The organism is Amycolatopsis sp. FBCC-B4732 (assembly GCF_023008405.1).
GTDB classification, from domain to species: Bacteria; Actinomycetota; Actinomycetes; order Mycobacteriales; family Pseudonocardiaceae; genus Amycolatopsis; species Amycolatopsis pretoriensis_A.
On sequence record NZ_CP095376.1, the window covers coordinates 9879368 to 9936111 of the forward strand.

Genomic DNA, 56744 nt, shown 5'->3' on the forward strand with positions numbered 1-56744 from the left:
GGTCATCTTCCAGCACTTCGGCGACAAGGAAGGGCTGGGACAGCGGCTCGTCGAGTTCGCCGTCGAGGAGTTCACCAACTCCTACAGCGAGGCCGTCGCGGCCCGGACCGGGGCGGCCACCGCGACGCCGATGGACCTGCTGCGCGCCCTGCTCGACATCATCTTCGAGCTGATCCGCACGATGCCGACGCTCAACCAGGCGTTCCTGGCGCTCTGGGGCGACGGCGCGGCGGAGTACTCGGCGCTGCGCGGCACGCTGACCGAGGCCGACCGCCGGTTCCGGTTCGCCATCGCCCAGACCGTGGCCAGCGGTGTCGCGGACGGCTCGATCACCGGCGTCCGCGACGCCGACGCGTACGCCTCGGCGCTGCTCGCCCAGCTCCGCGGCATCTCGATGCAGGCGCTGATCGACCCCGACGGCATCGACCTGCGCGGCCTGCGCGCCGAGCTGGAGAGCAGCGTCGACCGGCTGTCCGCGGGGTTCCGCGGCCGGCTCTAAAGCGCGTAGATGATCGACCGCAGCACGATGACACCGATGAAGACCAGCGTGAAGGCGAGGTCGAGCGAGATCCCGCCGATCCGCACCGGCCGCACGACGCGCCGGACCGGCCCGATGACCGGCTCGGTGGCGGCGTAGGCGAGCCCGCGCGCCCGCCGCGCCCACGGCGGGGTGTTCGCGACCACCGCGACCCAGTCCAGCACCATCCGCGCGACCAGTACCAGCAGGTACAGGCTCAGCGCGAAGCCGAGCAGCGTCCACAGGGCACCCATGGTTCCTCCCGTTCTCCTACCCCGAGAACGCACGGACGGACCCGGAAAGTGCCGGATCCGTCCGTTTCACAGCTTTTCAACAGGAACTAGCCGAAGGTCACGACCAGGCGCCCGTCCGAGGCGAAGGACCACCGCAGGGTGCCGCTGTACGACGAGCACCGCGACCCGTTCGTCCCGCTCCAGAACTGGTTCGAGCTGTCGGCGTTCCCGGCGGTCTTGTCGTTCGACCCGTCGACGGCGAACCGGCACGAGGTGTTCGTGCGGAAGACGGAGGTGCCGGTGTCGAAGGAGAAGTTGCGCTCGGCGTTGTCGATCCCGACGTTGTCCGAGACGGTCATCGTGCCGGGGTTGCTGTTGTAGGTGAACCCGTGGTGCCCGTTCCGGTAGGCGATGTCCCGCCGCACGACGTGGTTGACGGCGATCTTGTCCCCGCCGAGCTTGAAGCCGTTGCGGTCGCCGTTCTTGTTGACGGTGCCGTCGCTGAGGGTGCCGTTCGAGTAGGCGAGCGAGTCCTCGATGGTGACCGGCCCGATCGGCCCGGTGTCGGTCTTGGTGTAGAGGTCCCACCCGTCGTCGATGTTGTGGTGCGAGACGTCGTAGCGGAAGACGTTGCCGGTACCGGAGGTGAGCTTCGAGGCGAACCCGTCGGCGTCCTCCCCGTCGGAGTCGGCGTTGTCGTGCGATTCGGAGCTGACGACGAGGTTGTTCGACGGCCATTGTGCCTGGGGGGTGTCCGACGCGATCCGCGAGATCTGCAGACCGGAGTCGCGGTTGAAGCGGGTCACCACGCGCTCGACGACGTTGTTGCTGCCCCCGACGAAGATCCCGTTGTCCCCGGCCCGTTCGACGACGATGCCCGCGACGCGCCAGTAGGAGCCGTTCAGCGCGAGTCCGCGGTTGGCGGGGTCTTCGGCCATGGCGGAGAAGTTGAGCACGGGGGTCTCGCCGGCGTAGGCGGAGAGGGTCTTGCGGGAGCTGGATGTTCCGCTGTTGGCCGGCGGGATGGTGACGGTCTGCGAGTAGTTGTAGGTCCCGCCCCTGAGGGAGATCGTCCCGCCGGCCCCGATCTTGCCGATGGCGGCCGGGAGGGTCAGGGGATCGGCGAGCGTCCCGGCAGCGGAGTCCTTGCCGTTGGGGGCGACGTAGAGGGTGGTGCCCGCTTGGGTGCCGCCGGTGGTGAATTCGGCGTAGTCGATGTTGGGAAGGCCCCCGGCGGTGGTCGGACTGAGGCGGACCGTGCTGCTGCCTGCCGGGAGCGAGATGGTCTGCGACGCCCAGGTCGACCAAGACCCGGTGGCGGGGAAGGAGAGTGATTGCGTCTTGACGCCGTCGACGAGGAGGTCCGCGGCCCGGGCGGTCGTGGTGCCGTTGGCGTACCGGATGATCGCGCTCTCGGCGCCGGCGGTGGAGAACTGGACGTAGGCGCCGATGGCGTTGTCCCCGTTGCAGAAGCCGGAGCCGGAGTAGCCGGCCCAGTTGCTGTCGACGGTGCCGCTGCAGGTGGCGGCTTCGGCTTCGACGCGCTGGGTGGCGGCGACTGCGGGTGTGGCAGTCGCGGCGATGAGGGCCGCGGTGGCCGCGAGTGTTGCGTATGAACTCATGCACGCCTCCTGGTGAGTGGACTTCAGAGGGTGAGAGCGCTCCCGGGAAACCTCGGTTTCCGTTGGGGCGTACGGTATCACCGGGGGTGCGGGGTTGGGGTCGGCCAAGTGGGTCACGTGCGCTGAAAACGCTTTCATCACGACTCTGGAAGCGCTTTCACACTTACCCGAGAACCCCGGCAACCGGTACTGCGAGTCCTCACTTGCGGGAGAATTGTGCGGGATCGATGCTCGGGAACGAAACCTCGCCGCCGGTGAGCGCGGTCCATATCGCCAGCAGGGCCGCGACCAGTGTGATCACTTCGACGATGTGGCTGCGTACGTCGGACAGACCGAAGGTGGCGAGCACCCGCCCGACACGGCCCCGAGTGGCTGATCGAAGTGGGAGGTCTGCCTGAGCGGCGAAGTCAAGACGCAGTGCCACGAACAGCATGACGAGCGTGAAGAGCGCAGCGTCCGCGAGTGGTACCCAATCTCGTAGGCCGCCGGAGGCGCGGTCGAGGAGGAGTTGCCCGATCGGGGCGGTGGCGTAGGTCAGCACGATCGGCAGGACTTTGGCCGGACCCCGGTTTCCGGGTAGGTGCTGCCAGGAAAGACCCAGCGCGGCCGCGGCGAGCAACCACTTGACGGCCTCCCACGCGACCGCGTCGACCATGGTCAGCACCAGCGAGTCCTGTTGGTTGATCGACAGGTGCGGGTATATCACCCACTCGGTGGTCAGCAGGCCCGCTCCGGCGATGAGCGACGGCAACACGGCGAACCTGGTCGCCGAGCGCATGGTGTCCAGCGGGGATCCACCGGGGCCACTCGCGATGAGGACGTGCACCGGAGTGGGCTCGGGTCCGCGTGGTTTCCCGTCGGTGAGCCACTGCGCGGCTCTTTGCCGGAGAGGAGCTGGTTCGAGCAGCGCGCGGGTGACGGAATGGTGCTCGAGCACCGGCTTCCACAGCTTCGGCACCAGCAGCCAGAGCAGGGCGAGCGGGATCGTTCCGACGAGCCAAGCCCACCACCAGACGCCCCAGATGTGGACGTCCCACCACATCGGGCCGAGGACGAACAACGCGATCGCGACCGGCATCGGCGACTGCCGGTCCCGCTCGAACCAGTAATCGGCGTAGCGCCGCCACACCGCGACGGCTCCGACCAGGAGCGCCGGCCACGCCACTTCGTCCAGCAGGTCCAACGGGTAGTACCGGAAGAGCCTGGCGACGTCTCTGCTCAGCGGTGGAGCACCGAGCCACTGCTGGCGAAGGTTGTTGACGTACTGCAGAACCAGCTCTTCGAGCACGAGGGCAGCGGAAAGCGTCGAACTCACCCACCACAGCCATCGTGGCGTGGCCATCTGCCCTTTCACCAGGACGAGGAGCGCTTTTCCCATGCCGGCAACGAGAAGCAAGGTGATGAGGAACGCCAGCGCGACGGTGCCGGGCACCTGCCAGAACGTCTTCGAACCCGATGGAACCGGACGAGCGGCGAACGAAGCAGCGGAGCCGACCGCGAGCAGCAGCAAGATGGGGATGCGAGGCATCCACCACCGCATCGCCGACCAGCCGGCGAAACCGAGCAGCACCGTTGCCGCGATCCAGGCGATTTTCGGCCAGTAAGGCGAATTGCCGGGCAGTACCGCATCGGTGACGGCTTGGGTTCCGGCGAAAACGACGACGTAGGGCAGGATGCGTGCCGCTCGGCGGGAGCGGCGACCGGCTGAGGGCTCGAACCTGACTCGCCCTCGCGGTGCTCGCAGAACCCAGCGGACGAAGAGCGCGAAGATGAGCGCCGAGAGCCAGTAAGCGCCCCACACGAACGGTTTGTGGTCGCGGTCGGTCGCCGCCGCGGAGAACGCGCTCCGGGTGTCCGGACGGAGCTCGGTGGACACGACCGTGTAGTCCGGGAACGCGCTCAGGTTCCCGTCGCGTGAGGCCGCGGGGGTGAACGGGGGCCAGTGCAGCTGTTCGCCGCCCAGTTCGGCCGATTGCACCGGTTGCGGGGTCGAAAGCCACCTGGCGGGTGCGGTCAGGGTGACGTCCCACTTGGCGTACCGCAGACCCTCCGGCGAATACATGGTCAATGCCCACGGGAGGTCGCCGGTGGTGTTGATCTTGATTTGCGTGAAGTCGGCCCATGCTTCACTCGTGCTGACCAGGTCGACGTAGGTGTGTTGGGTGACGACGAGGGCTCCGTTGTTCGTCACGACTGTCGGCGGTGCTTCGCGCACCTCCGACTCATCGCGACTGTAGCCAAGAAGACAGGAGAAGGCGGCCTGACCGGAAGCACCATCCGGGCGGGACAGCAAGAATTCGGCGGCCGGCGCGTTGCGGGGGACGCTGATCTCCAGGTCGCTGGTCATGCGGGGATAAGCCAGCCCGTCGACCTCGAGCTTGACTCGCGCTGTGACGGTCGCCTGCCGAAAGGTGCCATCATCACATCGCGGCGGTTGTGCCGCTGTCGGACCGTGCGGCAGCGAAAACCAGAGCGCACCGCCCACCGCAGCGGAGCCCGCGGCCAGTACGAACAGAGTGGTGAGGAGCCAACGACGCCACCACGCGCAGAGGTGCCGCCACGCGACACCCAGCGCTCGTAGCAGGCGAGCGGGTTGCCGTACGCGGATGAGCAGCTCGGTGGCGAGCATGCGCGTCGTGCGGAGAAGACCCCGCTTCGTCTTGCGACGCGGCCGACGAACTCGAAAACGGGGCGTGTGCAACGCCACCAGGGACCTCTCTTCTCAGGCGCAAGTGCCTGAGAAGGTCGCCCGAGTCGGCGCTGGTGTTACGCGGTAGGTCGAGCCGGGATCACGCGGTGCGCCGGCAGACTTTGCTGATTGCGGGGGAAGACTCGATGAGGAGATGGTGAACACCCGCGCCTGGCCGGAGACCTGCAGAGATCAAAGCGGCCTCTTGTTCTTACGAAAGGGTGCCCTCGGCAGGATTCGAACCTGCGACACCTGCCTCCGGAGGGCAGTGCTCTATCCCCTGAGCTACGAGGGCCCATCGCTGGGCGACTCCGAAAGCTTAGCGCATCCCCCGAGGCACCCGCACACAGGTTCCCCGACCCGTGTTTCCCCAGGTCAAGGCTATGAAGTTGATCGGCTCCGCACACCGTCGCTAGCGTGGAGAACCCCACTCGAAGGAGCCGTCATGGCTGAGCCGTTCCAGGTAGCCCTCGATGAAGGCGATGTCGCCGACTTGCGGGAGCGGTTGCGGCGGACCCGGTGGCCGGAGGCCGAAACCGTGGAGGACTGGTCGCAGGGGGTGCCGCTCGCCTACGTCAAGGAGCTCTGCCGGGACTGGGGCGAGGAGTACGACTTCGGGTTCGCCCGGCGGCTGAACGCCTTCCCGCAGTTCCGGGCCAGCGTCGACGGGGTCGGGGTGCACTTCCTGCACGTCGAGTCCGAACAACCGGGGGCGCTGCCGCTCGTGCTCACCCACGGGTGGCCCGGATCCGTTCTCGAGTTCCTCGACGTCATCGGGCCGCTCACCGACCCGGCGCAGTACGGGGGCGACCCGGCCGACGCCTTCCACGTCGTCGTGCCCTCGCTGCCCGGCTTCGGGTGGAGTGACAAGCCGGCGCTGAAGATCCCGCGGGTCGCCGAATTGTTGGACGAGCTGATGGTGTCGCTCGGCTACGACCGCTACGGCGCTCAGGGCGGCGACTGGGGCGCGTCCATCACCAACGCCCTCGCCCAGGTCGCGCCGGAGCGGGTCGCCGGGGTGCACGTCAACTTCGCGCCCGTGCCGCTTGACCAGGGGGACCTCACCGCGTCCGAGAAGCGGGCGCTCGCCGACCTCCAGGAGTTCCGGCGGAGCGGGAGCGGCTACTCCGCCGAGCAGGGGACGCGGCCGCAGACGCTCGGGTACGGGCTCACCGACTCGCCCGCCGGGCAGGCCGCCTGGATCGTCGAGAAGTTCTGGGCCTGGACCGACAACAAGGGGCACCCCGAGGACGCCGTCGACCGGCAGAAGATCCTCGACGACATCTCCGCCTACTGGTTCACCGCGACGGCGACGTCGTCGGCGCGGATGTACTGGGAGAACAAGGACCGCGATCCGTCCACGGTGGACGTGCCGGCCGGGGTTTCGGTGTTCCCCAAGGAGATCGTGCGGCCGTCGCGGCGGCAGGCGGAGCAGCGCTACACCGACCTGCGCTGGTTCGAGGAGCTGCCCGTCGGCGGCCACTTCGCCGCGCTCGAACAGCCGCAGCTGTTCGTCGAGCAGGTCCGCGGGTTCTTCCGGCTGGTGCGCGAAGCGTGACGGATCCACCAGGCGGGAAACCCCGCCTGGTGGATTGGTCGCCACCGCCGTCCGGGGTAGCTTTCCGAGTGGGTGAACTTAGGCTGCCCTCTGTTGCACATATGCGCATCTCACTATATGTTTGCGGCGACGGTGAACCGGGAACGGAGGCGGTATGGGTCAGGGACACGGCCACGGGCACGCGATCGCGCCGGCGAGCGCGTCGGGCCGCTACGTGCGGAGCCTGACCATCGCCCTGGCCATCGGCGCCGGCTTCATGGTGCTCGAGTTCGTGGTCGGCTTCGCGACCGGCTCGCTGGCCCTGATCTCGGACGCCGCGCACATGTTCACCGACGTCCTGGGCGTCGGCATGGCCCTGGCCGCGATCATCCTGGCGCGCCGCAGCGGCCCCACGGTCAGCCGCACGTTCGGGCTCTACCGCGCGGAGGTGCTGGCGGCCCTCGGCAACGCGATCCTGCTGTTCGGCGTCGCGGGCTACGTCCTGGTCGAGGCGTTCGGCCGGATCAGCGACCCCCCGGCGGTCCCCGGCCTGCCTGTGTTGCTCGCCGCGGCGGCCGGCCTGGTGGCCAACATCGTGTCGTTCTCGGTGCTGCGCTCGGGGGCGAAGGAGAGCCTCAACGTCCGCGGCGCGTACCTCGAAGTCGTCGCCGACCTGATCGGCTCGGTCGGCGTCCTGATCAGCGGCGCGTTGACCCTGCTGACGGGCTGGCGGTACGCCGACCCGATCATCGGTGTGGCGATCGGGCTGTTCGTGCTGCCTCGGACGTGGGTGCTGGCCCGCCGGGCGCTGCGCATTCTTTTCCAGCACGCGCCGCAGGGTGTGGACGTCGGGGCGATCAATGCGGAGCTGTCCGCGTTGCCTGGGGTGGCGGACGTGCACGACCTGCACATTTGGACGTTGACCTCGGGGATGGAGGTGGCTTCGGCGCACCTGACGCTGGCGCCGCCTGCGCGGCAATCGGACGTGCTCACTGAGGCGCAGAACCTGCTGGCTTCGCGGTACGCGATCGAGCACGCGACTTTGCAGGTGGAGGCGCCGCAGTGTGCGCGGCGCTGCCAGGAGCTTTCCTGGTAGTTGCGTAACGCCCTCGTCGACCGCGGAGACTGTTCCAGGGTATTGGCTGCGCGAGAGGGGTGCGGGCGTTGGTGGTGGGGGAGTCTGCCGAGCAGCACGCGCGACCACCTGCGCGGCGGGTGTTTCTCAGCCACACCAGCGAACTGGGTGAACTGCCGAAGCCGCGATCGTTCGTCGCAGCCGCGAAGGAGGCTGTGACCGCGGCCGGTGACGCGGTGATTGACATGTCCACCTTCACTGCCCGGGACGCGACACCCGAACAGCTTGACAAGACAAAGCTCGCCGACGCCGACATCTACGTGTTGATCGCCGGCTTCCGCTACGGCACGCCGGTCTGGGACCGTCCGGAAGTCTCTTACTGCGAGCAGGAATTCCAGATCGCCACTGACACCGGCTTATCCCGGCTGGTGTTCGTGCTGGCCGACGATACAGAGGGACCTCAAGAGTTGTTCCGGGATCTGCAGTACGGGGCCCGGCAGGAGGCGTTCCGGAAACGGCTTCACGACAGTGGCCTCACCGTCACCAAGGTGTCCTCACCGGGGCAGCTGGAAACAAAACTGCTGCAAGCACTCAATGAGCTCGACCGCCCGCAGCAGCCATCGATGCCTGCGGGCCGGATCTCGAACATCCCGGCCCGAACTGTCATCTTCACCGGCCGCGACGAGCTGCTCATTGGGCTGCGCACGGCGTTGTGCGCGGGGCAGCCTGCGGTGGTGCAGGCGATGAACGGGATGGGCGGGGTCGGCAAGACGACCACCGCGATCGAATACGCCCACCGCCACGCCGAGGACTATGACGTGGCCTGGTGGGTGCCGTCGGAAGACTCGGATCTCGTCATTGGGCACCTCGCTGACCTGGCCCAGGCCCTGGACCTGTCGACCGGGCAGGACTCACCCGCGGTTGCAGTGGCCCGGCTGCGCGGGGCATTACAGTCCCGCAGTCGGTGGCTGGTGGTGTTCGATAACGCTGAAGACCCCGCCGCCCTGCGACCGTTGCTGCCTGCCGGGGGCGGGCACGTGATCATCACTTCCCGCAACCCCGACTGGGACGACATCGGTGCTTCGCTGTCGGTGCGGGAATTTGCCCGTCCCGAGTCGGTCGAGCTGTTGCGAGCTCGCTGTGACCGGCTCTCCGAGGCCGACGCCGACCGCATCGCCGACGCCCTGGGTGACCTTCCTCTGGCCGTGAACCAGGCGGCACGCCTGCTGGCGACAACTGGTCTGACCGCCGAGGGCTACTGCGAGCTGCTCGACGAGCGCATCCACGAACTGATGGCCCGCCATGAGAAAGGCAGCAGCTACCCCGTCTCGTTGACCGCGGCGTGGACGGTGTCGTTCGACCAGCTCGCCCGCGACAACCCCGCCGCGCTGAACACCCTGACCATGGTGGCGTGGCTAGCCCCCGAACCGGTACCCCTCACCCTGCTCACCCACCAGCGCGGCGACGCCGGGGCCACCGCGCGGGATCCGCTGGCCTTCGCCGACGTCACTACCGTCCTGCGCAGCCGCGGCATGGCCGAGGTCACCACCACGACCATCCAGCTCCACCGGCTCCCCGCCGCACTCCTGCGGGCAAGCACCCGCGACGATGTCGTCACCGAGGACGATCGAGACTCGACCTGGCCGGTCACCGCAGTCCGCCTGTTACTTGCGGGTCTGCCCGACAATCCCTGGGCAAACCCGCCGAGCTGGCCGCGCTGGCGAGAGCTTCTACCGCATTTGCTGTTCGTGTGTGCCCCCCAGCGCGCATGGCGACGGGTGACAAGCGATGTCGCCTACCTGCTCGACCGCACCGCGTCCTATCTCCAGACCCGTGGGGACCCCCGTGCGGCAGTGCCACTGTTTCAGCGGGGTTACGTACTTAGCAGGGATCTCCTCGGCGAGGACCACCCCAACACCTTCACCTCCGCGGGCAACCTCGCCCTCGACCTCAGGGAGCTGGGTGAGTATCAGCGGGCTCGTGAGTTGGACGAGGACACGCTCGCCCGAAGCCAACGTGTTCTGGGCGTGGATCATCCCAGCACCCTGACCTCTGCGGGCAACCTCGCCCTCGACCTCAGCCAGCTGGGTGAGTATCAGCGGGCTCGTGAGTTGAATGAGGACACGCTCGCCCGAAGCCAACGTGTTCTGGGCGTGGATCATCCCAGCACTCTTATCTCCGCCTGCAACCTTGCCGCCGACCTCAGGGAGCTGGGTGAGTATCAGCGGGCTTGTGAGTTGGACGAGGACACGCTCGCGCGAAGCCAACGTGTTCTGGGCGTGGATCATCCCAGCACCCTCATCTCCGCGGGCAACCTCGCCATCAGCCTCAGGGAGCTGGGTGAGTATCAGCGGGCTTGTGAGTTGGACGAGGACACGCTCGCCCGCTTCAAACGTGTTCTGGGTGAGGATCACCCGCACACTCTCACCGCCGCCGGCAACCTTGCCGCCGACCTCAGGAAACTGGGTGAGTATCAGCGGGCTTGTGAGTTGGACGAGGACACTCGCCCGCCGCCAACGTGTTCTGGGCGTGGATCATCCCAGCACCCTCATCTCCGCGGGCAACCTCGCCATCAGCCTCAGGCAGTTGGGTGAGTATCAGCGGGCTCGTGAGTTGGACGAGGACACACTCGCCCGCTTTAAACGGGTCTTGGGTGAGGACCACCCTGACACCGTCATCGCCGCCAGCAACCTCGCCGCTGGCCTCAGGTATAGGCCGGACCCGGAGCTGGACGAAGACACCCACACCCGCCGCCAACGTGCCTCAGATAGCGATGATCCCGAGCCCTCCTAGGCGGTCGCATAACTCCGGGCGTTCCTAATGCGTTCCCACATGTCTCCGGCAGGCGGTCGTGAAGCCTGCATCTGCCCAGCTCAGAACCGTCATACGCCGCTGAAAGTGGTCAAATTTTGGGAGGCGGGCGTCACAGCCGCCAGACGAAGCTCGCCAGCTGGCGACGGGTGTGCGCACCTTCCCGGCGTCGACCGCAGGAGCGCGAGAACACCCCGCGCAGTGCGCACCTCGTGGCCGAGAACCGCCCTCGTGACGGAATCCGCAGTCTGCTTGATCACGTGATCGCCGGAAAGCAAGACCCAGGCGTAATTGCGCAACAATGAGGAATAGCTCGGCCTAATGGCGGTACTACCGTCGGTCCATGACGGAAATCGTGACGAAGACCACGACGACACGCACGCGGGCCATGGGGGTGCTGTTCACCGGCGCCGCGGCGTTGAACACCGCCGTCACCGGGGCCACAACGGTCAGTACCCTCATCGCCTCCGACTCCCACGGGGACGGGTGGAGCGGGATTCCCAACGCGGCAGTGGTCGCCGGGACTGCGTTCGGGGCGCTTTACCTCGGGGTGCTCATCGGGAAAAAGGGCGCTCGGACCTCCTTGAAACTCGTTTACGGCGTCGCCGCTTTCGGGGGGCTCGTCGCTTTCCTCGGTGGGGTGTTCGGCAATCTGCTGCTCCTGCTGCCCGGGCTCGCGCTGCTCGGGATCGGGAACGGGGCCGCCGGGCTGGTGCGGTACACCGCCGCCGAGCTCTACCCCGACAACCGGAAGGGGTTTGCTCTTTCGCTCATCGTCTGGGCCGGGACCATCGGGGCCATTGCCGGGCCCGCCCTGCTCGAACCGGCTGCCACCACCGCCGGGTTCTTCGGGTTGCCCAGCACCTCCGGGGCGATCGGGTTCGCCGCGCTGCTGTGCACCATCGCGCTCCTGGCCAGCGCCACCATGCCGAAAGCCGCGTTCCCCGCTCAGGGGCCGCAGCGGCCGCCGTTGACGTTCGCTCGGGTGGCCGCCGCGCTGAAACGGCGGGTCGTGCTGGTTCCGCTCGTCTCGATGACCGCCGCGCACGTGACCATGGTGACCGTCATGACGATGACGCCGTTGCAGCTGCACCGGCAGGGGCACGGGCTCGAGGTCGTCGGTTACGTGCTCAGCGCGCACATGATCGGCATGTTCGCCCTCGCCCCGCTGTCCGGGAAGATCGCCGACCGGATCGGCGGGCGGGCCACGATCACCGCGGGGGTCGGGGTGCTGGTGCTCGCCGCGGTGACCGTGATCGCCGCGCCGACGTCGCACACCGCCGGGTTGCCGCTGGCGTTGTTCCTGCTCGGCTACGGGTGGAACCTGGTGTTCGTCGGGTCGAGCGCCCTGCTGAGCCGGAGCCTCGAGGACGCCGAACGCACTCAGCTGCAGGGCGTCATCGACGCGCTGGTGTGGAGCGCTTCCGGGCTCGGCGGCATCATCGCCGGCGGTCTGTTCGGGCTCGGCGGGTACGCGCTCGTGGCCGGTGTCGCCGCGGTGCTCGCGCTCACTCCGCTCACCCTGGTCGCCCGGCGGGGCTGACTCAGGGGAGCGGCTGGGCGCCCCGGTTCGACAGCATCAGCTTCATCTGGTCCATCTCCGCGCCCTGCGACGTCAGGATGCTCCGGATGAGCGCCTGCAACGCCGTCAGGTTCGAATGGGCCGCCGCGTACTGGGCCATCGACGTGCCGCCCTGGTGGTGGCGGAGCATCAGCTGGAGGAAGTACACGTCCAGCTGCTTGCCCGACAGCGAACGCAGCTTCGCCAGCTCGGCCTCGGTCGCCATGCCCGGCATCAGCGGGCCGGCGCCGGGGTTGAGCGACGACGTCCCCATCGTCATCCCGTCGTGGCCCTGCATCGGCTCCGTCATCCACTTCATCGGGGCGCCGATGGGCTGCTCGGGCTGGTCCCACAGCATGAGCCAGCCCTTCATGCGGCCGACCTGCTCCAGCTGCGTGCGCTCGATGTCGAACGCCAGCTGGCGGATCTCCGGGTCGGTCGAGTGGTCACGCGCCCAGCCGGCCATCGTGACGGCCTGCAGGTGGTGCGTCGACATGTCCTGCGCGAAGCCGACCTCGACGGACCCGGCTGCCGGGGTGGCAGCCGGGGCGTCGTCGATGGCGCGGGTCAGGAACATCCCCGCGGTCGCGCCGATCAGCAGGACCGCGAGGAGCGTTCCGCCGATGATCACCCAGCGCGACCACGTGGGCTGCTCCGTGGCCTCGGCTTCTTCGGAACTCACTTGGTCGGCGTGCCCGGCGCGGGTGCGGACGGCTGCTGGCTCATGCCGCCGTTCTGGTCGGCCTGGGCGTTCGGCGTGCCCTTGTAGTCCATCGGCTTCGCGTCCGGGCCCGGCTTCGACGGGTCGAACGGCGGCGGGTTGTCCGGGTCGAACTGACCCGCTCCGAGCGCGTCGCAGGACGCGCCGACCTCGGGGTAGACGCCGTTCGGGTTGCTCCGCAGCGCCGCGATGAACTCGTCGATGCGCGCGTCGTCGGCCTTGTCCACCTTCAGCTGGTGGCCCCAGGACTGCAGCGAGATCGGCTTGTCCAGGCCCGGGTACGGCGACATCATCGTGTACGGCTTGCCCTCGACGCGGACCCTGAGCAGGTTCAGCGCGTCACCGGTGATCTGCTGCGGGTTGTAGGCGATCCAGACGGCGCCGTGCTCGAGGCCGTGCACCATGTTCTCGGTGCGGACGGCGTTCGGGTACACGGTGCCGGTGCAGGTGGCCCAGTACCCGTCGTGCGGGCCGCCGAACGGCGGGGTCTTGTCGTAGGCGACGCGCTCGGTGGGGAGCACGTGCACGCTGCCGGTGTAGGTCGCGGTCACCACGCCGGGGATGCGCTTGGAGGGGTCCGGGTCGGACGCCGTCGGCGCGAACGAAGCGGCAGCGGCCTCGCGGTCGGACTGCTCGCGTTTCGGCGCGGACGCCACCATGTAGTAGGTGATCACGGCGGCGGCCAGTGCGACGATGGCCACGACGGCGATGATCGTGCCCCAGGGCGTGCCCTTCTTGCTCACCACGGAACCGCGGGCCGCCTTCACCGCCGACCCCTTTTTCCGAGTTGTCCCGTTCGCCATGGCTCCCGCGTTCTCCCTCTGGTGGCTGCGGACGGATTCCCGCCCGGGCCAGTGTAGAGACCACGCGTCTGATCACCGTTAACGCCTCACGTGGATGCCCATCGTGACATCCCCGAGACCGATGAAAGCGCCCGACCAGGGCACACCTAGAATTCGGCAGGTGACTCCCGCCGCTCTCGCCGACCTGGTCCGCAGCTCCGCCGTGCAGGTACTGACCGCACGCGGCATCGACGACGCCGTTCTGCCGGAGCAGGTGACCATCGAACGCCCGCGCAACCCCGATCACGGCGACTACGCGACGAACATCGCCCTCCAGGTGGCCAAGAAGGCCGGGCTGAAGCCGCGCGAGTTCGCCGAGGCGCTCGCCGAAGCGGTCTCGGCGGACGACGGCGTCGCCTCGGCCGAGGTCGCGGGACCCGGCTTCCTCAACTTCCGGCTCGCCGCGGCCGCGCAGGGCGACATCGTGCGCCAGGTGCTCGACGCCGGCGCCGCGTTCGGCCGCGGCGACGCGCTGGCCGGCACGAAGATCAACCTCGAGTTCGTCTCGGCGAACCCGACCGGCCCGATCCACCTCGGCGGCACCCGCTGGGCCGCAGTCGGCGACGCGCTGGGCCGCGTGCTCGGCGCGCAGGGCGGTGAGGTCACCCGCGAGTACTACTTCAACGACGCCGGCGCGCAGATCGACCGGTTCGTCCGGTCCCTGATCGCCGCCGCGAAGGGCGAGCCCGCGCCGGAGGACGGCTACGCGGGCGGCTACATCAACGACATCGCCGCCGAGGTTATCAAGGCCGAGCCGAGCGCGCTGTCGCTGCCCGAAGAGCAGCGCCACGAGACGTTCCGCCGGATCGGCATCGAGCTGATGTTCACCGAGATCAAGCAGAGCCTGCACGAGTTCGGCACCGACTTCGACGTCTACTTCCACGAGAACTCGCTGCACGAGTCCGGCGCGGTCGACGCCGCCGTCCAGCAGCTGAAGGACTCCGGGAACCTGTACTTCGACGAAGGCGCCTGGTGGCTCAAGTCGTCGGAGTACGGCGACGACAAGGACCGCGTCGTCATCAAGCAGGACGGCAACCCGGCCTACATCGCCGGTGACCTGGCCTACTTCAAGGACAAGCGCAACCGCGGCTTCGACCTGTGCATCTACATGCTCGGCGCCGACCACCACGGCTACATCGCCCGGCTCAAGGCCGCGGCGGCCGCGTTCGGCGACGACCCGGCCACGGTCGAGGTGCTGATCGGCCAGATGGTCAACCTGGTCAGCGACGGCAAGCCGGTCCGGATGTCCAAGCGCGCGGGCACCGTGATCACCATGGAGGACCTCGTCGAGGCCGTCGGCGTCGACCCGGCCCGCTACGAGCTGATCCGCTACTCGGTGGACTCCACCTTGGACGTCGACTTGGACCTGCTTCGCAAGCACTCCAACGACAACCCCGTCTACTACGTCCAGTACGCGCACGCGCGGCTGGCGTCCCTGCAGCGCAACGCCGCCGATTTGGGCATCAAGTCCGCTGGGTCCTCATCGGACGTCGACTTCGGAGTGTTGACGCTGCCCGCCGAGGGCGACCTGATCCGCACCATCGGCGAATTCCCGGAAACCGTGCGCCGCGCCGCCGACATGCGGGAGCCGCACCGGATCGCGCGCTACCTCGAAGAACTCGCGGGCGCCTACCACAAGTTCTACACCGTGGGCCGCGTGCTGCCCATGGGCGACGAAGAGGCGACCCCTCTCACGTACGCCCGGCTCGCGCTGTGCGAGGCCGCCCGCCAGGTGCTGGCGAACGGCCTCGCCCTCCTCGGTGTCTCCGCTCCGGAACGGATGTAAGAAATGGCGCACCCCGCGGGCCCCAGGCACGCCGACGTCTACCCCCACGCCGACACCTCCGGGCTGCAGCCGTCCGGGGTCGAGGAACTCGACAAGCTGCCCGCGAAAGTGTGGCCGCGCAACACCTTCCGCGCCCACGACGGCGTCGTCCGGATCGCCGGCGTCGACGTCCGCGAGCTGGCCGAACAGCACGGCACGCCGCTGTTCGTGGTCGACGAAGCCGACTTCAAGTCCCGGTGCGCGGACTACGCCGAGGCGTTCGACGACCCCTCGCTCGTGCACTACGCGTCCAAGGCGTTCCTCTCCATCGAGATCGCCCGCTGGGTGGCCGAGCAGGGGCTGAGCCTCGACGTCTGCAGCGGCGGCGAGCTCGCCGTGGCGCAGCGCGCGAACTTCCCGGCCGAGCGGATCACCTTCCACGGCAACAACAAGTCGCCCGCGGAGCTGGAAGCCGCGGTCGTCGCGGGCGTCGGCACGGTGGTGCTCGACTCCTACTACGAGATCGCGCGGCTGGCCGACATCGCCGCCGGCCACGACGTCGTGCAGCCGGTGCTGATCCGGGTGACCGTCGGCGTCGAGGCGCACACCCACGAGTTCATCGCGACCGCGCACGAGGACCAGAAGTTCGGCTTCTCGCTGGCGGGTGGCGACGCCGCCGAAGCGGTCCGCCGGGTGCTCAACGCGCCTTCGCTCAAGCTCGTCGGCCTGCACAGCCACATCGGTTCGCAGATCTTCGACGCCGACGGCTTCGAGGTGGCCGCCCGCCGCGTCGTCGGGCTGCTCGCCGACCTGGCCAAGGAGCACGGCCCGGAGCTGCTCGACCAGCTGAGCCTGGTCGACCTCGGCGGTGGCTTCGGCATCGCCTACACCGAGAAGGACAACCCGCCGCCGCCCGCGCAGATGATCACGCAGATCCGCGAGATCGTCCGCAAGGAGTGCGCGTACGCGGGCCTGCCGGTACCGCGCATCGCCGGCGAGCCGGGCCGCGCGATCGCCGGTCCGGGCACGATCACGCTGTACGAGGTCGGCACCATCAAGGACGTCTCGCTGGGTGACGACGCGGTCCGCCGGTACGTCAGCGTCGACGGCGGGATGAGCGACAACATCCGGACCGCGCTCTACGACGCGGTGTACGACGTCCGGCTGGTTTCCCGGTCCGCGGGCGACAACGAGCAGCCGGTACCCGCCGTGCTGTCCCGGGTCGTGGGAAAACACTGTGAATCCGGCGACATCGTCGTACGAGACTGCTGGCTGCCCGACACCCTGGCTCCCGGCGACCTGCTGGCCGTCGCGGCGACCGGCGCCTACTGCTACTCGATGGCGAGCAGCTACAACCGGCAGCCGCGCCCGGCCGTGGTCGCCGTGCGCAACGGCAGCGCCCGGCTGCTGCTGCGGCGGGAGACGACCGACGACATGCTCCGCCTGGAGGTCTGAACACAGTGGCTGCCCCTGAGGAACGCCCGGCCATCCGCGTCGCCCTGCTCGGCTGCGGGACGGTCGGCGGCGAGGTCGCCCGGCTGCTCACCGAGCAGGCCGGCGAGCTGGCCGCGCGGGCGGGCGCGCCGGTCGAACTGGCCGGCATCGCCGTGCGCCGCCCGGACAAGCACCCCGAACTGCCGCCGGAGCTGCTGACCGCGGACGCCGAGAAGCTCGTCACGTCCGACGACGTCGACGTCGTGGTCGAGCTGGTCGGCGGGATCGAGCCGGTGCGCGGCTGGCTGCTGGCCGCGCTCAAGGCCGGGAAGTCCGTGGTCACCGCCAACAAGGCGCTGCTCGCCGAGCACTCGGCCGACCTGTTCGAGGCCGCCGACGCGGCGGGCGCCGACCTCTACTTCGAGGCCGCGGTGGCCGGCGCCATCCCGCTGCTGCGCCCGCTGCGCGAATCGCTGGCCGGCGACCGCATAACGCGCGTGATGGGCATCGTCAACGGCACCACGAACTTCATCCTCTCCGCGATGGACTCCACCGGCGCCGGCTACGCCGAGACGCTCGACGAAGCCAGCCGGCTGGGGTACGCCGAGGCCGACCCGACCGCGGACGTCGACGGCTACGACGCCGCGTCGAAGGCCGCGATCCTGGCGTCGCTGGCGTTCCACACCCGCGTGACGGCTTCGGACGTGCACCGCGAAGGCATCGCCGACGTCACCGCGTCCGACCTCGCGGCGGCCCGGGGGCTCGGCCGCACGGTGAAGCTGCTCGCCATCTGCGAGCGCGTGACCGACGACGACGGCGTCGAGTCCGTCTCGGCCCGCGTGCACCCGGTGATGATCCCGCGCAGCCACCAGCTGGCGGGCGTCGGCGGCGCGTTCAACGCCGTCTACGTCGAGGCGGACGCGGCCGGCGAGCTGATGTTCTACGGCCAGGGCGCGGGCGGCGCGCCGACCGCGAGCGCGGTGCTCGGCGACCTCGTCGCGGTGGCCCGCAACCGGGTGGCCGGCGGCCGCGGCCCGCGGGAATCCGCGCACGCGGCGCTGCCGGTGCGGCCGATGGGCCAGACGCCGACCCGGTACCACGTAAGCCTTTCCGTCGCCGACCGCGCCGGGGTGCTCGCGCAGGTGGCGCAGGCGTTCGCCGACCACGGCGTCAGCATCGCGGCGGTGCGGCAGAGCGACGTCGGCGACCGCGCGAGCCTGGTCGTGGTGACGCACCAGGCGCCCGACGCCGCCCTCCAGTCCACTGTGGACGAGATCGCGGGGCTCGACGTCGTGCACGAAGTTGTCAGCGTGATGCGGGTGGAAGGCGAAGACCAGTGATCAGGCAGCCCTGGCCGGGACTCATCGAGGCATACCGGGACCGCGTCCCGGTCCCGGACGGGGCGCGGGTCGTCACGCTCGGGGAGGGCAACACGCCGCTGCTGCCCGCGCACCACCTGTCCGAGCTGACCGGCTGCGAGGTGCACCTCAAGGTCGAGGGCGCGAACCCGACCGGCTCGTTCAAGGACCGCGGGATGACCGTGGCCATCACGCACGCGCTCGCCAGCGGCCTCAAGGCGGTGATCTGCGCGTCGACCGGCAACACGTCCGCCTCGGCCGCCGCCTACGCCGCCCGTGCCGGCCTCACCTGCGCGGTGCTGGTGCCCCAGGGCAAGATCGCGATGGGCAAGCTCGCCCAGGCCGTGCTGCACGGCGCCCGGATCCTGCAGGTCGACGGCAACTTCGACGACTGCCTCGAGCTGGCCCGCAAGACCGCGGCCGACTACCCGGTCACGCTGGTCAACTCGGTCAACCCGGTGCGCATCGCCGGCCAGAAGACCGCCGCGTTCGAGATCTGCGACGTGCTCGGCACGGCGCCGGACATCCACTGCCTGCCGGTCGGCAACGCGGGCAACATCACCGCCTACTGGGCGGGGTATTCGGAGTACGCGGCCGACGGTGTGGTGAAGAACACCCCGCGGATGTTCGGCTTCCAGGCGGCCGGCGCGGCGCCGCTGGTGCACGGCGAACCGGTGGCGGACCCGGAGACGGTCGCGACCGCGATCCGGATCGGCAGCCCGGCGTCGTGGACCGCCGCGGTGAAGGCGAAGGAAGCGTCCGACGGGCTCTTCGAAGCCGTCACCGACGAGAAGATCCTCGACGCGTACCGGCTGCTGGCCGGGCGCGAGGGCGTGTTCGTCGAGCCGGCGTCGGCGACCAGCGTGGCGGGCCTGCTCGCCACCGCCGCGGACGGCAGGCTCCCGAAGGGCTCCCGCGTCGTGTGCACCGTCACCGGGCACGGCCTGAAGGACCCGCAGACGGCGCTGGCGGGCAACGTCGAGGTCGAGCCGCTGGCGGTGGACCCCTCGGCCGTCGCGGCGGCGCTGGACCTGCGGTGAGCACCGGGTTCAAGGTCACCGTCCCGGCGTCCACGGCGAACCTCGGGCCGGGCTTCGACGCCTTCGGCATGGCGCTGGGCCTGCACGACGTCGTCGAGGTGCAGGTCTCCGGCTCCGGGCTGAAGGTCGAGGTCGTCGACGCCGGCGCGGGCGGCGTCGCGGACGTCCCGACCGACGAAACCCACCTCGTGTTCCGCGCGATCGAGCGGACCTGCGCGCACCTCGGCATCGAGGTTCCCGGCCTGCACCTGCGCTGCTTCAACGCGATCCCGCACGCGCGCGGCCTCGGCTCGTCCGCGGCCGCGGTGGTGTCCGGCGTGGCCGCCGGATACGCGCTGGCGGGCCGCGAGCTCGACGCGTTCGAGGCGCTGCAGCTGGCCGCGGGCTTCGAAGGCCACGCCGACAACGCGGCGGCGAGCCTGTTCGGCGGGCTGGTGCTGGCCTGGTGCGAAGGCGGTGTGTTCCACGCCGAAACGCTCACGCCGCACCCGTCGATCCGGCCGGTCGTGGCGGTGCCGTCGGTGCGTTCGGCCACCGCCACCACCCGCGGCCTGCTGCCCGCCGTCGTGCCGCACGCGGACGCCGCGCACAACGCCGGCCGCGCCGCGCTCGCCGTGCACGCGCTGACGGCCAAACCGGAGCTCCTGCTGGCGGCCACGGACGACCGGCTGCACCAGAGCTACCGGGCGCCCGCGTACCCGGCGAGCACGGAGCTGGTGGCGACGCTGCGTGCACGGGGAGTGGCCGCCGCGGTCTCCGGCGCCGGTCCGACGGTGCTCGCGCTGACCACCGCGGGAATATTCCCGGCTGAGGTCGGCGTTGGGGGTTTCGACGTCTTCGAGCTGCACGTGGATCTCACGGGCGTGCAGGTTGCGGCGCAGTGAAGGCTGGGTCACGTGCCTGCGGTGGGGGCCGCCACGCGGGGGGTGGTTGTTGCACCCGGCACCCGCGCGGTCTACCCTCGGGGGCGTTCGATCACCGTGCGTTTCCGCACCCGATGCCGGTCCTCAGGGATCGCATCCTTCGTTGATCCGCCGAATCCGCACCGCCTGGCAAGCGGGGTAACGCGGAAGAACGCAGGCGGGTTTCCGGTTTCGGCGGTGCCGAATTCCGTGTCCTCCGAATGGAGGACGCAAACCCCTGTGGTGGAGGCGCTCCAGCTGTGTTCCGCACGGCCGAAGAGCTCATCTCCCGTATCGGGGGGCAGTTACGCCGGTTCGCGATCAGAAGCGAGCGGCAGTCCGCTGATCCACCTGGAGGCGTGGATCGGTCAGGAAGGACATGTGTGAGCAACACCGATCTTTTGAGCGACGTGAGCGGCACGGCCGAGACGAACGGCACCGCCCCCGCTCCCAAGCGGACGGTCGGCGGGCTGACCGGTAAGACCGTGGCCGAACTGCGTTCGCTGGCTGGGGAGCTCGGCGTCGGCGAGACGACGGGCATGCGCAAGGGCGACTTGATCGCCGCGATCCGCGAGCGCCAGGGCAAGTCGCGCAAGCCGCGCGGCACGGCCGAGACGCTGCCGCTGGAGGGCGTCGGCGACGCCCCGAAGGCCGCGGCGCCGAAGGCCGAGGCGCCCGCCGCCCCGGTCGAAGCCAAGCCGGAGCCGAAGGCCGAAGCGCCGTCCGCGCCCACCGTGCCGTCCTCGGACGCGCAGCCGCAGGCCGAGCGTCCGCAGCAGGACAAGCAGGACGGTCCGCAGGGCCAGGACGGCCAGCCCGAGGAGGGCGGCCGCAGCCGGCGTCGCCGCGGCTCCAACCGCGCCGCCGGAGCCCCGGACGGTCAGCAGCAGGGCCAGGGCGGCGACCGTCAGCAGGGCGACCGCCAGCAGGGCGGTGACCGTCAGCAGGGCGACCGCCAGCAGGGCGGGGAGCGCCAGCAAGGCGGTGGCAACCGCGACCAGCAGCGCCAGGGCGGTGGCAACCGCGGCGACAACCGCCAGGACGGCAACCGCCAGCGCAACCAGCAGGACGGCGGCAACCGCGGCGGTGGCCAGGACAGCCGCGACAACCGTGACAACCGCGCCCAGCAGCAGGACGACGACGAGGAAGGCGGCCGTCGCGGCCGTCGCTTCCGCGACCGTCGTCGCCGGGGCAGCGGCGGTGGCCAGCGGGAGGCCGGTTCGCCGGACACCGAGATCCGCGAGGACGACGTCCTGCTGCCCGTCGCGGGCATCCTGGACGTGCTCGACAACTACGCGTTCGTGCGGACCTCCGGCTACCTCGCCGGCCCGAACGACGTGTACGTGTCGCTCTCGCTGGTGCGCAAGTACGGCCTGCGCCGCGGTGACGCCATCACCGGCAGCGTGCGGCAGCCGCGCGAGGGCGAGCAGCAGCGGCAGAAGTTCAACCCGCTGGTGCGCGTCGACTCGATCAACGGCCTGGAGCCGGACGAGGCCAAGCGGCGTCCCGACTTCACCAAGCTGACCCCGCTGTACCCGAACGAGCGGCTGCGCCTCGAGACCGAGTCGCACAAGCTCACGACCCGCGTGATCGACCTGATCATGCCGGTCGGCAAGGGGCAGCGCGCCCTGATCGTGTCGCCGCCGAAGGCCGGTAAGACCACGATCATGCAGGACATCGCCAACGCGATCTCCACGAACAACCCCGAGTGCCACCTGATGGTCGTCCTGGTCGACGAGCGTCCGGAAGAGGTCACCGACATGCAGCGCTCGGTGAAGGGCGAGGTCATCGCCTCGACCTTCGACCGGCCGCCGGCGGACCACACCTCGGTCGCGGAGCTGTCGATCGAGCGGGCCAAGCGCCTGGTCGAGATGGGCCACGACGTCGTCGTGCTGCTCGACTCGATCACGCGGCTGGGCCGCGCGTACAACCTGGCGGCTCCGGCGTCCGGCCGGATCCTGTCCGGTGGTGTCGACTCGACCGCGCTGTACCCGCCGAAGCGGTTCCTGGGTGCGGCGCGCAACATCGAGAACGGCGGCTCGCTGACCATCTTCGCCACGGCGATGGTGGAGACCGGGTCGACGATGGACACGGTCATCTTCGAAGAGTTCAAGGGCACCGGCAACGCGGAGCTCAAGCTCGACCGCAAGATCGCCGAGCGCCGCGTGTTCCCGGCCGTCGACGTCAACCCGTCGGGTACCCGCAAGGACGAGCTGCTGCTCTCGCCGGACGAGCTCGCGGTCACGGTGAAGCTGAGCCGGGTGCTGCACGCGCTCGACTCGCAGCAGGCCATCGACCTGCTGATCTCGCGCCTGCGCAAGACGAAGACGAACGTCGAGTTCCTCATGCAGGTCTCGAAGACCGCCCTCGGCGGCAGCGAGGACGACTGAGTCTCGTGCTCACCGGAGGCCTCCCCGTCACCGCGCGGGGAGGCCTCCGGTGCGTTCGGAATACCAGGTCAGCGGGGTGCGTTCCACTGAGCGTCAGCCCGTCTGGCAGAATTACCCGCTGAAGTCCGGCACCGGTTCACCCCGCGAGAACGACTGGGGACCCGGAGCCAACGAGAGAGGACACCATGAAGAGCGGCATTCACCCCGAGTACGTGGTCACGAACGTGAACTGCGACTGCGGAAACAGCTTCACCACGCGCAGCACCAAGACCAGTGGCGACATCCACGTCGAGATCTGCTCGAACTGCCACCCGTTCTACACGGGCAAGCAGAAGATCATGGACACCGGTGGCCGGGTCGCGCGCTTCGAGGCTCGCTACGGCAAGCGGCAGAAGAAGGGCGCCGACGCCAAGTAGCTTTTTTCACGGCGCCCACCCGGTTCTCCGGGTGGGCGCCGTGTTTTTGTCCGAACCGGGCCGAGAGGTGGCAGAGGTGGATTCGAGCTCGCTCAAGGGGCTGCTCGCCGAACACGCTGAGCTGGAGACCCAGCTGGCGGACCCGGCGGTGCACGCCGACCAGGCGCGCGCCCGCAAGCTCGGCCGCCGCTACGCCGAGCTGACGCCCGTCGTCCGCGCGGTCCACGAGCTGGACACCACCCGTGACGACCTCGCGGCCGCCCGGGAGATGGCCTCGGAGGACGCGGAGTTCGCCGCGGAGGCCGAGGAGCTGGCCGGGAAGATCCCCGAGCTGGAGTCGAAGCTCACCGAGCTGCTGCTCCCGCGCGACCCGTACGACGGCTCCGACGTCGTGATGGAGATCAAGTCCGGCGAGGGCGGCGAGGAGTCGGCCCTGTTCGCCGGCGACCTCCTGCGCATGTACCTGCGCTACGCCGAGCGCCACGGCTGGAAGGCGGAGGTCCTCGACTCGGTCGACTCCGACCTGGGCGGCTTCAAGGACGTCACGCTGTCGATCAAGACGAAGGCGGCCGCCGTCGACGGCGTCTGGTCCCGTCTCAAGTTCGAGGGCGGCGTCCACCGCGTCCAGCGCGTGCCGGCGACCGAGTCCCAGGGCCGCATCCACACGTCCGCGTCCGGGGTGCTCATCTACCCGGAACCGGAGGAGGTCGAGGTCGAGATCGACCCGAACGACCTGCGCATCGACGTCTTCCGCTCCTCGGGCCCCGGCGGCCAGAGCGTCAACACGACCGACTCGGCGGTGCGGATCACCCACCTGCCGACCGGCATCGTCGTCTCCTGCCAGAACGAGAAGTCCCAGATCCAGAACCGCGCCCGGGCGCTGCAGGTGCTCCAGGCGCGGCTGCAGGCGATCGCGGAGGAGGAGGCCGCCGCGAAGGCGTCCGACGCCCGCAAGTCCCAGGTCCGCACGGTCGACCGCTCGGAGCGGATCCGGACGTACAACTTCCCGGAGAACCGCATTTCGGACCACCGGGTGAACTACAAGGCGTACAACCTGGACCAGGTCCTGGACGGCGACCTGGACGGGGTGCTGGACGCGCTGGCGACCGCGGACCGCGAAGAGCGGCTGGCCGTTTCGGCGGGCTGAGGTCCGGCTGGCGAGGTCGGTTCGGGCTCCTGGCGGCTCAGGCGGGCGGGGCGCCTCGCACCAGCCAGCACAGGCAGAACGGGTGCCCGGCCGGGTCGGCGTACACCTGGAAGTCGTCCCCGCTCGTGGCCCCGCTCGCCGGTTTCAGCACCCGCGCACCCAACGCCATCACGTGCTCGTGCGCCTCGGCGAAGTCCTCGACCCACAGGTCCAGGTGCACCTGCTGCTTCGTCCCGCCGTCGGGCCACTCGGGTGCGACGTGGTCGGGCGCGAGCTGCACGCCGATCCGCGGGGCGCCGTCCACCAGCACCATGTGCCAGTCGCCGTCCTCGTCGACCTCGCCGCCGAGCACGCCTGCCCAGCGGCGCGCATCATCGGACGGCGGGCTCCTCCGGCTCGCGGAACGCCTCGAACACCTCGGTGGCCGGCTCCGGCTCCTCCGCCGGCTCAGGCTCCGGGCCCGCCGGGCGGGGGAAGAAGCTCAGCACCCCGAACACGAACGCCAGCACCGTCGGGAACAGCGTCAGCAGCTGGTGCTTCACGCCCTCGACGCCCTCGCCGAGCGCCGACAGGCCGAACTGGCCCACCGCGAACAGCAGCAGGAAGAACACCACGATCCCGTACTCGCGGCGGGACCGGCGGAACGCCCGGACGCCGGCCCAGCCGATCAGCAGCCAGAACGGGACCAGCACGAACAGCCCCAGCGGCGCCGCCAGCGCGGACAGGCCGGAGAACACCGGGACGCGGAACTCCTGCGCCATCGGCGGCTGCCCGGACGTGTCGGCGAAGCTGCCCAGCCGCTCCGGGCGCGCGGTGAGCGTGTCGACCGCGCCCTGCTGGAGGATCTGCAGCGTGCGCTGCGGGTGCGAGGCGTAGTAACTCACCACGTTGCGGCGGCTGATCTTGTCGCGGAAGCCGTTGTAGTCCGCGTCCTTCCACGGGCTCGCTTCCCACCAGCCGGTGCCGATGAACTTCTTCGCGCTCGGCGGCAGGCCCAGCGCGGCCAGGTCGGCGTCCGTGTCGTGCTTGCCGTCCACGATGCTGTCGAACACCACGTGGTACATGTTCGCTTCGCGGTACTCGGCGTTGGCCGGGTCGCCGTGGGACTGCACCGCCGCCGTCCCCGCGCCCACGACGACCAGCACGCCCAGCGGCAGCAGCCAGCGCGCCCACCCCCGCTTGCCCAGCGGCTTGACCAGCACCAGCGCCAGCACGAACAGCGGGATCAGCAGCAGCGTCTGCGACTTCGCGTTGATGCCGATCAGCGCACCGGACACGGTCAGCGCCGCGCCCCAGTACCGCCACGCGCCGGTGCGGTGCATCAGCAGCAGGCCGCCGGCCATCAGGAGCATCCCCAGGAACCCGGCGCCCTCGCTGAGCACTGAGGCGAAGTAGCCGAAGAACGCCGAGTCGGCCATCACGAGCAGCAGCAGGAGCGTCGCGATGACGCGGTTGCGGGTGCTCAGGTCGAGCGCCAGGACGGTCGCCGCGATGCCCACCGCGACCAGCACGGCCGTGATCGCGCCGAGCACCAGCAGGTTGAGCTCCGCGGACGAGCCGAGCACCTTCCCCAGCTTGCTCGCAAACCAGTCGAGCCACGCCTGGCTCGAGATGTAGTCGCTCTTGCAGCCCTGGCCCGGCCCGTAGCTGAAGTGCACGTAGAACTCGGGCTTGATCTCGGTGTGCCGGCCGCCGAGGTCGCACAGCAGGCGCCAGCCGTCGCCGTTGTCGGCCATCCCGACCGGTCGCGGCACGAGGAACCGGATCAGCAGGACGCCCAGGGAAAGGACGAAGACGCCCAGGCCGAAGCGCAGTTCACGGGATCGCACCCGGACCAGCGTACGAGATCACGCAGAGTCGGCGGGCGCTGCACCGGGAACGGGCGAAACCGGCCGGTGCCGGAACACCACGTAGTGGTAGAGGAGGTAGTTCCAGAACAGGCCGACGACGATCGCCGCGCCCTTCGGCACCAGCACGTTGACGCCCGGGAACAGCCTGCCGACCAGCCAGATGACGCCGAACTGGACCACCCAGAGCCCGAACGCGGTGACGCCGAAGAACAGCAGCGCCTGGCGGCGGACGTCGCCGTCCTTCGCCCGGAAGGTGAAGTTCCGGTTGAGCGTGAACGACAGCAGCATGCCGGCCGTCGTCGAGAGGAAGTTCGCGACGAACACCGGCACACCGAGGGTGACCAGCAGCGCGTAGCCCAGGACGTCGACCAGCGTGTTGCCGATCCCGACGATGCCGAAGCGCAGCTGCGTGTACGTGACGATCCTCATCGGGCGGCGCTCCGGCTCTTCTCATCCGCTTCCGCGGGCTCGGGGAGCCCGGTGCGCACCGACGCGACCGTGTACAGCGGCCGGTTCTGGACCTGCGAATACGTGCGGCCGATGTAGCTGCCGAGCACGCCGAGCATGATGATCTGGATGCCGCCGAGGAAGAACATCGCGATGGTGATGAACGCCCAGCCCGGCACCGCGGTCTCCGGCGCGAACAGCTTCACGCCGACGACGTAGAGCACGCCGAGGAAGCTCAGCAGCGAGATCAGGTACCCCATCCGCGTGATCATCCGCAGCGGCGTCGTGGAGAACCCGAGGATGCCGTCGGCGGCGAAGCGCAGCATCTTCGTCAGTGGGTAGCCGGTGACGCCGGCGTGGCGCTTGTCGCGGTCGAACAGCACCGCGGTCTGCCGGAACCCGACGTAGCTGACGAGGCCGCGCAGGAACCGGTCGCGTTCGCGGTACTTGCGCAGCTCGTCGACCACCTTGCGGTCGATCAGCCGGAAGTCCCCGGTGTTCTTCGGGATGTCGACCGCGGCCATCTTGCCGAGGAACCAGTAGAACGCGCTCGCGGTGTACCGCTTGAACGGCGGGTCCCGCCGCGACCGGCGCTGCGCGTAGACGACGTGGTAGCCCTCTTCCCACTTCTCCAGCAGCTCGAGCGCCACCCGCGGTGGGTCCTGCAGGTCGCTGTCCATGATCACCACGGCGTCCGCGTCGACCAGGTCGAGCCCGGCGGTCACGGCCATCTGGTGCCCGAAGTTGCGGGAGAGCTCGACGACGGTGACGCGGGCGTCGCGGGCGGACAGCTCGGCCAGCCGCTCCAGCGAGCCGTCGCGGCTGCCGTCGTCGACGTAGAGGAAGCTGAAGTCGTACCGCCCGGCCAGCGGCGCGGTGACCTCGTCGACCGTGCTGTGCAGCAGGTCGATGTTCGCTTCCTCGTTGTAGATCGGGAAGATGAACGCGACCCGGCGGCGCGTGGTCGGCTCGGTCGGCACTGGCGCTCCCGTGGGTCGGCGTCTCGGGCATCCTAGGGTCCGGCGACGGCCTCGGTGAACGTGGTCATCCGCTGCTCGAAGGTCTCCGCCGGGCCGAAGTGGACGGCCACCGCGTCCGCCCCCGCCAGGATATACGCGCGGAACCGCGCGGTCGCGGAGTCGAGATCGGTCCCGTCCCAATCCATTCTGGCGGTGACCCGTGGTGCGCGGCCGTTTGTCATGGCCGTGAGCTTTGCGGCGCGCTCGCCGACCTCGGCGGGGGAGAGCCCGGCGCTGAACCAGCCCGCCCCGACCCGCACGGCCCGGCGCAGCGCGGCCGCGGAGTTGCCGCCGACGGTGAGGGGCACCGGCCGCGCCGGCCGCGGCTCGAAGTACCCGCCGCCGGGGCCGCGGCCGGTGCGGAACAGCTCGGCGAGCAGGTCCAGCGACGCGTCGGTCTGCTTCCCTCGGCTCCCGAAGTCCACGCCGACCTCGGTGAACTCCGGTTCGTTCCAGCCGGCGCCGACCCCGAGGTCGAACCGGTGCCCGGACAGCCTCGCCAGCGTCGCGGCCTGCTTGGCCAGCGCGAACGGCTCCCGCAGCGGCAGGATCAGCACCGCCGTCCCGAGCCGGATCCGGCTGGTCACGGCGGCGAGGTGGGCGAGGGTGACGAGCGGCTCGTGGACCCCGCCGAACACCTCGCCGAAGGGGCCGGGCGGGATCAGGTGGTCGGGCAGCCACGCGGCGCGGTACCCGAGCTCCTCGGCGCGGCGGGCGAGCTCGGCGATCCGGGCGGGCTCGACGTCCGGCTGCTCGTTCGGCAGGACGACTTCGAGGTCCGGGAAGTGTTCGGTCATGACCGCGACGTTAGGCATTCACGCCGGTGTGGAGGTCGGCCGTTCAGGGGGTGGGAGCCGCGGATCGGCGAGCTCGCGGAACGCACCGGCGTCTCCGACGAAGGCCGAGGGCGCCTCGATACGCTGGACGGCGTAGGACCGGCGCGTGTCCTCACGGGGGAGTTCCGCCTGGTGTGCCAGGCTTGACGAGGTGAAGGACGACGAGTGAATCGGCAGCCGCTGCGCCTGGCCATCATCGAGGCCACCCGGATCCTCGAGCGCGCGGGCGTCGCCTCGCCGCGGTTCGACGCCGAGGTGATCGCCGCGCACGTGCTCGGGGTCGAACGCGGGCGCCTGCCGATGGTGCCGCTGGTCGACCCGCCGGTCATCGAGGCCATCGGCCAGCTCGTCCAGCAGCGCGCGAAGCGGATCCCGCTGCAGTACCTGACCGGCTGGGCCGCGCTCGGCGAGATCACCGTCGCGGTCGGCGCCGGCGTGTTCGTGCCGCGGCCGGAGACCGAGCTGCTGCTCGAATGGGGCGTCAAGTTCCTGCAGGGCCGCGAATTCCCGGTGGTGGTCGACCTGTGCACCGGGTCCGCGGCGCTGGCCTTGGCGGTCGCGCACGCGCGGCCGGACGCGGTGGTCTACGCGGTGGACGTCGACCCGCAGGCGCTGGCCTGGGCCCGGCACAACGCGGACGTCCACGCCGACGCGGGCAACACCCCGATCCGGCTGTACTCCGGCGACATCAGCGACCCGACGATGTTCGCCGAGCTCGACGGGCTGGTCGACCTGGTGCTGTGCAACCCGCCGTACGTCCCGGAGGGCACCCCGGTGCCCCCGGAGGTGGCCGAGCACGACCCGCCGCGCGCGGTGTTCGCCGAGGAGAGCGGCCTGGCGGTGATCCGCCACGCGATCGCGGCGGGCGCCCGCCTGCTCCGGCCGGGTGGCGGCCTGGCCATCGAGCACGACGACACGCACGGCTCGGCGGTGCCGGCGCTGGTGCGCGCGCGGCGGGTGCTGACGGGCGTCGAAGGCCACGCGGACCTGACCGGCCGGGCCCGGTTCGTCACCGCGCGCCGCCTGGGCTGAGCCGTGTCGGGGGACTTCGTCGTGAACCCGCCGGGGAAGGTCCCGCTCGACCTGGCGTGGATGCCGAGCGGCGCGCACGTGCAGTGGGTGGTCGAAGTGGCCGCCGACCGGGTCGAGGATCCGGGGCTGGCCGCGCGGCTGCGGGAATTCGTGGCGGGGGACTACGCGTTCATCGCGCTCGACATGTTCTCCGCGGCGCAGGCGGCCGAGATCATGCGGGTGATCCGCGAGTCGCTGATGACCGCCGCCGAAGCGCGGTTCCCCGGCAACGAGCTGGTGCTGAGCCGCACCGCCGAGCTGGTCGCGATGGTGGAACGGGCGGAAGCCGCGCCGGACGTGAGCTGAGCCGCTCGCGGGGGCGCCCCCGTTTTCCACGCTACCGGCAGGCACCGACAGTTCCGGGCCGAAGCCAGTCCGGGGATGCCGCGAATGGCTCATTCGGGACCGCAGTGGTCCCGAATGAGCCATTCGCGGCGGTCGGGCGGGGTCAGAAGCCGAAGGCCGTGCAGCTGGCCGTCGCCGTCTTCGACGGGTCACTCACCGAGGTCGCCGTCAGCTTCACCCGGGCCGCGAGGTCGCCGCCCTGGCCGCGCTTCGCGTACGCCGGCACCTTCACGTGGCCGCCGAACTTCGCCGTCGTCAGCTCGTTCGGGAGGCGGACCGCCCAGCCGCGGGCGTCCGTCGACACGCTCAGCCGGTAGGTGTCGGTGTCGTACGGTGCCTGCGCGCCGCGGGCCGCACCCGTGTTGAGCAGGCCGAAGTCGCAGGTCGCGAGGCCGCCGCGGGCGAACGCCGGCGGGGCCGGGGTCACCGCCGCACCGCGCGCCTGGCTGCCCGAGCCGTCCAGCGAAGCCACCGTCACCGTGTACGACAGGATGCCGCGGCGGTCACGGGCCAGGTCGGTGATCAGGAACCGCAGCCGGTTCGCCTGGTCGGTGTACTCGTACGGGCTCGACGCCTCGGTGCCCGCCTTGAACAGGGCGTCATTGAGCTGCCGGTAGTCGCCGATGGTGATCTTCACCGGCGTGCCGTCCGGCTTCGTGTAGTCGGTGATGCCGATGTCCTGCGGGTTCGCGTCGATCACCCAGTCGAAGGGCGCGTTGTCCTTGTTCTTCGTCTTGGTGATCATGACGCCGGAGTCCGGCGCGAAGGAGTCCGCGCCCATCCGGTCCACGACCTCGACGGTGTAGTTGTCGTAGCCGCCGCCGTCGCAGAACGGGTCCTTCGCCCGGTCGCACTTCGGCGCCTTGTCCCCGCCGGTGAGCTTGATGTTCAGCCCGGTGAACGCGCCCGGCTGCGCCTCGGTCTCGCGCGCGGTGAGGCGCGCGGACACCGGACCGGTCTTCGCGAGGTCGTTCCGGTCCAGCTGCAGGACGTCCGCCGGGTCGACGATGCCGAGCTTCAGCTTGTTGCGCAGCTGGTGCTGGGCACCCATCGAGCTGCCCTGCGTCGCCGGGATCTGCCAGCGCGTGTGCGGGCCGCCGGGCCCGTTGAACGTGCCGCGCGACAGCATGTCCCACGGTCCGCTGTAGCTGCGGGACGGCGGCACGCCGAACGGGTTGTTGTAGTTGTCGCCGATGCCCAGGATGTGGCTGAACTCGTGCGCGTAGGTCGACTGGCCGGAGCTCTCGGCCTGCACCGAGCTGCCGTCCTGGGCGTTGGGCCAGATGCTGGCGGCCGACGCCCACGACGTCCACGGCACGTACCGCGTCGCCGCGTAGTTGGGCAGGTCGTGGTTCGGCGGGCCGAACGCGTCGGGCACGTTCTCCTTGGTGCCGAACTTCATCTCGCCGAACTCCTGCCAGGTCGAGCTCTCGTCCTGGCCGGCGGAGAGGTAGAAGACGAAGTCGAACTGGTTCGCGGTGTCGCCGACGTCGGCGCGCCAGGCGTCCCCGGCGTCCTTGCGGATGTCCCGCGCGCAGTTCGCGCCGGGCGGGCAGGCGCTCGGCTGGAACTCCATGCCGTACTCGTAGGACTTCCCGGGCATCCGGTACGGCCCGAACGCGGTCAGCTGCACGCCGAACCGGCCGCCGGAGTCCTCCATCCAGTACTCGTTGATCGTGTGGCCGTTGTTGAGGGCTTCGGGCTTGTTGAGGAAGTCCTGGTAGTACTTCGCGACGTTCGCCCGCGGGATGTTCGCGGCGGCCGGCGCGGGGTTGCCGAACACGGTCGAGTTCGCCGGCTTGGTGACGACGAAGTCCTGGTCCGGGTAGTCGGCGAGGACGACGGCGCCCTTGAAGGTGCGCTGGGTCGGCTTCAGGGCCGGGTCGGCCCAGTTCGTGCCGGGGACCTTCTTGTAGTCGGACCAGGTCATGTGGTCCTGGTTCTCCCACTGCGCGGCGTCGATGGGGGCGGGCCAGCCACGGGTGAGCGGCTCGGCCGCGGCGGTGCCCGCGCCGAGACCGGTCAGCACGGCGGCCGCGGCAAGCAGGGCGAGCGCCTTCGGGGTTCTGGAACGCATCTGCGGCTCCTTCACTGGGAACCCACGGGTTTTGCCGGTTCCCGGTGATCGACCGTATTGAGCCCCGCTGCCGGAGTTCTGCCTCGCGGCGAGGTTTACCCGCTTGCCCCACGACGAAAGTCTGGCCGGTTGCCACGCACTCGGCGGTGCCCCGGGTCCGGACGTCATGAACGACCCTTTCACCGCGTCCGGCGAGGTGAACGACTCGTTCATGACGTCGCGGGCCGCCGGATCGGCCACGCCGATCGGACGTCGCCGGGCTCAGGTCTCCGGCGGTGTGAACGACTCTTTCACTGCGTCTGGTGAGGTGAACGACTCGTTCATGACGTCGCGGGCCGCCGGGCCGGCCACGCCGGTCCGACTTCGCCGGGCCCAAGCCCCCGACGGCGTGAACGCACCCTTTCGCCGCGGCAGGCGATGTGGACAAGTCCGGCCGTGCGCGCCGCGGGCGCCGGGAACTGTCGGTGCCCGCCGGTAGCGTTGAAGACGGGGGCGCCCCCGGCGGCGCGGGGTGTGACGCGGCGAACGTCCCCGGCGGCGGCCGGACTACGCTTGGGTGCCATGAGCGTGGTCTACGACTGCAGCAAGCGCGACACCCGGGCCGACGGGCTGGCCGCCGCGGCGGGTGCGGTGCGGTCGAGCAGGCTGGTGGTCCTGCCGACCGACACGGTCTACGGCATCGGTGCCGACGCGTTCGACGCCGGCGCCGTCCAGGCGCTGCTGCGCGCGAAGAACCGCGGCCCGGACATGCCGGTCGGCGTGCTCGTCGGGTCCTGGTCCACTGTGGACGGCCTGGTGCTCGGCGTCCCGCCGCAGGCGCGCGCGCTCATCGAAGCCTTCTGGCCCGGCGATCTGTCCATCGTGCTCCCGCACGCGCCGAGCCTGCAGTGGAACCTCGGCGACGCCCGCGGCACCGTGATGCTGCGGATGCCGCTGCACCCGGTGGCGCTGGAGCTGCTGCGCGACGTCGGCCCGATGGCCGTGTCGAGCGCGAACGTCTCCGGGCGGCCGCCGGCGAGCACCGCGCAGGAGGCGCAGGAGCAGCTCGGCGACTCGGTCGCGGTGTACCTCGACGGCGGGTCGAGCGGCGAGCCCGTCGCGTCGACCATTGTGGACCTCACGGGCGCCGAACCGGTGGTGCTGCGCGAGGGTTCGGTGAGCAAGACGGCCGTCGCGGAGGTGCTCGGTGTACCCGCGGAATCGTTGGCCTGAAGCCGGATCACGGCGGAAACCGCGACACGATAGCGTGTCGCGGGTGACCCCGACCCCGCGAGCGTGACGCACCCGTGCCGCCCACATCCGGTCTCCTCCCCATCCGGGAATACATCCTCGTCGCGCTGACCGCGACGGCGGTGACCTACCTGCTCACCGGCCTCGTCCGCCGGCTCGCCATCCGCGTCGGCGCGATCGCGAACCCGCGGGCGCGCGACGTCCACGTCGCCCCGATCCCGCGGATGGGCGGGATCGGCATCTTCCTCGGCGTCGCCGGCGCGATGGGCCTGGCCCACCAGCTGCCCGCGCTGTCGCACGGCTTCGACGCGTCGTTCGACTCGGTCGGCGTGCTGCTCGCGGCGGGCGTGATCTCGCTGATCGGCGCGCTCGACGACCGGTTCGAGCTCGACGCGTGGACGAAGCTGGCCGGCCAGGTGATGTGCGCCGGTATCCTGGTCATCTTCGGCGTCCAGTGGGTGTCGTTCTGGGTGCCGTGGGGCGGCACCGGCGGCTCGTTCGGCTCGGTGCTGGTGCTCGACAAGAACCAGGGCGCGCTGCTCACGGTCGTGATGGTCGTGGTGATGGTCAACGCGATGAACTTCGTCGACGGCCTCGACGGCCTGGCCGGCGGCCTCGGCTTCATCGCGGCGTCGGCGACGTGCGCGTTCTCGCTGGGCCTGCTGGACAGCTCGGGCGGCGACGTCGGCACGTACCCGCCCGCGCTGATCGCGGCGACGCTCGCGGGAGCGTGCCTGGGGTTCCTGCCGTACAACTTCCAGCCCGCGAAGATCTTCATGGGCGACTCGGGCTCGATGATGATCGGCCTGATGCTCGCGGGCGCGACGACGTCGGCGTCCGGTCGCGTCCCGTACCCGCAGTTCAGCGGTAAGGACGCGATCGCGCTGCTGTCCCCGCTGGTGGTCGTGGCGGCGGTGTTGTTCGTCCCGCTGCTGGACCTGATCATGGCGGTCATCCGCCGCACCCGCCGGGGCGAGAGCCCGTTCGCGGCGGACAAGATGCACCTGCACCACCGCCTGCTGGAGATCGGCCATTCCCAGCGCCGCGCGGTGCTGCTCATCTACTTGTGGGCGGGGATCCTCGCCTTCGGCGCGGTGTCGGTGACGCTGTTCGACGACGCCGCGGCGCTGTGGATCATCGGGGTCGGGCTGGTGTTCGCGGTGGTGGTCTCGATCGTCCCGAGACTGCGCTCGCGCAACCAGCCGGGCACCTGACCGGCGGGGTTCTCTACACTCGGACACGAACCGAGCAGGGAGTCAGCTGTGAGCGAGACCGAAACGCAGGACCAGGAGAACCCGCACGCCAAGGTGGTGCTGCAGGCGGCCCGGGCGATGACCAAGGCTTCGCTGCTGGTGACCCCGCCCGCCGTGGTGGTCTGCATCGCGCTCTTCAGCGTCCTCTTCGGGCTGCACGGCTTCCTCGGGTCGCTCGTCGGCGGGGTGCTCGCCTTGATCGCGTCGCTGTCGACCCTCGGACTGATGCGCTTCAGCGCCGGCCAGGACCCGATGTTCGTCATGGTCATCGCGCTCGGTGGGTACGTGGTGAAGATCGTGCTGCTGTTCGGCGCCCTCACCGCGCTGAAGGGCGTCACCGCGCTGCACCCGCTTTCGCTCGGCATCACCATGATCGTCGCCATCCTGCTGGCCGCCGCGGCCGAGTTCGCCGCGTTCCGCAAGACCAAGATCCCGACGATCATCCCTTCCTGACGCCGTCCGTTTTGCCGGACTGTTCCGTTACGCTGGGTGAACCCCGCTGCGGCCGCACGAGTGTGACCGGGGACACGTCACTCGCTCGTCCGAGAGCGACCCGGGACCCCTCAACTGGGCCGTTCCGGAGCGGGTCCCGGTCCGGTCCGGACCTCGGTCCCTAGCGGACCCGGGACCTAAGTCCTGGGCTGATCGGTGGGTATGGAGTACGCGTGTACGGCACTGATTGACCTGCTGGTATGGTCCGCGTCAAGGGTGGCGGCCTCGTCCGCGCACTCCCTAAGACGAACCGCGATCAGCAGTGTGGCGACCGTGTAGTTCCGCCTCGTCCGCCACTGGTCCGAAGTAGACCGCAGGGCAGTGTTCACGCGAGAAACCCCGTGTGCAGAACGTGAAGGCGTGTTCTGCGGACAGTGGGGTAGCCGCCTCCGACGTCCCGATACGTATCGGGTACGTTAAGTCCAGATCGTGACGATTCCCCCGGCGGAGTGAACGCCGGCCGGGAGAACCGGAAGGAGCCCAGTGGGCGCGCTGGTTTTGGCCGAGGGTGCGGTATTCGCGCCGCCCGGCGCCGAAAGCTTCGAGTTGCCGCCGTTGTTCGGCTCGGTCACCAAGCCGATGCTGCTCGTCGTGCTTTCGGTGGTCATCATCGCGACGTACTTCCTGCTGGCGACCCGCAAGCTCAAGGTCGTTCCGAGCAAGGGGCAGTTCGTCGCCGAGTCGATCTACGACTTCAGCCGCAACAACATCGCGCGCGAGCAGATCGGTTCGAAGGACTTCAAGTCGTTCGTCCCCCTCGTTTTCGCACTGTTCACCTTCGTGCTGGTGAACAACCTCTACGGGATCATCCCCGTCCTGCAGTTCCCGACCATGGCGCGATTCGGCTTCCCGGTCGCCCTGTCGGTCCTCGTCGTCTACCCGGTCTACCACTTCGTCGGGTTCAAGCGGCACGGTTTCGCGGGCTACTTCAAGAAGGAACTGGCCCCGCCGGGTGTGCCGAAGGCGGTGCTGCCGCTCTTCTCGCTGATCGAGTTCGCGGAGAAGTTCTTCCTCAACCCGCTCACGCTCGCCATCCGTGTTTTCGCCGCCATGTTCGCGGGTCACCTGATCCTGGCGGTGTTCACCCTCGGCGGCACCTTCCTGCTGACCGAGACGTCGAGCTGGGCGCTGAAGCCGGTCTCGCTGGTGGCGTGGATCTTCGCCATCGGGATGACGTTCCTCGAGGCCTTCATCCAGGTGCTGCAGGCCTACATCTTCGCCCTGCTGTCGGCTGGGTACATCGGCGCCGCGCTGGCGTCGGAGCACTGAGAACACAAGCCCCCGATCCACGCGAGCGCGTGGACCGAAGTGAAGGGAAATGCACGTGAGCAACATCGTTCTGGCCCAGGCCGCGGAGCAGGCCGTCAACATCAACCCCGGTCTCGCCGCCATCGGTTACGGCCTGGGCGCGATCGGCCCGGGCATCGGTGTGGGTCTGATCTTCGCCGCCGTCATCAACGGCACCGCGCGTCAGCCGGAGGCGCAGGGCAAGCTGCAGGGCATCGGCTTCTCGACCTTCGTGCTGACCGAGGTGCTCGCCCTGATCGGCATCGTCATCTACTTCATCGCCTCCGCCGCCTGAGTTTCGGCTCATCGCTTTAAGGAGACGCCGTGCTGAACAGTGCCTTGGTCCTCGCCGCAGAGGGCGAAACGCACAACCCGATCATCCCCGACATCTCGGAGCTGATCCTCGGCATCGTCGCCTTCCTCATCCTGCTGTTCATCCTCAAGAAGTACGTCGTCCCTCGCTTCGAGGCCGCGTACGAAGAGCGTGCGCAGAAGATCGAGGGTGGCATCGAGAAGGCCGAGAAGGCCCAGGCCGAGGCCGAAGAGGCGCTGGCCAAGTACAAGGCGCAGCTGGCCGAGGCCCGCACCGAGGCCGCGAAGATCCGTGACGACGCCCGGCTCGAAGCCGAGCAGATCAAGGCGGAGCTGCGGGCCGACGCGGAAGCCGAGTCCCAGCGCATCGTCGCCCAGGGCCAGGCCCAGCTGCAGGCCCAGAAGGCGCAGATCATCGCCGAGCTGCGGGCCGACATGGGCCGCAACGCCGTGGAGCTGGCCAGCCGCATCGTCGGCGAGTCGCTCGAAGACGAGGCGCGCCGTCGTGGCACCGTCGACCGGTTCCTCGCGGAACTGGAGACCGCCGGTGCCGCTGGTGGAGCGGGGAAGTAGACCGGAATGACGCTGCATGCTGCGAGCCGTGAAGCGCTCGGCCTCGCCGAGGAACGCCTCGGCGAGGTTCTGGCCGACGCGGGAGCCGACGCGGCCACGGTCGGCGACGAGCTGCTCTCGGTCGTCGACCTGCTGGACCGTGAGATCGGCCTGCGCCGAGCGGTGAGTGACGCCTCGGCGTCGTCGGAGGCGCGCACCGCGCTGGTGCGCGGGCTGTTCGACGGCAAGCTGTCCGAGCCGGCCCTGAAGGTGCTCGACGCCGTGGCGGGCAGCCGCTGGTCCAGCCCTCGTGAGCTGACCGACGGGCTCGAGTCGCTCGGTCGTTCGGCGCTGCTGACCGCGGCCGAGAAGACCGGGAACGTCGACACCGTCGAGTCCCAGCTCTTCCAGGTCGCGCGCGTCGTGGCCAACCACCCGGAGCTCGAGGCCGCGCTGTCGGACCTCACCGGGCCCGCGGACGCGAAGCGCACCTTGGTGCGCGGGCTGTTCGCCGACAAGGTGGACGTGGTCACCGAGACCCTCGTCGAGCAGGTCGTGCGCCGGGCCAAGGGCCGTGGCGTCGGCGTCGGGCTCGACAAGCTGGTCAAGCTGGCCGCGGAACGCCGTCAGCGCTCGGTCGCGTACGTGACCAGCGCGAACGCCCTGACCGACGAGCAGGTCGCCCAGCTCGGCGCGAAGCTCGACGACATCTACGGGCGGCCGATCGCGCTGCACGTCGAGGTCGACCCCCGGCTCGGCGGCGGGCTCGTCGTCCGCGTCGGCGACGAGGTCATCGACGGGAGCGCGGCGGGACAGCTGGCGGCCCTGCGCAGGCGGCTGGCCCGGGCATAGCCCCAGGTCACACAAGACTTTGCATACTGGCAAGAACGAAGCGAGAGCGGGAAAGACATGGCCGAGCTGACGATCTCCTCGGATGAGATCCGTAGCGCGATCGAGAACTACGTCTCGAGTTACGCCCCGGACGTGAGCCGGGAAGAAGTTGGCACCGTGATCGACGCCGGTGACGGCATCGCCCACATCGAGGGCCTGCCCTCGGCCATGGCCAACGAGCTGCTCGAGTTCCCCGGCGGCGTCCTGGGCGTCGCACTGAACCTGGACGCGCGCTCCATCGGTGCCGCGATCCTCGGCGACTTCGAAAGCATCGAAGAGGGCCAGCAGGTCAAGCGCACCGGGCAGGTCCTGTCGGTGCCGGTCGGTGACGGCTACCTCGGCCGCGTCGTCAACCCGCTGGGCGCTCCCATCGACGGCCTCGGCGAGATCGAGACCACCGACCGCCGTCCGCTGGAGGTCAAGGCCGCTTCGGTGGTCGAGCGCCAGCCGGTGTCGGAGCCGCTGCAGACCGGCATCACCGCCATCGACGCGATGACCCCGATCGGCCGCGGCCAGCGCCAGCTGATCATCGGTGACCGCAAGACGGGCAAGACCGCCGTCGCCGTGGACACGATCATCAACCAGAAGGCCAACTGGGACTCCGGCGACGAGAAGAAGCAGGTCCGCTGCATCTACGTCGCCGTCGGCCAGAAGGGCTCGACGATCGCCGCGGTCAAGAAGTCCCTCGAGGACGCGGGCGCGATGGAGTACACCACCATCGTCGCCGCGCCGGCTTCGGACTCCGCCGGCTTCAAGTGGATCGCGCCGTACACCGGTTCGGCCATCGGCCAGCACTGGATGTTCGAGGGCAAGCACGTCCTCATCGTGTTCGACGACCTGACCAAGCAGGCCGACGCGTACCGCGCGATCTCGCTGCTGCTGCGCCGCCCGCCGGGCCGTGAAGCCTTCCCGGGCGACGTCTTCTACTTGCACTCCCGTCTCCTCGAGCGGTGCGCGAAGCTGTCGGACGAGCTGGGTGCCGGCTCGCTGACCGGTCTCCCGATCATCGAGACCAAGGCGAACGACGTGTCGGCCTACATCCCGACCAACGTCATCTCGATCACCGACGGTCAGTGCTTCTTCCAGTCGGACCTCTTCAACGCCGGTCAGCGCCCGGCCATCGACGTGGGCATCTCGGTGTCCCGCGTGGGTGGTGCCGCGCAGGTCAAGGCGATGAAGAACGTCGCGGGCTCGCTCCGGATCGACCTGTCGCAGTACCGCGAGCTGGAGGCGTTCGCCGCCTTCGCTTCGGACCTCGACGACGCGTCGAAGGCGCAGCTCGAGCGCGGTGCCCGCCTGTACGAGGTGCTCAAGCAGCCGCAGTACTCGCCGGTCCCGGTCGAGGAGCAGGTCGCCACGGTGTACCTGGGCACGAACGGCCACTACGACTCGGTCCCGACCGAGGACGTGCGCCGCTTCAACCACGAGTTCCTGGACTCGGCCCGCCGCAAGCACGCCGAGGTCCTGGGCGCGATCCGCGACACCGGCAAGTTCGAGGACGACACCGCGGACAAGCTGGTTGCCGCCGTGAACGAGTTCAAGAAGGAGTTCACGACCTCCGAGGGCAAGCCGCTCGAGGAGAACGCGGACGCCATGGAAGCCGACAAGGTCGGGCAGGAGACCGTCAAGGTCAACAAGCCCGCCCCGAAGAAGTGAGCTGGTAGCTCATGGCCGCACAACTCCGGGAACTCCGGTCGCGCATCAAGGCGACCAAGTCCATCGGCAAGATCACGAAGGCGATGGAGCTCATCGCCACCGCGCGCATCACGAAGGCGCGGGCGCGGGTCGCCGCCTCCCGGCCGTACGCGGACGAGATCACCAACGTGCTCTCGGCGCTGGCCGGCGCGGCCACCACGCTCGACCACCCCATGCTGGTCGAGCGCCCGAACCCGAAGCGGGCCGCTGTCCTGGTCGTGACCAGCGACAAGGGCCAGTGCGGCGGGTACAACTCCAACGTGCTGCGCGCGACCGAAGAGCTGCTCGCCCTCCTCCGCAAGGAGGGCAAGGAGCCCGAGGTCTACGTCACCGGCAACAAGGGGCTGAACTACTACCGGTTCCGCAACCGCGACGTCGTGAACGGCTGGACGGGCTTCTCCGACCAGCCGGGCTACACCAACGCGGTCGAGGTCGGGGACGCCCTGGTGGAGTCGTTCATGCTGGGCGCGGACGACGCGCACGGCAACGCCGACGGCATCACGGGTGTCGACGAGATCCACATCGTCTACACCGAGTTCGTGTCGATGCTGACCCAGCGGCCGATCGCCAAGCGCGTCGCGCCGCTCGAGGTCGAGTACTCCGAAGGGGAAGAGGAGAAGCCCGCCGGGCTGCTCCCCAGCTACGAGTTCGAGCCCAGTGCCGACAAGTTGCTGGACGCGCTCCTGCCGAAGTACATCAACACGCGTCTCTACGCGGCTTTCCTCGAGTCCGCGGCGTCCGAACTGGCCGCCCGCCGGACCGCGATGAAGGCGGCGTCGGACAACGCGAACGAGCTGGTGGGCAACCTGACGCGGGAGATGAACCAGGCCCGCCAGGCGCAGATCACCCAGGAGATCTCCGAAATCGTCGGTGGCGCGAACGCGCTCACCGCAGCAGGAAGTGATGATTGATGACCAGTACTGAAGCCCCGCGCGCCAAGGGGCGCATCGTCTCGGTGACCGGGCCGGTCGTCGACGTCGAGTTCCCGCGCGGTTCCGTGCCCGACCAGTTCAACGCCCTCAAGGTCGAGATCGAGTTCGAGCAGCTCCGCAAGACCGTGACCCTCGAGGTGGCCAGCCACCTGGGTGACAACCTCGTCCGCACCATCTCCCTGCAGCCGCAGGACGGCCTGGTGCGCGGCGCCGAGGTCACCGACACCGGCGGCCCGATCACGGTCCCGGTCGGCGACAAGGTCAAGGGCCACGTCTACAACGCCCTCGGCGAGTGCCTCGACGAGCCCGGCTACGGTGACGACCTCGAGCGCTGGGGCATCCACCGCAACCCGCCTTCCTTCGACCAGCTCGAGGGCAAGACGACGATGCTGGAGACCGGCCTCAAGGTCGTCGACCTGCTGACCCCGTACGTCGAGGGCGGCAAGATCGGCCTGTTCGGCGGTGCCGGCGTCGGCAAGACGGTGCTCATCAAGGAGATGATCACCCGCGTCGCCCGGAACTTCGGTGGTACGTCGGTGTTCGCCGGTGTCGGCGAGCGCACCCGCGAGGGCAACGACCTCTTCCTGGAGATGTCCGAGGACGGCGTCATCAACGACACCGCCCTCGTGTTCGGCCAGATGGACGAGCCGCCGGGCACGCGCATGCGCGTCGCCCTGTCCGCGCTGACCATGGCGGAGTACTTCCGCGATGTGCAGAACCAGGACGTGCTGCTGTTCATCGACAACATCTTCCGGTTCACCCAGGCCGGTTCCGAGGTGTCGACCCTGCTGGGCCGCATGCCTTCGGCCGTGGGTTACCAGCCGACGCTGGCCGACGAGATGGGCCAGCTGCAGGAGCGGATCACCTCGACGCGAGGCCGGTCGATCACCTCGATGCAGGCGATCTACGTCCCCGCGGACGACTACACCGACCCGGCCCCGGCCGCGACGTTCGCCCACCTGGACGCCACCACCGAGCTCTCGCGTGGTGTCTTCCAGAAGGGCATCTTCCCGGCGGTGGACCCGCTGGCGTCGACGTCGACGATCCTCGACCCGGCCATCGTCGGTGAGGACCACTACCGCGTGGCTTCCGAGGTCATCCGGATCCTGCAGAAGTACAAGGAACTGCAGGACATCATCGCGATCCTCGGTATGGACGAGCTCTCGGAAGAGGACAAGCTGACCGTTCAGCGCGCGCGCCGCATCGAGCGGTTCCTGTCGCAGAACATGCTGGTCGCCGAGGCGTTCACGCAGATCCCGGGCTCGACGGTGCCGCTGTCGGAGACGATCGAGTCGTTCGACCGCATCACCAAGGGTGACTTCGACCACTACCCGGAGCAGGCGTTCCTGGGTATCGGTGGCCTCGAAGACCTCGAGAAGAAGTACAAGGAAATCACCAAGAAGTGATCTCCCGAGCGCGGCGGGGGCTGTGTCCACTGTGGACACGGGCCCCCGCCGTTCTCGTAACTCAGGACCGACCTATTACACTCGGTGGTAACACCCCGAGCGAAGGAGTGCTACGTGGCTGAGATGTCCGTGGAGCTGGTGGCCGTCGAGCGCCGTCTCTGGTCGGGTACCGCCACTTTCGTGGTGGCCCAGACCACCGAGGGCGAGATCGGCATCATGGCCGGCCACGAACCCGTGCTCGGGCAGCTCGTCGAAGGTGGCGTCGTCAAGGTGACGACGACCGACGGTGAGACGGTCTGCGCGGCCGTGCACGGCGGGTTCCTGTCGGTCACCGCCACCGGGGTGAGCATCCTCGCCGAGAGCGCCGAACTGTCCGACGAGATCGACGTCGACGCGGCGAAGGCGGCCTTGAACGCCGACGACGAGACCGAGCGGACGAGGGCCACGGCCCAGCTCCGCGCGGCAGGTCAGTCGGCCTGAGCGCGAGACGGGCAGGAGCCGGGCCGTGAAGATCACCGTGGTGGTAGTCGGGCTCCTGATCGTGCTCGCCGTGCTGGCCGCCTGGTACGGCCAGCGGTGGATCCGGATGCGCCGCGGCGGGGGCGTGAGCGTCGCGCTGCGGTGGCGTCCGGACGCCGCGCGGTCCAGCTGGCACCTGGGGCTCGGCCGCTACGAGGGCGACGAGTTCGTCTGGTACCGCGTGTGGAGCCTGCGGACCGGTCCGGACCGCGTCTTCCAGCGCGAAAGCATGCAGATCGCCGACCGGCGCGACCCGTCCGGGAGCGAGGCCTACGCCGTTCCCGAGGGCTCGACGGTGCTGCGCTGCGAGTCGGAGACCCAGGAAGCGATCGAGATCGCCATGGGCCCGGGAGCGCTCACCGGGTTCCTCTCCTGGCTCGAATCCGCCCCGCCCGGGCGACGTCTTCCCCGGGCTTCCTGACTGTCTCAAACTGGGACAGCCGCGGCCGCCTTTTTGGCCTACGGTTGAGCGCATGATCCTCATCGTGGTCAAATTCCCGGTCAAGCCGGAGCACGCCGAAGCCTGGCCGGAAATCGTCGCCGACTACACCGCGAACACCCGCGCCGAGGACGGCAACCGGTTCTTCGAATGGTCGCGGAGCCTCGAGGACCCGAACACGTACGTGCTGGTCGAGGGCTTCGAAGGCCAGGACGCCGCCGTCGCGCACGTCGGCTCCGACCACTTCAAGTGGGCGGTCGCGAACCTGGGTGCCTACATCAGCGACAACCCGCGGATCATCAACGTCCAGGACGCCTCCGACTGGGGCCCGATGGCCGAGATCCAGCCCCACTAAACTGGGGTTCGTGACCCTCGTCGAGATCCCCGGCTCCAAATCCGTCACCGCCCGCGGCCTGTTCCTGGCCGCCGCCGCGCACGGCACCACGACCCTCGGCCGTCCGCTGCACTCGGACGACACCGAGGGCTTCGCCGAGGGGCTCGTCAAGCTCGGTTACCGCGTGGACCGGCAGCCCGGCGCGTGGACCATCGAGGGCCGGCCCGCGGGCCCGGGCGTCGCTTCCGCCGACGTCTTCTGCCGCGACGGCGCCACGACGGCCCGATTCCTGCCCGCCCTGGCCGCGGCCGGCGCCGGGACGTTCCACTTCGACGCGTCCGACCAGATGCGCCGCCGCCCGCTCGGGCCGCTGACCGACGCGCTGCAGGAGCTCGGCGTCGACCTCACCTTCGAGGGCGAGCCGGGCCACCACCCGCTGACGGTCCGCGCGAACGGCGTCAAGGGCGGTTCGCTGACCCTCGACGCGGGGCTGTCCTCGCAGTTCCTGACGGCGTTGCTGCTGCTCGGGCCGCTGACCGCGGAGGGCCTGCGGATCACGGTGACCGACCTGGTGTCGGTGCCCTACGTCGAGATCACGCTTTCGATGATGCGGCAGTTCGGCGTGGACGTCCGACGCGAAGGCCAGACGTTCGTCGTCCCGCCGACGCCGTACCAGGCCTGCGACTACCCGGTGGAGCCCGACGCGTCGACGTCGAGCTACTTCCTGGCCGCGGCGGCGGTCACCGGCCGCACGGTGACCATCCCGGGCCTCGGCTCGTCCGCGCTGCAGGGCGACCTGCGTTTCGTGGACGTCCTGGAGCAGATGGGCGCGCACGTCGAGCTGACTCCCGATTCGGTCACGGTGGCCGGCCCGTCGGACGGCCTGCGCGGCGTCACGGTGAACATGCGCGACATCTCGGACACCGTCCCGACCCTGGCGGCGATCGCCCCGTTCGCGTCCGGGCCGGTGCGCATCGAGGACGTCTACAACACGCGCATCAAGGAGTGCGACCGCCTGGACGCGTGTGAGGAGAACCTGCGCGCGCTGGGCATCGAGGTGGAGACGGGCCGCGACTGGATCGAGATCCAGCCGGGCACGCCGGTCGGCGCGCAGATCAAGTGCCGCCGCGACCACCGGATCGCGATGGCGTTCAGCATCACGGGCCTGCACACGGACGGCATCACCCTGGACGACCCGGACTGCGTGAAGAAGACCTTCCCGGGCTTCCACCAGGCGCTGGCGACGCTGCGGGAGGGTTGGGGGATCTGACGGGCGAGTTCGACGAGCTGCCGGAGCTCGAGCGCTTTCGGGCGGCGCGCGAGCACGGCTGACGCTCGTGGCTGCCGAAGCGGGCTATCCGTGCCCCTGCTGCGGGCACCTGGCGTTCGGGGAGCCACCGGGCTCCTACGGGATCTGCGGCGTGTGCTTCTGGGAGGACGATCCGGTTCAGCTGCGGTGCGATCGAGCCCAGGTTCCTCGGTCTCGTGCGCGTGGCCGCCCGTCCGGACCCAGGGAGGCGGGGTGGTGTCCCGTCGACCTCGCCGTCGACGACTTCGAGGCGCCGCGGAAACTCCCTGGCCCAGCGACTCCACGACGCTGTACCGGTGGCGGCCGACCCTGAGCTAAGGCTGCCCGCCCGGCTGCCACAGCACGTCACCGTCCGGGTTCGCCAGCCGGGAGAGGATGAACAGCAGGTCCGAGAGCCGGTTCAGGTATTTGAGCGCGATCGGGTTCGTCGTCTCCGGCTCGGCCTCGTACAGCGCCCACGCCGAACGCTCCGCGCGCCGGGACACCGTGCGGGCCTGGTGCAGGAACGCCGCTCCCGGCGTCCCGCCCGGCAGGATGAACGACGTCAGCTTCGGCAGGCGCTCGTTGAACTCGTCACACCAGCCTTCGAGCCGCTCGACGTACTTCTCCGTGATCCGCAGCGGCGGGTACGGCGGGTACGGCGGGTCGTCGGAGATCGGCAGGCACAGGTCGGCGCCGACGTCGAAGAGATCGTTCTGCACCGTACGCAGCACGTCCGCCACTTCGTCCGGCAAACCACCCATCGCGATCGCCAGGCCCAGCACCGAGTTCGTCTCGTCGGTGTCCGCGTACGCGCCCAGCCGGGCGGACGTCTTGGGCACGCGGGACCCGTCGCCGAGCGCGGTCGTGCCGTTGTCGCCGACCTTCGTGTAGACGCGGTTGATGCGAACGACCATGAACCCACCATAGCGGCCCCCGCCCGGGCCGAATCCGGGCGAGAGGGCATGATTGGCGGCCATGAGCGAGCACTTCGACGTGCATGGCGGAGCCCGGCTGGTCGGCGAGGTCGACGTGGTCGGCGCCAAGAACAGCGTGCTGAAGCTGATGGCCGCGGCCCTCCTCGCGGAAGGCACCACGACCATCACGAACTGCCCGCAGATCCTGGACGTCCCGCTGATGGGCGACGTGCTGCGGAGCGTCGGCTGCGAGGTCGTCATCGAGGGCGACACCGCCACGATCACGACGCCGGCCGAGCTGTCGCACCGCGCGGACTCGGCGGCGATGGGCAAGCTGCGCGCGTCCGTCTGCGTGCTGGGGCCGCTGGTCGGCCGGCTGAAGCAGGCCGTCGTGGCCCTGCCGGGCGGTGACGCGATCGGCTCGCGCCCGCTGGACATGCACCAGAACGGCCTGCGCAAGCTGGGCGCGACGAGCACGATCGAGCACGGCTGCGTCGTCGCGAAGGCCGAGACGCTGGTCGGCGCGCAGATCTGGCTCGACTTCCCGAGCGTCGGCGCGACCGAGAACATCCTGATGGCGGCCGTGCTGGCCGAGGGCACCACGGTCATCGACAACTGCGCGCGCGAGCCCGAAATCGCCGACATCTGCACGATGCTGGTCGAGATGGGCGCGAAGATCGAAGGCGCGGGCACGTCGACGCTCACGGTCCACGGCGTCGAGAAGCTGCACCCGACCGAGCACCGCGTGATCGGCGACCGGATCGTCGGCGCGACCTGGGCGTTCGCCGCCTCGATGACCCGCGGCGACATCACCGTCCGCGGCGTCAACCCGCACCACCTCGACCTGGTGCTGAACAAGCTGGAACTCGCCGGCGCCGAGGTCGAGACGTTCGACGACAAGGGCTTCCGGGTGATCCAGCCGGAGCGCCCGAAGGCGGTCGATTGGGTGACGCTGCCGTACCCCGGCTTCGCGACCGACCTGCAGCCCTTCGCGGTGGCGCTGTCGGCGGTGTCCGAGGGCACGTCGATGATCACGGAGAACGTCTACGAGGCGCGCTTCCGGTTCATCGAGGAGATGGTCCGCCTGTCCGGCGACGCCCGCACGGACGGCCACCACGCGGTGGTCCGCGGCGTCCCGCAGCTGTCGAGCGCCCCGGTCTGGGCCTCCGACATTCGCGCGGGCGCCGGCCTGGTGCTGGCCGGCCTGTGCGCGGACGGCGTCACGGAGGTCTGGGACGTCTTCCACATCGACCGCGGCTACCCGCACTTCGTGGAGAACCTGAACCGGCTGGGCGCGAACATCGAGCGGGTGAGCGGCGAGCCCGGGCGGGCCTGAGCCTGGAACAGGTATCGTAACCTTCTGTAAACCGCGGACAGGGGGTTGCGATGACGGCGCTGCCCGACTGGATGGTGCTCCCCCCCGAAGGCCTTTCGGTCGAAGGGTACGAAGCGCTGCCCGAGGAAGTCTGCCGTGTCATCGAGATCGTCGACGGAGCGATTGTCGTGAACCCGGCCCCGCGCCGCCCGCACCAGAAGATCATCCGGCGGATGTCCTACGCGCTCGAGGAGGCGTGCGGAGCCGAACTGGCGGTGGAGTTCGACGTCGATCTCCGCCTGCGGGACGTGCCGCTGCTCAACCGCCGTCCCGACCTGGTGGTCTACGACGCGTCGCTCGACACCGACGAGGTATTGCGGCCGGAGCACTGCTCGCTGGTGATCGAAGTGATGTCACCCGGCTCGATCACCGCGGACCAGACGGACAAGCCCGCGGAGTACGCCGCCGCCGGGATCCCGCACTTCTGGCGCGTGGAGAACGAGACCGACGACGTCCGCGGGCTCACGGTCTTCTGCTACCGGCTCGACCCGACGACCCGGGTGTATACGTCTTCCGGCGCGCACAAGCGCAAGCTGGCGGTCTCGGATCCGTTCGACTTCGCGATGGATCTGGCCGACCTGCTCTGACTCACACCTCCCGGGCCCCCAGCGCGCGCAGGGCGTACGCCACCAGGCGGTCCACGTAGTCCGGCTCCGCCTCGGCCAGCCGGACCACCAGCCGCCAGTAGATCGGTGCCGCGAGGGCGTCCAGCGCCATCTCCATGTCCAAGTTCGCGGGCAGCTCGCCGCGGGTGATCGCGCGGCGCAGCATCGCTTCGCCGACCTCGCGGCGCGGACCGCCGATGGCCTCGCGCAAGCCGCGGCCGTGCTCCGGGGTGCGGGCGTCCTCCGCGACCAGGTCCGGCAGGATCCGCGAGAACAGCGGGTGCGTGAGCCAGTCGATCAGCGCCTGCATCGTCTCGCGCAGGTCTCCGCGCAGCGAGCCGGTGTCGACCTCCGCCGCGCGGGTCACGCTGAACTCCGTCACCACGGAGGCGATCATGTGCTCCTTCGACGCCCACCGCCGGTACAGCGCGCTCTTGCTGACACCGGCGCGTTTCGCGACGGCCTCCATCGACAGCCGCCCGTAGCCCTGCTCGGCGAGTTCCCACATGACGGCTTCGCTGATGGCCTGCGTGACCTCGGGCTGGAGGACCGCGGCGCCGGTCGGGGTGCGTGCCATGGCGGCAGTGTAGCGGGTGGACGGGACGGTACCGTCCCGTCTACTCTTGCGTCGGGACGGTACCGTATCGTCCGCACGTAAGGAGGCTGCGATGCGCGACTTCGTAGACCACGCGCTCGAGCTGCTGCTGAAGCACGACATGGCCGGGTTCGCCAGGCTCTGGGCCGAGGACGGCGTCCTCGAATTCCCGTTCGCCGCTCCGGGCTACCCGGCGCGCGTCGAGGGCCGCGAGGCCATCCGCGAGTACCTGCGCGACTACCCGAACCTCCTGGACATCCGGGAGGTCACGGCGAAGACCGTGCACGAGACCACCGACCCGGCCGTGGTCGTCGCCGAGTTCACCGTCGCCGGCGTCGTCGTCGCGACGCAGCGGCCGTACGAGCTGTCCTACATCGCCGTGATCACCGTCGAGAACGGCGAGATCCGCCGGTACCGCGACTACTGGAGCCCGCAGGCGGCGGCGGAGCTGCTCGGCGGTACCGACGCGCTGACCGAGGCCTTCGCCGGCGGCGACCGTGGCTGACGTCCTGGTCGTCGGCGGCACCGGCACCACCGGCCGGCGAGTCGTCGCGGGCCTGCGCGCGACCGGCGCCGAGGCGCGCGCGGCGACCCGCAAGCCCGGCGAGCCCGGTCAGGTCCGGTTCGACTGGGCCGACCGCGCCACCCACGCCGAGGCCCTGCGCGGCGCCTCTGCCGTCTACCTCGTCGCGCCGATCGGCGAAGCCGCTCCCGCGGGCCTGGTGGCGCCGTTCGTGGCGGACGCGCTCGACGCCGGGGTCCGCCGGATCGTGCTGCTGAGCTCGTCCGCGGTCACCGACGACACGCCCGGCCTCGGCGAGCTGCCGCGGCTGGTGCGGACGGTGCCGGAGTGGGCCGTGCTGCGCCCGTCGTGGTTCATGCAGAACTTCACCGGTGAGCACCTGGTCGCGCAGGGCGTGCGGGACGGCGAGATCGTCACCGCCACCGGTGACGGCCGGGTCGCGTTCGTCGACGCCGGCGACATCGCGGCGGTCGCCGTCCGCGCGCTGACCGACGCCGAACCGCACAACACCGAACACGTGCTGACCGGTCCTGGTGCTTTGAGCTATTCCGAAGCCGCATCGATCATCGCCGCGCGGACCGGCCGCGCGGTGCGCCACCGCCCGGTCGGCACGGCCGAATACGCGGCCCGCCTGACCGCGTCCGGCATCCCCGCCGAGTTCGCGCGCGTGCTCGCCGCGCTCGACGAAGACATCCGGCGCGGCACCGAAGACCGCGTCACGCCCGTCGTCGAGCAGGTCACCGGGCGGGCCGCCCGGTCGTTCGAAACCTTCGTGGAGGAAGAGATCCGATGAAGCAGCTCATGTTCGAAGAAGACGTCCAGTTCTGGTTCGAGACCTTGCGCCTGTTCGGCCACGCGGCCTACGGCGGCTCGGACTTCGGCGAGGTCCTCGCGGCGGCGGCGACGGTGAAGCCGGGCGACTACGACAGCTGGCACGACGCCTACCGCGGCCTGGCCGATCGCCTGTACGCCGAAGCGGCCGACGCGAGCCCGGTGACCGCGCGCGACCTGCTGCTGCGCGCGTCGACGTACTACTTCTCGGCGGAGTTCTTCCTGCACGGCGACCCGGCGGACCCGCGCATCGCGGCGGCCTACGACCGCAGCGTCGAGTGCTTCCGGCGGGCCGCTGTCGCCGAACCGGTCGAAATCCCGTACGAGGGCACGGTTTTGCGCGGCTACTTCTACCGCGCGCCGGGCGCCGGCCCGAAGCCGGTGCTGCTGATCCACAGCGGCTTCGACGGGAGCGCCGAGGAGTGTCACTACCTGGGCGCGGCGGGCGGCGCCGAGCGCGGCTACCACGTGCTGACGTTCGACGGTCCGGGGCAGCCGAGCGCGATCCGGCACGACGACCTGGTGTTCCGGCCGGACTGGGAGCACGTCGTCACGCCGGTGGTGGACTTCGTGCTCGGCCTCGAGGGCGTCGACCCGGACCGCGTCGCGCTGCTCGGCATCAGCCTCGGCGGCATGCTGGCCCCGCGCGCGGCGGCGTTCGAAAGCCGGCTGGCGGCGCTCGTCGCGGTGGACGGCGTGTACGACGCGGGCGCGGCGGTGGCCGGGTTCCTGCCGTGGGACCGCGCGGAGATCGTCCGCCGGGCGAACGCGGAGGAGGACCCGGAGTTCGACGCGCTGCTGGCAGCGGGCCGCGAGGCGAGCCCGACCCTGCGCTGGGCGTGCGACCACGGCCGCTACGTCCTGGGCGCGGCGACCGACCGCGAGTTCGTCGCGAAGTACCTGGAGTACACGCTGGAGAACGGCATCGCGGAGCAGATCACGTGCCCGACGCTGGTTTGCGAAGCAGCGGACGACCTGTTCTTCGGCGGCGACCAGGAGACCGAACCCCGGCGGCTGTACGCGCACCTGAACGCGCCGAAGACGCTGCTGACGTTCACGGCGGAGGAGGGCGCGGACGCGCACTGCCACGTCGGCGCCCAGCGCCTCGCGACCGGCCGCGTCTACGACTGGCTGGACCGGACGCTTTGATCGCCGCTCCGAAGCCGACGAGTGCGGTGCCGGTGACGCCGTCGAGGGTGCGGCGTCACCGGAGCAACGCGCGGACGCGGTGGACTCCGGCGACGATGACGAGCTGCGAGAGCGTCGCGAGCACGCCCACGGTTCCGGCGAGGAGCAGAGACTTGGTGATCGTCGAGCCAAGGGTCAGGAACTGCGGCAGCACCGACAGCGAGAAGACGAAAACCTTCGGGTTGGGGCGGTTGCACAGAAACCCCGCACGCCACTGCCGCCGGGTTTGGTGCGGTCCAGCGCTGTAGTCCCCGCGCTGGGCTGCGAGCAGGGTCTCGCCCGCAGATCTCGGCCGGGCTTTTGCGGCCCACCCCGGCCGCCACCGCCCCGACAGCAGCCCCCGCCCTCCTCCGGCAGGGTTCCGGCAAAGTCGTGTCGTTGTAGGCAGGCACGGCTCTCGGTGGTGATCATGTGGTTGTCGAGACCCATGATCTGTGAGAGAGCCGTGCCTGCTGTTGCATCTTCTCCCATCCCGGCTGTGTTGACCCGACTGGCCTGCGCCGACCTCGATCACGTAGCTGACCTGCGCGACTACCTAGCCCTCGTCCCTGATCCACGGAAGCGGCGCGGGGTGCGGCATTCGCTGGCATCGGTCCTGGCGCTGGCCGCGGCCGCAGTAGCAGCGGGTGCCGGGTCGTTCGCCGCGATCGGGGAATGGGCCGCCGATGCACCACAACGGGTACTGGCCCGCCTCGGCGCCCGGTTCGATCCCCGCCGTGACCGGCACATCGCCCCGGACGAGGCAACCGTGCGGCGGGTGCTCTCCGGCATCGACGGCGACCGCCTCGACGCCGCGATCAGCGGCTGGATCACCACCACTGCAGACGCCCCACCGGCGATCGCGGTGGACGGCAAATCCCTGCGCGGCACCTTCGCCCGCACCGGCGGCGCAGGAGTCCACCTGCTCTCCGCACTGACCCACCAGAACGGAACCGTGCTGGCCCAGCAGCAAGTCACCCCCGGGACCAGCGAGATCACTTGGATGCAGCCCCTGCTGGACACCCTCGACCTCACCGGTGTCGTGGTGACCGCCGATGCCCTGCACACCACCCGCAGCCTCGCCCGCTACCTGGATCAGCGCGGCGCGGACTACGTGTTCACCGTCAAAGCAAACCAGCACCGTCTCCACACCCGGCTGCGGGCACTGCCCTGGCCACAAGCCACCCACCACACCAGCACCGAAACCGGGCACGGACGCCTCGAACAACGCACCATCGAAACGATGCCCGCCCCCGACGACCTCGGCTTCCCCGCCACCACCCAGGTCTTCCAGATCACCGGCTACCGCACCGACCGCACCACCAGAACCCGCGAAACCCACACCGGCTACGGCATCACCAGCCTGCCCACCGGCACCGGCCCCGCCAACATCGCCGGCCACCTGCGCCGACACTGGGAAATCGAGAACCGGCTGCACTGGGTCCGCGACACCACCTACAACGAAGACGCATCCCAAGTCCGCACCGGCACCGGACCCCGATCGATGGCCTCCCTGCGCAACCTCGCCATCAGCGCCCTACGCACCGCAGGACACACCAGCATCGCCGCAGCCCTCCGCCACATGGCCCGAAACACCACCCGACCACTCGCACTCTACGGAATCCCCACATGACCAGCACAAACGACTTTGCCGGAACCCTGCCCTCCTCCGGGGGGCGTGCCCTGGTCCAGTTTACCGGCGGCGGCGGACAAAACCGGCCGGAAGGCCGTGGGGTGGCCTGCTTGTCCACAGCGGTCTCCGGTTGTGGACTACTCAGCGATCGGCACGTCCGGCCACCGGAACCCGGCCGCGTACGAACCGCCGGGGGGCGCGAAAGGCAGGTCAGGACTCCAGGGCGAGGGCCGCGCCGAAGCCCAAAAGGGCCGTGCCCGTCACGCCGTCCATCGCGCGGCGGACGCGGCGGCGCTGCAGCCAGCCGCGCACCCGGTGCACGAAGAACAGCAGCAGCACCTGCCACACCAGTCCCAGCGCCGCCACCGTGTACGCCAGCAGCAGGGAATCGCCGAACGTCGACGTCGGGCTCAGGAACTGCGGGAGCACCGACAGGTACAGCACGATCACCTTGGGGTTGGTGATGTTGGAAAGGAAACCCTCCCGGAAGCGACGGCCGCGGGAGGCGCGGGCGCGGCGGACGTCGTCCAGGGCCGCGTAGTCGCCGCGCCAGGCGCCGCGCAGGGCCTGGATCCCCAGGAAGACCAGGTAGGCCGCGCCCAGCCACTTCACCGTTTCGAACACCGGCTGGGAGCGCGTCAGCACCGCGCCCAGGCCGAGGGCCGCCGCCGTGCCCTGGAGGAAGTTCGCGGCCGTGATGCCCGCGCACGCCCACGCGCCGCCGCGGGCGCCGCCCGTCAGTGCGTTCTTCAGCACGACCATCGTGTCCGGGCCGGGCATCATCGCCAGGAACGCCATCATCGCGGCGAACCCCGCGTACGTGCTCACGGACATCAGGACTCCAGTGCGAGAGCGGCGCCGAAGCCGAGCAGCGCGGTGCCGGTGACGCCGTCCAGCGTACGGCGCACCCGGCGGCGTTCGAGCCACGCGCGCACGCGGTGCACGAACACCAGCAGCACCAGCAGCCACGCCGCACCGAGCACGGCGACGGTGTAGGCCAGCGCCAGCGCGTCCCACGTCGTCGTGCGGCCGGGGTCGAGGAACTGCGGGAGCACCGACAGGTACAGCACCAGCACCTTCGGGTTGGTGATGTTGGAGAGGAACCCTTCGCGGAACCGCCGGAAGCCGCCGCCCTTGCGGCGCTGCGCCTGCGCGACGACTTCGTAGTTGCCGCGCCAGGCCCCGCGCAGCGCCTGGACGCCGAGGAAGACGAGGTAGGCCGCGCCGACCCACTTCAGCGCGAGGAACACCGGTTGCGAACGCGCGATGAGGACGCCGAGCCCGAGCGCCGCGGCACTGCCCTGCACGGCGTTGCCGGCGAAGATGCCGAGCGACGCGAGCAGCCCGCCGCGGAACCCGCCGGACAGCGCGTTCTTCAGCATCACCATCGTGTCGGGCCCCGGCGCGAGCACGATCAGGACCACGATGACCAGGTAAGACCCGTACACGCTCCACGTCACGGCCGCCACGCTAACCGACGGGAACGCCCCTGGTCTCGCGGATTTCGGTCACACCGTTCGCCGCGCAGCGACCAGCCGGGCACGGAGCGTGCGGGCTCGGCGGGAGGGGCCCGCGCAGAGTAGTGTTCTGCCATGTCAGCAGGGGAAATCGAGCTTCTGCCCGGTGAGCGCGTGCTCTGGGCGGGAGAGCCGGTCCAGCGCCCGCTCTACGTCGCCGCGGACGGGGTGATCGCCCCTGCCGGGCTCGTCGTCACCGCCGCCGCGCTCTGGTTCCTGCTCGCGCAGCGGCCGGCCGGCGCCACCGCGGTCGCGGCCGTGGTCGTCCTGGCCATCGGGCTGTACGCCGCGATCGGCCGCTCGCTCGTCCGCTACCTCGCGCTCGGGCGCACGACGTACGCGGTGACCGACAGCCGGATCATCGCGCGCTCGGGCCTGTTCCGGCAGAAGGAACGCGCCAGCGAACTGGCCGGCCTGGCGGCGCCGGTCCTCAAGCCCGGACCGTCGCGCACGGGCACGCTCACGTTCGGCACGCCCGGTGCGGTGACGCTGATCGGCGTCGGCGAGCCGAAGCGCGTGCGCGACCTGCTGGCCAAGGCCATCGACGAGGCCAAGGCCCGGCAGGCACCGCCGGAGCCGGACACCTCGGCCGCCTGAGGCGACCGGCCGCGTTCACCGCCATCTTCCCCCACGCCGACGGCGGGCCGCCCAAGCTCGCCGTGGTCGTCGACCGGGAAAGCGGGGGCGGCACGGTGACCTTCGAGGTGCCGGACGCCGAACGCGTCCGCGACCTGATCGCGCGGGCGCAGGGCGCGCACTGAGTCACCCGGACGTGTCGGATTCCACTGCCACCAAAAGTTACCGGTCGGTACACTCGACGAAACGTCCACCGCCGGAGGTGCCCAGTGCCGTACCCAACGGACCACGAGCGAGACCGACCGTGGGTGATGCGCACGTACGCGGGGCACTCGTCCGCGGCGGCGTCGAACGAGCTCTACCGGCGCAACCTCGCGAAGGGGCAGACCGGGCTCTCGGTGGCGTTCGACCTGCCGACCCAGACCGGCTACGACCCGGACCACCAGCTCTCCCGCGGTGAGGTCGGCAAGGTCGGCGTGCCGGTCTCGCACATCGGCGACATGCGGCGGCTCTTCGACGGCATCCCGCTCGCCGAGGCGAACACGTCGATGACGATCAACGCGCCGGCCATGTGGCTGCTCGCGTTGTACGTCTCCGTGGCGCGCGAGCAGGCCGAAGCCGAGGGGCGCGACGTCGACGAAGTCCTCGCGAAGCTCACCGGCACCACGCAGAACGACATCATCAAGGAATACCTCTCCCGCGGGACCTACATCTTCCCGCCGGGGCCGAGCCTGCGGCTGATCACCGACATGATCGCGTGGACCGTGCACCACGTGCCGAAGTGGAACCCGATCAACATCTGCAGCTACCACCTGCAGGAAGCCGGCGCGACGCCGACGCAGGAGGTCGCGTACGCGCTGTGCACCGCGATCGCCGTGCTCGACGCGGTCCGCGACTCCGGGCAGGTCGAGCAGGCCGACATGGCCAAGGTGGTCGCGCGGATCTCGTTCTTCGTCAACGCCGGCGTCCGGTTCGTCGAGGAGATGTCCAAGATGCGCGCGTTCACCGCGCTCTGGGACGAGATCACGCGGGACCGTTACGGCGTAACGGATCCGAAGGCGCGCCGCCTGCGCTACGGCGTCCAGGTCAACTCGCTCGGGCTCACCGAAGCCCAGCCGGAGAACAACGTCCAGCGGATCGTGCTGGAGATGCTCGCGGTGTCGCTGTCCCGCGGCGCGCGCGCCCGCGCGATCCAGCTGCCCGCCTGGAACGAGGCGCTCGGCCTGCCCCGGCCGTGGGACCAGCAGTGGGCGCTGCGGATGCAGCAGGTGCTCGCGTTCGAGACGGACCTGCTGGAGTACGAGGACATCTTCGACGGCTCGCACGTCATCCAGGCCAAGGTCGACGAGATCATGGCCGGCGCGCGCGAGGAGATCGCCCGCGTGCAGGACCTCGGGGGTGCGGTCGCCGCGGTCGAGAGCGGCTACATGAAGTCGCAGCTGGTCACCTCCCTCGCGGAATACCGGCGCGGGATGGAAAACGGCGAGCGGATCCTGGTCGGGGTCAACAAGTTCGCGACGACCGAGCCGTCGCCGCTGCAGGCCGAGGGCGCCAAGGCGATCGAGACGATCGACCCCGCCGTCGAAAAGGCCGCCGTCACCGCGATCGAAGAGTGGCGCACCGGGCGGGACAACGACGCCGTCGAGCGCTCGCTGGCCGCGCTGAAGGAACGCGCGCAGACGACGGAAAACCTCTTCGAGGCCACTGTGGACTGTGCGCGGGCCGGCGTGACCACCGGCGAGTGGTCCGGCGCGCTGCGCGAGGTGTTCGGCGAATACCGGGCGCCCACCGGCGTTTCCGCGGCCGCCGCGGGCAACGGCGATCCGGGGATCGAGCGGGTGCGCGAACGCGTCCGCGCCACCGAAGCCGAACTGGGCGAGCGGCTGCGGATCCTGGTCGGCAAGCCGGGCCTCGACGGGCACTCCAACGGCGCCGAGCAGGTCGCCGTCCGGGCGCGCGACGTCGGTTTCGAGGTCGTCTACCAGGGCATCCGGCTGACGCCCGAGCAGATCGTCGCGGCGGCGGTGCAGGAGGGCGTGCACGTCGTCGGGCTGTCCGTGCTGTCCGGCTCGCACCTGGAAGTCGTCCCGAACGTCGTCGACGGCCTGCGCGCCGCGGGCGCCGGTGACGTGCCGGTGATCGTCGGCGGGATCATCCCGCCGGACGACGCCGCGCTGCTCACCGAACGCGGCATCGCCCGGGTGTTCACGCCCAAGGACTACGAACTGACCGACATCATGGCGGGCATCGTCGACCTCGTGCGGGAGCGCAACGGGCTCAGCTGAGGTCCGCCAGGATGTCCTTTGTGGACTTGACGGTGGCGAACTGGTTCGCCAGGTTCGCCGCCGTCACGCGGTACAGCTCGTCGGCCGTCACCTCCGGGAGGTCGAAGGTGAACGTCGCGTCGAGCGCGAAAGTCACGTCGTAGCCGAGGTTCCCGCCCATCCGCGCGGTGGTTTCGCAGCAGAAGTTCGTCTGGATCCCGGCCAGGACGAAGCTGGTGATGCCGCGCTTGCGCAGCCACGCGTCGAGGTCGACGTCGCCGATGAAGGCCGAGTTGACCTTCTTGCCGAACACCAGGTCCGGCCGCGCGCCGTCGAGTTCGGGCTTGAAGTCGTTGCCGGGCCGGCCGGGCCGCAGCGGCGAGTCCGGTTTCGCCGAGTCGTGGTG

General features: G+C 70.0%; 56 protein-coding genes and 1 tRNA gene (2 of these 57 running past the window's edge). 39 read left to right on the top strand and 18 right to left on the bottom strand.

Annotated features, from left to right (window positions below; all coding sequences use genetic code 11):
• A protein-coding gene (locus MUY14_RS45135; RefSeq protein WP_247019084.1) for a TetR/AcrR family transcriptional regulator crosses the window boundary here: on the top strand, positions 1 to 499 show its 3' portion. The gene continues 152 nt to the left of window position 1, outside the view; the window shows 499 of its 651 coding nt (coding positions 153–651); its start codon lies off the left edge, out of view; the stop codon is at positions 497 to 499.
• Here MUY14_RS45135 and MUY14_RS45140 read toward each other — a convergent pair.
• The 4 genes from MUY14_RS45140 to MUY14_RS45155 all read right to left on the bottom strand — a co-directional run bounded on the left by MUY14_RS45140 (position 496) and on the right by MUY14_RS45155 (position 5356).
• Positions 496 to 771 carry a YggT family protein gene (locus MUY14_RS45140; RefSeq protein WP_247019086.1) on the bottom strand — a complete coding sequence of 92 codons (276 nt, stop codon included), beginning with the start codon at positions 769 to 771 and terminating at the stop codon, positions 496 to 498. The two genes, MUY14_RS45135 and MUY14_RS45140, sit on opposite strands and share 4 nt — an antisense overlap.
• An 86-nt stretch (positions 772 to 857) precedes the next feature.
• A complete protein-coding gene (locus tag MUY14_RS45145; protein WP_247019088.1) occupies positions 858 to 2372 on the bottom strand; it encodes a carbohydrate-binding protein in 1515 nt (504 codons plus the stop codon).
• Between the two features lie 199 nt (positions 2373 to 2571).
• Positions 2572 to 5001: a DUF6185 family protein gene (locus MUY14_RS45150; protein ID WP_247019090.1), complete on the bottom strand. Its 2430-nt coding sequence runs from the start codon at positions 4999 to 5001 to the stop codon at positions 2572 to 2574.
• A 282-nt stretch (positions 5002 to 5283) separates the two neighbouring features.
• Positions 5284 to 5356, bottom strand: a tRNA-Arg gene (locus tag MUY14_RS45155).
• 150 nt (positions 5357 to 5506) lie between these two features.
• Between MUY14_RS45155 and MUY14_RS45160 the strand changes: the two genes are divergently transcribed.
• The 5 genes from MUY14_RS45160 (at position 5507) to MUY14_RS45180 (ending at position 12027) form a co-directional block, all read left to right on the top strand.
• Positions 5507 to 6619 carry an epoxide hydrolase family protein gene (locus MUY14_RS45160; protein WP_247019092.1) on the top strand — a complete coding sequence of 371 codons (1113 nt, stop codon included), beginning with the start codon at positions 5507 to 5509 and terminating at the stop codon, positions 6617 to 6619.
• Positions 6620 to 6773: 154 nt separating this feature from the next.
• Positions 6774 to 7694 carry a cation diffusion facilitator family transporter gene (locus tag MUY14_RS45165; protein WP_247019094.1) on the top strand — a complete coding sequence of 307 codons (921 nt, stop codon included), beginning with the start codon at positions 6774 to 6776 and terminating at the stop codon, positions 7692 to 7694.
• Between the two features lie 71 nt (positions 7695 to 7765).
• Positions 7766 to 10267: an FxSxx-COOH system tetratricopeptide repeat protein gene (fxsT, locus tag MUY14_RS45170; RefSeq protein WP_247025536.1), complete on the top strand. Its 2502-nt coding sequence runs from the start codon at positions 7766 to 7768 to the stop codon at positions 10265 to 10267.
• Positions 10203 to 10466, top strand: coding sequence for a tetratricopeptide repeat protein (locus MUY14_RS45175; RefSeq protein ID WP_247019096.1), 264 nt, complete (start codon positions 10203 to 10205; stop codon positions 10464 to 10466). Before fxsT ends, MUY14_RS45175 begins: the two co-directional genes overlap by 65 nt.
• Before the next feature lie 361 nt (positions 10467 to 10827).
• Positions 10828 to 12027, top strand: coding sequence for an MFS transporter (locus MUY14_RS45180; protein ID WP_247019098.1), 1200 nt, complete (start codon positions 10828 to 10830; stop codon positions 12025 to 12027).
• Position 12028: 1 nt separating this feature from the next.
• On the opposite strand, the gene MUY14_RS45185 is transcribed toward MUY14_RS45180, so the two are convergent.
• Together MUY14_RS45185 and MUY14_RS45190 are read right to left on the bottom strand one after the other, a co-directional pair.
• The gene (locus MUY14_RS45185; protein WP_247019099.1) at positions 12029 to 12727 is read right to left on the bottom strand and encodes a DUF305 domain-containing protein; all 699 of its coding nucleotides are present in this window, start codon (positions 12725 to 12727) and stop codon (positions 12029 to 12031) included.
• Entirely contained in the window at positions 12724 to 13533 is an 810-nt protein-coding gene (locus MUY14_RS45190; RefSeq protein ID WP_247019100.1) for a DUF3105 domain-containing protein, read from the bottom strand. Before MUY14_RS45190 ends, MUY14_RS45185 begins: the two co-directional genes overlap by 4 nt.
• Before the next feature lie 196 nt (positions 13534 to 13729).
• On the opposite strand from MUY14_RS45190, the gene argS reads away from it, so the two are divergent.
• From argS to prfA, 8 genes are all read left to right on the top strand, one after another.
• Complete coding sequence (gene argS, locus MUY14_RS45195; protein ID WP_247019101.1) at positions 13730 to 15394, top strand: arginine--tRNA ligase; 1665 nt, start codon at positions 13730 to 13732, stop codon at positions 15392 to 15394.
• A 3-nt stretch (positions 15395 to 15397) separates the two neighbouring features.
• Positions 15398 to 16828 (top strand): diaminopimelate decarboxylase, encoded by a 1431-nt coding sequence (lysA, locus tag MUY14_RS45200; protein ID WP_247019103.1) that lies wholly within the window; start codon positions 15398 to 15400, stop codon positions 16826 to 16828.
• Between the two features lie 5 nt (positions 16829 to 16833).
• Positions 16834 to 18147 carry a homoserine dehydrogenase gene (locus MUY14_RS45205; protein WP_247019104.1) on the top strand — a complete coding sequence of 438 codons (1314 nt, stop codon included), beginning with the start codon at positions 16834 to 16836 and terminating at the stop codon, positions 18145 to 18147.
• A complete protein-coding gene (gene thrC, locus MUY14_RS45210; RefSeq protein ID WP_247019105.1) occupies positions 18144 to 19205 on the top strand; it encodes a threonine synthase in 1062 nt (353 codons plus the stop codon). The genes MUY14_RS45205 and thrC overlap by 4 nt, the downstream gene beginning before the upstream one ends.
• Positions 19202 to 20089, top strand: a complete 888-nt coding sequence (thrB, locus tag MUY14_RS45215) for a homoserine kinase (protein WP_247019107.1) — start codon at positions 19202 to 19204, stop codon at positions 20087 to 20089. The genes thrC and thrB overlap by 4 nt, the downstream gene beginning before the upstream one ends.
• Before the next feature lie 401 nt (positions 20090 to 20490).
• Positions 20491 to 22497: a transcription termination factor Rho gene (gene rho / locus MUY14_RS45220; RefSeq protein ID WP_247019109.1), complete on the top strand. Its 2007-nt coding sequence runs from the start codon at positions 20491 to 20493 to the stop codon at positions 22495 to 22497.
• Positions 22498 to 22682: 185 nt separating this feature from the next.
• Complete coding sequence (rpmE, locus tag MUY14_RS45225; RefSeq protein WP_247019110.1) at positions 22683 to 22913, top strand: 50S ribosomal protein L31; 231 nt, start codon at positions 22683 to 22685, stop codon at positions 22911 to 22913.
• A gap of 76 nt (positions 22914 to 22989) precedes the next feature.
• Positions 22990 to 24060: a peptide chain release factor 1 gene (gene prfA / locus MUY14_RS45230; protein ID WP_247019112.1), complete on the top strand. Its 1071-nt coding sequence runs from the start codon at positions 22990 to 22992 to the stop codon at positions 24058 to 24060.
• A gap of 37 nt (positions 24061 to 24097) precedes the next feature.
• Here prfA and MUY14_RS45235 read toward each other — a convergent pair whose 3' ends face one another.
• The 5 genes from MUY14_RS45235 to MUY14_RS45255 are packed head-to-tail and all read right to left on the bottom strand — an operon-like array spanning position 24098 to position 28173.
• A complete protein-coding gene (locus tag MUY14_RS45235; protein WP_396126887.1) occupies positions 24098 to 24511 on the bottom strand; it encodes a VOC family protein in 414 nt (137 codons plus the stop codon).
• A complete protein-coding gene (locus MUY14_RS45240) occupies positions 24432 to 25889 on the bottom strand; it encodes a hypothetical protein (RefSeq protein ID WP_247019117.1) in 1458 nt (485 codons plus the stop codon). The genes MUY14_RS45235 and MUY14_RS45240 overlap by 80 nt, the downstream gene beginning before the upstream one ends.
• 18 nt (positions 25890 to 25907) lie before the next feature.
• Complete coding sequence (locus tag MUY14_RS45245; protein WP_247019118.1) at positions 25908 to 26339, bottom strand: GtrA family protein; 432 nt, start codon at positions 26337 to 26339, stop codon at positions 25908 to 25910.
• Entirely contained in the window at positions 26336 to 27337 is a 1002-nt protein-coding gene (locus MUY14_RS45250) for a glycosyltransferase family 2 protein (RefSeq protein ID WP_247019120.1), read from the bottom strand. The genes MUY14_RS45245 and MUY14_RS45250 overlap by 4 nt, the downstream gene beginning before the upstream one ends.
• Before the next feature lie 32 nt (positions 27338 to 27369).
• Entirely contained in the window at positions 27370 to 28173 is an 804-nt protein-coding gene (locus MUY14_RS45255; protein WP_247019122.1) for a TIGR03619 family F420-dependent LLM class oxidoreductase, read from the bottom strand.
• 204 nt (positions 28174 to 28377) lie between these two features.
• Between MUY14_RS45255 and prmC the strand changes: the two genes are divergently transcribed.
• The gene (gene prmC, locus MUY14_RS45260) at positions 28378 to 29244 is read left to right on the top strand and encodes a peptide chain release factor N(5)-glutamine methyltransferase (RefSeq protein WP_247019124.1); all 867 of its coding nucleotides are present in this window, start codon (positions 28378 to 28380) and stop codon (positions 29242 to 29244) included.
• A gap of 21 nt (positions 29245 to 29265) precedes the next feature.
• Positions 29266 to 29589, top strand: a complete 324-nt coding sequence (locus tag MUY14_RS45265) for a hypothetical protein (protein ID WP_247019126.1) — start codon at positions 29266 to 29268, stop codon at positions 29587 to 29589.
• A 142-nt stretch (positions 29590 to 29731) separates the two neighbouring features.
• On the opposite strand, the gene MUY14_RS45270 is transcribed toward MUY14_RS45265, so the two are convergent.
• On the bottom strand, positions 29732 to 31705 hold the full coding sequence (locus MUY14_RS45270; protein WP_247019128.1) for a M6 family metalloprotease domain-containing protein: 1974 nt from the start codon (positions 31703 to 31705) through the stop codon (positions 29732 to 29734).
• 561 nt (positions 31706 to 32266) lie between these two features.
• On the opposite strand from MUY14_RS45270, the gene MUY14_RS45275 reads away from it, so the two are divergent.
• From MUY14_RS45275 to MUY14_RS45345, 15 genes are all read left to right on the top strand, one after another.
• Positions 32267 to 32917: an L-threonylcarbamoyladenylate synthase gene (locus MUY14_RS45275; RefSeq protein ID WP_247019130.1), complete on the top strand. Its 651-nt coding sequence runs from the start codon at positions 32267 to 32269 to the stop codon at positions 32915 to 32917.
• 74 nt (positions 32918 to 32991) lie between these two features.
• Complete coding sequence (locus tag MUY14_RS45280; RefSeq protein ID WP_247019131.1) at positions 32992 to 34149, top strand: glycosyltransferase family 4 protein; 1158 nt, start codon at positions 32992 to 32994, stop codon at positions 34147 to 34149.
• Positions 34150 to 34197: 48 nt separating this feature from the next.
• Complete coding sequence (locus MUY14_RS45285) at positions 34198 to 34641, top strand: hypothetical protein (RefSeq protein WP_247019132.1); 444 nt, start codon at positions 34198 to 34200, stop codon at positions 34639 to 34641.
• A 522-nt stretch (positions 34642 to 35163) separates the two neighbouring features.
• Entirely contained in the window at positions 35164 to 35949 is a 786-nt protein-coding gene (atpB, locus tag MUY14_RS45290; protein ID WP_247019135.1) for a F0F1 ATP synthase subunit A, read from the top strand.
• A 55-nt stretch (positions 35950 to 36004) separates the two neighbouring features.
• Positions 36005 to 36262: an ATP F0F1 synthase subunit C gene (locus MUY14_RS45295; protein ID WP_026468506.1), complete on the top strand. Its 258-nt coding sequence runs from the start codon at positions 36005 to 36007 to the stop codon at positions 36260 to 36262.
• Positions 36263 to 36291: 29 nt separating this feature from the next.
• Positions 36292 to 36852 (top strand): F0F1 ATP synthase subunit B, encoded by a 561-nt coding sequence (locus MUY14_RS45300; protein WP_247019136.1) that lies wholly within the window; start codon positions 36292 to 36294, stop codon positions 36850 to 36852.
• Between the two features lie 6 nt (positions 36853 to 36858).
• Entirely contained in the window at positions 36859 to 37683 is an 825-nt protein-coding gene (locus MUY14_RS45305) for a F0F1 ATP synthase subunit delta (protein WP_247019139.1), read from the top strand.
• A 57-nt stretch (positions 37684 to 37740) separates the two neighbouring features.
• Positions 37741 to 39378, top strand: a complete 1638-nt coding sequence (atpA, locus tag MUY14_RS45310) for a F0F1 ATP synthase subunit alpha (protein ID WP_247019141.1) — start codon at positions 37741 to 37743, stop codon at positions 39376 to 39378.
• Positions 39379 to 39389: 11 nt separating this feature from the next.
• A complete protein-coding gene (locus MUY14_RS45315) occupies positions 39390 to 40328 on the top strand; it encodes a F0F1 ATP synthase subunit gamma (protein ID WP_247019143.1) in 939 nt (312 codons plus the stop codon).
• Positions 40328 to 41755, top strand: coding sequence for a F0F1 ATP synthase subunit beta (gene atpD / locus MUY14_RS45320; RefSeq protein WP_247019145.1), 1428 nt, complete (start codon positions 40328 to 40330; stop codon positions 41753 to 41755). Before MUY14_RS45315 ends, atpD begins: the two co-directional genes overlap by 1 nt.
• 114 nt (positions 41756 to 41869) lie before the next feature.
• On the top strand, positions 41870 to 42235 hold the full coding sequence (locus tag MUY14_RS45325; protein WP_086865364.1) for a F0F1 ATP synthase subunit epsilon: 366 nt from the start codon (positions 41870 to 41872) through the stop codon (positions 42233 to 42235).
• Between the two features lie 25 nt (positions 42236 to 42260).
• A complete protein-coding gene (locus tag MUY14_RS45330; protein WP_125312947.1) occupies positions 42261 to 42695 on the top strand; it encodes a DUF2550 domain-containing protein in 435 nt (144 codons plus the stop codon).
• Positions 42696 to 42747: 52 nt separating this feature from the next.
• Positions 42748 to 43068 (top strand): putative quinol monooxygenase, encoded by a 321-nt coding sequence (locus tag MUY14_RS45335; RefSeq protein ID WP_247019147.1) that lies wholly within the window; start codon positions 42748 to 42750, stop codon positions 43066 to 43068.
• A 10-nt stretch (positions 43069 to 43078) separates the two neighbouring features.
• The gene (gene aroA / locus MUY14_RS45340) at positions 43079 to 44317 is read left to right on the top strand and encodes a 3-phosphoshikimate 1-carboxyvinyltransferase (RefSeq protein WP_247019149.1); all 1239 of its coding nucleotides are present in this window, start codon (positions 43079 to 43081) and stop codon (positions 44315 to 44317) included.
• Positions 44318 to 44384: 67 nt separating this feature from the next.
• Positions 44385 to 44669: a CPCC family cysteine-rich protein gene (locus MUY14_RS45345; RefSeq protein WP_247019151.1), complete on the top strand. Its 285-nt coding sequence runs from the start codon at positions 44385 to 44387 to the stop codon at positions 44667 to 44669.
• Position 44670: 1 nt separating this feature from the next.
• Here the strand turns inward: MUY14_RS45345 and MUY14_RS45350 are convergent, their stop codons facing one another.
• The gene (locus tag MUY14_RS45350; protein WP_247019153.1) at positions 44671 to 45252 is read right to left on the bottom strand and encodes a cob(I)yrinic acid a,c-diamide adenosyltransferase; all 582 of its coding nucleotides are present in this window, start codon (positions 45250 to 45252) and stop codon (positions 44671 to 44673) included.
• Positions 45253 to 45313: 61 nt separating this feature from the next.
• Between MUY14_RS45350 and murA the strand changes: the two genes are divergently transcribed.
• Positions 45314 to 46588, top strand: a complete 1275-nt coding sequence (murA, locus tag MUY14_RS45355) for a UDP-N-acetylglucosamine 1-carboxyvinyltransferase (protein WP_247019154.1) — start codon at positions 45314 to 45316, stop codon at positions 46586 to 46588.
• Positions 46589 to 46638: 50 nt separating this feature from the next.
• Positions 46639 to 47214: a Uma2 family endonuclease gene (locus MUY14_RS45360; protein ID WP_247019155.1), complete on the top strand. Its 576-nt coding sequence runs from the start codon at positions 46639 to 46641 to the stop codon at positions 47212 to 47214.
• 1 nt (position 47215) lies between these two features.
• On the opposite strand, the gene MUY14_RS45365 is transcribed toward MUY14_RS45360, so the two are convergent.
• Positions 47216 to 47809 (bottom strand): TetR/AcrR family transcriptional regulator, encoded by a 594-nt coding sequence (locus MUY14_RS45365; protein WP_247019156.1) that lies wholly within the window; start codon positions 47807 to 47809, stop codon positions 47216 to 47218.
• A 46-nt stretch (positions 47810 to 47855) separates the two neighbouring features.
• Between MUY14_RS45365 and MUY14_RS45370 the strand changes: the two genes are divergently transcribed.
• From MUY14_RS45370 to MUY14_RS45380, 3 genes are read left to right on the top strand one after another with little or no spacing between them, the layout of a single operon-like run.
• The gene (locus MUY14_RS45370) at positions 47856 to 48332 is read left to right on the top strand and encodes a nuclear transport factor 2 family protein (protein ID WP_281506233.1); all 477 of its coding nucleotides are present in this window, start codon (positions 47856 to 47858) and stop codon (positions 48330 to 48332) included.
• Complete coding sequence (locus MUY14_RS45375; RefSeq protein ID WP_247019159.1) at positions 48325 to 49143, top strand: NmrA family NAD(P)-binding protein; 819 nt, start codon at positions 48325 to 48327, stop codon at positions 49141 to 49143. Before MUY14_RS45370 ends, MUY14_RS45375 begins: the two co-directional genes overlap by 8 nt.
• Positions 49140 to 50330, top strand: a complete 1191-nt coding sequence (locus MUY14_RS45380; RefSeq protein WP_247019161.1) for a S9 family peptidase — start codon at positions 49140 to 49142, stop codon at positions 50328 to 50330. The genes MUY14_RS45375 and MUY14_RS45380 overlap by 4 nt, the downstream gene beginning before the upstream one ends.
• Positions 50331 to 50385: 55 nt before the next feature.
• On the opposite strand, the gene MUY14_RS45385 is transcribed toward MUY14_RS45380, so the two are convergent.
• Positions 50386 to 50523 (bottom strand): hypothetical protein, encoded by a 138-nt coding sequence (locus MUY14_RS45385; RefSeq protein ID WP_247019163.1) that lies wholly within the window; start codon positions 50521 to 50523, stop codon positions 50386 to 50388.
• 369 nt (positions 50524 to 50892) lie between these two features.
• Here MUY14_RS45385 and MUY14_RS45390 point away from each other — a divergent pair, with 369 nt between their 5' ends.
• Complete coding sequence (locus MUY14_RS45390; RefSeq protein ID WP_315863308.1) at positions 50893 to 51981, top strand: ISAs1 family transposase; 1089 nt, start codon at positions 50893 to 50895, stop codon at positions 51979 to 51981.
• A gap of 210 nt (positions 51982 to 52191) precedes the next feature.
• Here the strand turns inward: MUY14_RS45390 and MUY14_RS45395 are convergent, their stop codons facing one another.
• Positions 52192 to 52815 carry a LysE family translocator gene (locus MUY14_RS45395; RefSeq protein ID WP_247019167.1) on the bottom strand — a complete coding sequence of 208 codons (624 nt, stop codon included), beginning with the start codon at positions 52813 to 52815 and terminating at the stop codon, positions 52192 to 52194.
• Complete coding sequence (locus tag MUY14_RS45400) at positions 52815 to 53441, bottom strand: LysE family translocator (protein WP_247019169.1); 627 nt, start codon at positions 53439 to 53441, stop codon at positions 52815 to 52817. Before MUY14_RS45400 ends, MUY14_RS45395 begins: the two co-directional genes overlap by 1 nt.
• 132 nt (positions 53442 to 53573) lie before the next feature.
• Here MUY14_RS45400 and MUY14_RS45405 point away from each other — a divergent pair, with 132 nt between their 5' ends.
• Both MUY14_RS45405 and MUY14_RS45410 read left to right on the top strand, forming a co-directional pair.
• Positions 53574 to 54095, top strand: coding sequence for a PH domain-containing protein (locus MUY14_RS45405; protein ID WP_247019171.1), 522 nt, complete (start codon positions 53574 to 53576; stop codon positions 54093 to 54095).
• A gap of 248 nt (positions 54096 to 54343) precedes the next feature.
• Positions 54344 to 56359: a protein meaA gene (locus MUY14_RS45410; RefSeq protein WP_281506234.1), complete on the top strand. Its 2016-nt coding sequence runs from the start codon at positions 54344 to 54346 to the stop codon at positions 56357 to 56359.
• Here MUY14_RS45410 and MUY14_RS45415 read toward each other — a convergent pair.
• Positions 56352 to 56744, bottom strand: partial view of a cysteine hydrolase family protein gene (locus tag MUY14_RS45415; RefSeq protein ID WP_247019173.1) — the 3' portion only. It continues 150 nt past the right edge of the window; only the last 393 of its 543 coding nucleotides appear in the window; its start codon lies beyond the right edge, outside the window — the gene reads right to left on this strand; it ends in the stop codon at positions 56352 to 56354. The two genes, MUY14_RS45410 and MUY14_RS45415, sit on opposite strands and share 8 nt — an antisense overlap.

Excerpts from the sequence above, each read along its gene's own strand:
- MUY14_RS45140 (WP_247019086.1), bottom strand. The coding sequence starts at position 771 with ATGGGTGCCCTGTGGACGCTGCTCGGCTTCGCGCTGAGCCTGTACCTG.
- MUY14_RS45145 (WP_247019088.1), bottom strand. The coding sequence starts at position 2,372 with ATGAGTTCATACGCAACACTCGCGGCCACCGCGGCCCTCATCGCCGCG.
- MUY14_RS45150 (WP_247019090.1), bottom strand. The coding sequence starts at position 5,001 with ATGCTCGCCACCGAGCTGCTCATCCGCGTACGGCAACCCGCTCGCCTG.
- MUY14_RS45160 (WP_247019092.1), top strand. The coding sequence starts at position 5,507 with ATGGCTGAGCCGTTCCAGGTAGCCCTCGATGAAGGCGATGTCGCCGAC.
- MUY14_RS45165 (WP_247019094.1), top strand. The coding sequence starts at position 6,774 with ATGGGTCAGGGACACGGCCACGGGCACGCGATCGCGCCGGCGAGCGCG.
- MUY14_RS45180 (WP_247019098.1), top strand. The coding sequence starts at position 10,828 with ATGACGGAAATCGTGACGAAGACCACGACGACACGCACGCGGGCCATG.
- lysA (WP_247019103.1), top strand. The coding sequence starts at position 15,398 with ATGGCGCACCCCGCGGGCCCCAGGCACGCCGACGTCTACCCCCACGCC.
- rpmE (WP_247019110.1), top strand. The coding sequence starts at position 22,683 with ATGAAGAGCGGCATTCACCCCGAGTACGTGGTCACGAACGTGAACTGC.
- MUY14_RS45245 (WP_247019118.1), bottom strand. The coding sequence starts at position 26,339 with ATGAGGATCGTCACGTACACGCAGCTGCGCTTCGGCATCGTCGGGATC.
- MUY14_RS45255 (WP_247019122.1), bottom strand. The coding sequence starts at position 28,173 with ATGACCGAACACTTCCCGGACCTCGAAGTCGTCCTGCCGAACGAGCAG.
- MUY14_RS45270 (WP_247019128.1), bottom strand. The coding sequence starts at position 31,705 with ATGCGTTCCAGAACCCCGAAGGCGCTCGCCCTGCTTGCCGCGGCCGCC.
- MUY14_RS45275 (WP_247019130.1), top strand. The coding sequence starts at position 32,267 with ATGAGCGTGGTCTACGACTGCAGCAAGCGCGACACCCGGGCCGACGGG.
- MUY14_RS45305 (WP_247019139.1), top strand. The coding sequence starts at position 36,859 with ATGACGCTGCATGCTGCGAGCCGTGAAGCGCTCGGCCTCGCCGAGGAA.
- atpA (WP_247019141.1), top strand. The coding sequence starts at position 37,741 with ATGGCCGAGCTGACGATCTCCTCGGATGAGATCCGTAGCGCGATCGAG.
- MUY14_RS45315 (WP_247019143.1), top strand. The coding sequence starts at position 39,390 with ATGGCCGCACAACTCCGGGAACTCCGGTCGCGCATCAAGGCGACCAAG.
- atpD (WP_247019145.1), top strand. The coding sequence starts at position 40,328 with ATGACCAGTACTGAAGCCCCGCGCGCCAAGGGGCGCATCGTCTCGGTG.
- MUY14_RS45335 (WP_247019147.1), top strand. The coding sequence starts at position 42,748 with ATGATCCTCATCGTGGTCAAATTCCCGGTCAAGCCGGAGCACGCCGAA.
- MUY14_RS45350 (WP_247019153.1), bottom strand. The coding sequence starts at position 45,252 with ATGGTCGTTCGCATCAACCGCGTCTACACGAAGGTCGGCGACAACGGC.
- murA (WP_247019154.1), top strand. The coding sequence starts at position 45,314 with ATGAGCGAGCACTTCGACGTGCATGGCGGAGCCCGGCTGGTCGGCGAG.
- MUY14_RS45360 (WP_247019155.1), top strand. The coding sequence starts at position 46,639 with ATGACGGCGCTGCCCGACTGGATGGTGCTCCCCCCCGAAGGCCTTTCG.
- MUY14_RS45365 (WP_247019156.1), bottom strand. The coding sequence starts at position 47,809 with ATGGCACGCACCCCGACCGGCGCCGCGGTCCTCCAGCCCGAGGTCACG.
- MUY14_RS45380 (WP_247019161.1), top strand. The coding sequence starts at position 49,140 with ATGAAGCAGCTCATGTTCGAAGAAGACGTCCAGTTCTGGTTCGAGACC.
- MUY14_RS45395 (WP_247019167.1), bottom strand. The coding sequence starts at position 52,815 with ATGTCCGTGAGCACGTACGCGGGGTTCGCCGCGATGATGGCGTTCCTG.
- MUY14_RS45405 (WP_247019171.1), top strand. The coding sequence starts at position 53,574 with ATGTCAGCAGGGGAAATCGAGCTTCTGCCCGGTGAGCGCGTGCTCTGG.